Source organism: Deinococcus sp. LM3 (genome assembly GCF_002017875.1).
Classification (GTDB): domain Bacteria; phylum Deinococcota; class Deinococci; order Deinococcales; family Deinococcaceae; genus Deinococcus.
This window is the reverse complement of the sequence record NZ_MUFV01000002.1, coordinates 345,630-403,300: the sequence shown is the minus strand read 5'-3', so window position 1 is coordinate 403,300 and position 57,671 is coordinate 345,630. Positions and strand designations below refer to the sequence as shown.

The following is a 57,671-nucleotide window of genomic DNA, read 5'->3' as shown; positions in this document are numbered from 1 at the left end:
CGTCCCACTCGTCCTGGCGCATCAGGGCCGCCAGGACGCGCCACAGGACCTGCCACTCGTCGCGGCCGAGTTCGTCGAGCTGCGCCTTGAAGAACACGGTCACCAGGAAGCGCAGGTCCATGCGGCGCGGGGCGAGGGTGCGGCTGACGCCCGCGCCGGTGTGCGCGTGCGTGAATTCCATGGAGCGCAGCGCGGCGTTCTCGCGCAGGTCATGCAGGAAGAAGTTCAGGGTGGGGCGGGTCAGGCCCGAGACCCAGCTGGGCGTGGGCGCGGCGAAACGGATGTCCAGCGCGTCGCGCGGCAACCCGGCCTCGGTATAGACAAGCTCTTTGAGGGCCTGCTGAACGTCCGCGATCACTGGACCCTCCGCGCCGTGGGGGGCCCGCAGCGCGCGCCCCCACCAGCCCCCCCAGCGGAGGCATGTGCGGAAATACACTGATTTTTCTCGTCCCTGAGCAGTATTTTTCAAGGTTTATCCTCGCGGTTAAGTGATGAACGGGTCAGTATAGAGGCGCCCCCCGCCCCGCGTCTGCTCACATGCGGTGGACGGCTCCCGCCGCATCTGCCATGTTGGATATCTCACAGCCACAGGCGCCGCCCGCACCGGCCGCGTCACCTTCAACCCTGCACCCAACTTCCGGAGGAATCCATGCCCGAATACCTGTCGCCCGGCGTCTACATCGAGGAATCACAGAGCGGACCCCGCCCCATCGAGGGTGTCAGCACCACCACCGCCGCCTTCGTCGGCTTCGCACCCAACGGCCCCGCCAATACCCCGGTCTTCGTCGCCAACTGGCAGCAGTTCAAGGAGATCTTCGGCACCGCCGACGCCAGCGGCGCCCGCAACCCCTTCATGGACGGCGCGTACCTCGCCCAGAGCGTCTACGCGTACTTCAACAACGGCGGCACCCGCTGCTACGTCGTGCGCCTCGTGCCCAACCAGACCGACGCCCGCACCGCCCGCACCGTCGAGGCCGCCCGCCCGCTGCAGCTGCCCAGCCGCGCCAGCAAGGCCGTGCCCAGCCTCAGCATCGTCGCCCGCGACGGCCGCCAGAGCGACATCCAGATCGAGGTGCTCGCCCCCGACCCGGTCAAGACCGACGCCGCCCCCAAAGGCAAGGACGGCAAACCCGCCGAGAACCCCGACGAGGGCAGCGACGGCCTGTTCACCCTGAAAGTCACCCGCAACGACCTGACCGAGACCTTCCCCAACGTCTCCATCGGCAAGAAACACGCCCGTAACGTCGCCGAGGTCATCAACAAGGAAAGCACCCTCATCACCATCGAGGAGGCCAGCTCCACCGGCCCGCTCGTCGAACGCGCCCCCGAGGCCGGCACCTACGTCCTGCAGGCCGACAGCAACGTCATCGAGCAGGGCCGCGAACTCAAGGGCCAGGACTTCGTGGGCAGCGTCGACAGCCGCAGCGGCATCGAGAGCCTCGAGATCGCCGAGGAAGTCAGCATGATCGCCGTGCCCGACCTGATGAGCGCCTACCAGGCCGGCATGATCGGCGCGGACGGCGTCAAGGCCGTGCAGCGCGCCCTGATCGACCACTGCGAACGCAACGCCAACCGCATCGCGCTGCTCGACACGCCCCCCGACCTGACCCCCCAGCAGGCCGTGAAGTGGCGCAACGTGGACACCAACTTCGACTCCAGCTACGCCGCCATGTACTACCCCTGGATGAAGATCGAGGGCCCCGACGGCAACCCCATGATGGTCCCGCCCAGCGGCTTCGTGGCCGGCATCTACGCCCGCAACGACGTGGAACGCGGCGTTCACAAGGCCCCCGCCAACGAGGTCGTGCGCGGCATCCTCGGGCCGGCCATCCAGATCACCAAGAGCGAGCAGGACATCCTGAACCCCATCGGCGTGAACTGCATCCGCGAGTTCCCCGGCATGGGCGTGCGCGTCTGGGGCGCCCGGACGCTGTCCAGCAACGCCCAGTGGCGTTACGTTCCGGTCCGCCGCCTGTTCAACTACGTCGAGACCAGCATCGAACGCGGCACGCAGTGGGCGGTGTTCGAACCCAACGACGAGAACCTGTGGTTCCGCATCCGCCGCGACATCAACTCCTTCCTCACCAGCGTCTGGCGGGACGGCGCGCTGTTCGGCAACACCACCCGCGAGGCCTTCTACGTCAAGTGCGACGCCGAACTGAACCCCGACGAGATCCGCGACCGCGGCATCCTGCAGGTCGAGATCGGCATGGCCCCCGTCAAACCCGCCGAGTTCATCGTGTTCCGCTTCAGCCAGCACGCCGGCGGCGGTCAGTAACACCCTGCCGGGCTTCCGGCCCCCTCACGACTTCCGGACCATCCACGTCTGAGCGGCGCGCCGCGACTGTTTCCCTCCATCCTCCCGGACCCGCGCGCCGCCCCAGCAGATCCCGACACCACCGTCCGCATGCCGGCTCCTGAATCCCCACTCCCCTCACTGGAGGTACCCCTATGACCGCACCCACCCGCAAGGACCCCCTCGTCGCCGCCTACTTCAGCGTTCAGTTCGACAACAAGGTCGTCGGCGCCTTCCGCGAATGCACCGGCCTGGGCAGCGAGAGCCAGGTTGTCGAGTACCGCGCCACCGACGCCAAGGGCCGCGCCGTCCTGATCCGCGAACCCGGCACCATGAAGTACAACGACATCGTCCTCAAGCGCGGCATCACCAACGACATGGACATGTGGACGTGGCGCCAGCAGGTCGAGGAAGGCAACATGGACGAGGCCCGCCGCAGCGGCACCATCACCCTGCACAACCAGAAGGGCGAACCCGTCGCCGCCTGGACCTTCGAGCGCGCCTGGCCCAGCAAACTCAACGGCCCCACCTACGACGCCAAGAGCAACGAGGTCGCCATCGAGGAACTGACCATCACGCACGAAGGCTACAAGCGCGTTCCCGCGGGCGGCTAAGCGCGCCGTGCGGATTGAAGCGTGAACGAACTGCCTTTCATGCTGCCCGTCGGACTGTTCACGTCCGACGGGCAGGTTCACCGCAGCGGCGTGATGCGTCTGGCCACCGCGCTCGACGAGATCGAACCGCTCGGTGACCCGCGCGTCCAGCGCAACGAAGCCTACTACCCGCTGCTGCTGCTCGCCCGCGTCGTCACCCGACTGGGCCCCTTCGCGCCGGTCACGCCCGAGATTCTGGGCGTGCTGCCCGCCGCGGACTTCGCGTACCTGCAGACCCTCTACAGTCAGATGAACACCGCCCAGGCTCCCACCTGGAGCGCGCCCACCCAGACCGCGCCCGGTCCGGCCGCAGCGGCGCAGGCCACCGGCGCCTTCCCGGACGACGTGATCGAGACGGAATGCCCGCACTGCGGCGCCCTGCTGGAACTCGACCTGGGGGCCGGAAGCGTGCCCGCATGACCGGCGCGCCCCGGCCCACCACACCCGCCCGGCAGGCCAGCGCGACCCCGGTCGGGGCGCGCGCCACGCCCGCCCCGACCATCGACCTCGAAGAAGTGACCCGGCGCGTGTACCAGCTGATGCTCGAGGACCTGCGCCTCGACCTCGCCCGGAACACCGGAACCCGCTGAGGACCTATGGACTTCAAAGCAACCGCCAGTTTCAACCGTGGCCGCCCCCGCGTCACCGCCACCCTGCGCCTCGGCCCGCTGGGACAGGTGACCTTCACCGCCGGCGGCAACGACCCCATTCCCACACCGGCCGCGCGGCCCACCCACCGGCAGGACGGCAACCCGCAGCGCAGTTCCCTGTCCATCCTGAGCAACCACCGCTACCAGGTGTCCATCGACGGACTGGAGTACGCGGCGTTCAGTGAGGTCAGCGGGCTGCAGGTCGAGACGGAAACCATGGACTTCATCGAGGGCGGCGTGAACGACCGCGTGCTGCGCCTCCCGGTCCGCTCGCGCGTCGGGAACCTGATCCTCAAGCGCGGACTGGTCGCCGGGAACGAACTGCTCGAATGGCACCTGAACATCGTGCAGGGCTACCTGGACGTCCGGAACGTCACGGTCACCGTCTACGACCACCCGCAGGCCAGCCGCACCGCCGCCGGCGGGCAGGCGCTCGAGGCGCAGGTCCGGATGCGTTTTGAACTGCTGCAGGCGTACCCGGTCAAGTGGAGCGGCCCGACCTTCAGCGGCAACGGCGACGCCGTGTCGGTGGAGACGCTGGAACTCGCGCACTCCGGGTTCCTGCAGACCAGCCGCTGAACGTGCCCCGGCGCGGCCCGCCCGTCCGGCGGGAACCGGCCAACAAAGGAGCGAAGTGAGTATTTTCGACGAGCGGCTGCGCCGCCTGAAACACGCCGGGCAGATGGCCGTCACCCAACAGGACCGCGCCTTCACACCCGGGACCTTCCCGTCTTCTCCCGCTGCGACCGCCCTGCCGGTTCGCGGCCCCTTCCTGCCCACGGTCCCGCCCGCCGCGCCGCCCGTCCGGTCCGGCGGTCCCCGGCGCGTTCAGGCGCGGCTGATCGCGCTCCCGGCCGCACCGCAGCCCACTTCCCGCCAGCCCGCCTTCCCGCAGGCTGCGCCCACGCTGCCGCCCGCCGCGCCCCCTGAGCGTTCCCGCGCCGCGGCCGCGCCAGTGGCTGGCCCGGCCCTCCAGCCGGAGTCCGTTGCGCCCCGCGACCTGCCGGGCCAGCGGCCCGGGCAGCGTCCGCTGTGGACGCCCGCCGCCGGGGAGGTCCCGGCCAGCGACCGGCACCGGGAAGCCGGTCCGTCCGGCGAACCTGATCTGCGTGGCGACAGCAATCCGTATGGCGACAGCGATTCCCACGGCGAAAACGCTTCCTATGGCGACAGTGATCCGTATGGCGACTATGCCGAGGCGCTGGCCGCCGGTCTGTCCAGCACGCCGCCCCTGGGTCTGCTGCCCCCGGCACCCGAACGGACCGCTGCGCCCGCCCCGGAACGGCCGGGCGCGGCGGCAGACGCCGGGCGCAGTGGCCCGCTGAGGCCCGCCTCGTTCCTGGAGACCCTGGCCCTGAACACCCGCCCGGACGACCGGGACGCAGTGCAGCCTCCGGCGGGCGCCGCCGCACCCGACCCGGCCACGCCCGCCGACCTTCCATCCGCTCAGGAGCCGGAACTCCCCGCCGCTGCCGCCCTGGCGCAGGTCACGCGGACGCCCGAGGGCCAGCCGGAACACCCGGAGCCTGCCGGGGCACAGACGCGCCCCGCCGCGCCCACCGGGGACAGCGGGGCCGCTCCGGTCTCGCGCGTCCCCACTCCTGCGGACGTGGCGCGGCCTGAAGTGGCCCCCGCCGCACCCACCCGTCCCGACCCCGTGGCGGCGACGGCAGCCCCCCTCACTCCGCCCCCCTCCCCTGAGCCGACCGCTCCGGCGACCGGTGAATCCGCCCCGGCCCAGTCCACGGATACCCACTCCACGGATACCCAGTCCACGGATGCCCAGTCCACCCGTGCCGAGCCCATCAGTGCAGAGGCGACCCGTGTGGAAGCGGCCCCCGCACCGTCCGGGGAACCGGCCTTGGACGCCGGGCCGCCCCTGGTCTTCCCCGAGGTGCCCACGCCGGAGGAACGCGAGCGGCGCGAGCAGGAACGCCGGGAACTCGAGGCCCTGCTGCGCGCCGGAAACAACGACATTCCCGTGCGGCTGCCCCGCAAGCCCCGCCCGGCGGGGGCCGCGCCGCGCGCGCGCGAACCGGAACCCGAGGAGGTCCGCCCCGCGCCGCCCATCCCGGCCGACGTGTCGCAGAACATCCTGGCGCGCCTGAACCGCTTCGCGGAACTCGAGGCGCAGGGTGAGGTGGAGGCCTCGCCGCTGGGCTTCGGGGAGCTGCTGAACTGGCGCGACCATCATCCGGAACGCAACGTGAACCCGGAGACCGGCCCGGCCACCGGGCCCGACGCGGCGCCCGTACCGGCCGGAGTTCAGGCGGCCGGAGTCCAGACGGCCGTGCCCGCACCGGACCTGCCGGGCGCGCCACGCCTGCGCGCCCGGGCCAGCCGCTCGGGCCGGACGGGCCGCGACCGGGGGGCAGAGGCCGACACGGACGAGGAACCGGACAGGGAACGCCCGGCCCGCACGGTCCCGGACACGCCTCCCGCTCCAGCGACGAACCCAGCCCCCACCGGTGAATCCAGTGACCTGACCACCGACCGTGTCCCTGGCCGGGCGACCGGGCGGCCGGACACGCCGGAACCCGCCCCTCCACCGGAACCCGCAGCCGGACGGGTACCGGTGACCCGGGAGGCGGACGCCGGGGACGGATCCGTCGGGCCGCGCTCCCCAGTGGAGGGGACTGCCACTCCGTTCGACCCGAGCAGCGCGAGGAGAACAGCAGCGGATCCCGGACGTGAAACCGGGAATCCGGCGCCGTTCCGGCCCATCCACGAAACAGACGGAATCCGCACAGGCACGCCGGGGTTCCCCGACCCTGCCGTCAGGCCGGAGCCTGACCACCGGTCGGAGGACAGGTTCCAGGCCGGGCCGCCGACACGGCCATCCACACCGGAGGAGGGAGTCAGCCCGGCCACCCGGCACCGTGAAACTGCGGTGGAACCCGGACGTGAAGTGGGCCCAGCCGCACCGTTCCGGGTGGTCGACAGGACAGGCGATACCCGGCCTGTCCCGTCCAGCGCCCGGCAGGTCGCCGGTTTACCCACTTCGCCCCCGCCCGACGTCACGCCCCCCCGCGCTGCGGAGCGCGGCCCACAGCCCGAACAGCCCAGCAGAGCACCTGACCGGCCGCAGGTGGCCTCCGACCGGTCAGTTCCCGTCACGCCGGATCTGCCGTCCGGAAGCGCCGCGCCGGTGCCCGTTCCGGTGCCGCCGCCCCTGGACGGGACGCAGGGGACGTTCCCACCGCATCCGGTGCATCCACCCGCCGCACCCGTCTCCGCCCCCATCGCCGCCGCACCTGACCGGAACGGCGTGTCCCATCCGGACCTGCTGGCGACACCGAACGGCTCACCGCCCGGCCAGACCACGGACGCATTCCGGACAGGGGGCGCCCCCTCCCTTCCCGGAGAACCACCGGCGTCGTCCGGTCGCCCTGCCGACCTGACCGCAGCGCCGCCGCACTCCGGCAGCGCACCCGCCGGGCCGGGCCTGCCGGACAACCTCCAGGCGGCGCAGATACCAACAGCGGCCGGGGCGGCCCCCGGTCCTGCCGGGACGCGCGGCGGCGATCTGGAGCCCGCGCTTGCACCGGTCCACCTGTCGTCCCCCCGGCCCGTGAGTCCACCCGAGCCTGCCGGGAGGGCGCCGGTTGCGCCGACCTTCCCCCGGATACCCGCTGCCCACCCGCAGCCGACAGTATCCGGACCTGTCCCGGCGCCGGTCGCCGTCCGGCCGGATGCCGTTCAGCGGGTGACGGCACCAGACGCTCCAGAGGCAGCCGGGCCGTCCGGCGAGACTGGGCAGCCCGGTCTGCGGGAACCGGAGGTTCCGGTCAGAGGCCCCGCCCCTTCCGTTCCCACCGTGGAAGGGCCGGTACTCCCGGCCGAACCCCTCGCGGCGGACGGCCGGGCGGCGCCGGAATCAGAGCCCGGTGCGCCGGACCCTGCGCCCCCGACGCTCATGCCCCACGCACTTCCGGGACCCGTTGCCCCCGTGTCGGCCCTGCCCGTTCCAGTTTCTCCAGGGCCAGTTTCTCCGGTGCCAGTGTCTCCGGGTCCAGGTTCTCCGGGGCCTGTCATCCCCGCCCCCATGCCGGTCGCCCCGACTGCGGGGGCCGCGCGGCCGGGCCTGCCACCGCCGCCCCTTGCGCACGTTGACCCCCGGCGTGACCCAGGGGTCGCCGCGCCAGCACTGGTCATCCCGGAACCCCTGCCAGTCGCGCTGCTTCCCTCAGCGGTCATACGGCCCCCGGTGCCCGGCAGTGGGGCAACAACACGTCCAGAGCCCTCCCACACCCTGACCGGTCCGCCCGCAGTCGGCGGTCCGGCAGCCCCGGCCAGTCGGGTGGGCGCCCTGGCCCGTCCCGCCGCCCACCCGACCGAACCAGGGCCGCCACCCGGGTGGCCGGTGATTCACGTCCCGTCGTGGGAACCGGCATGGCCCTCGCCTGCCATATTACCGGCCCCTGTCCCGGCGGTTGTGGTCGAACGCGCAACCCTGACCCCCTCTCCCGTGGCGACGGCGCCAGGGGCCAGACCTGCGCCGCAGGACGGTCCGGGAACAGACCCGGTGCCCGTGGCCGTCCTGCCCTCAGAATTCCCGGCCGCCAGAGTCCTGGCTGCAGGAGTCCGGGCCGAGACTGGCTTCCCCAGTTCTGCCCCGGTCCCGCACCGGATGGACTTCGTGGGTGCGCCGCTGGCCGACGCGCCGTCCGCCCTTCAGGCGCCGCTGGCGAGGCTGGCAGCCGCGGCCGGCCCGGTCGTCCCGACCCGTGAGGGGGCCCCGCAGCACCGGGAAGCAGAAGCCGGGCCCCGCGCCGGGGGGCTGTCGCCAGCATCCGTGTCAGCGTCCCTCCCGCATGACCGGCCGGAACGACTGACCGGCCCGGACGCCGCTCGACCCCTCCCGACCCCACCTCCGACCGGGTCGCCGGTCACGACGGGCGCCGTGGCGACGCGGCCGGTACCGACCCTTCCGTCGCCCTTCCCGGCGCTGTCCCTGTCCCAGGAAAACCCGGAGGGTCGGACTGGTCTGACCCAGGGTCCACCTGCCTGGGCTGCCGCGCTCCCTGACTTCCTGGCACCCGCCTACCGGGAGCCCGTGGGGGCAGTCGCGCCGGCGTCGGGCCCGTCCGGTTCCCCGGCGCTGCGGGATCTGGCGGCCGCCCTCCCAGTCGCCGGTCCTGTCGCGGTGGCAGTCCCGCCGCCGTCCGGCGAGGACTGGCCCTCCCTGCCACGCGGCCGGGATGACGGGTCAGTTCTCTCCCCCGCCATTCCTCCTTCCCTCGCCACTCCGGCAGGCAGCCCGGTTCAGCGGCTGTCGCAGGCGCTTCAGGCGGCAGTGCGGCAGGACGGACACGGGCAACCGCTGGCACCGGGCGCGCAGGCGACCCTGGCCCGGCTGATGGGGACGTCCGTGGCGGACGTGCGGGTCATCCGGAACGTGAACGTCCTTCCCGCGTTGCAGGCGGCGCGGGCCGAGGCACTGACGGTGGGCCGCACGGTGTTCCTGTCGCCGGACACGCGGCTGGACACACCGGCCGGAGCGGCGCTGGCCGCGCACGAGATGACGCACGCACTCCGGCGCGATCAGGGGTCGTTCGTGCCCGAGGTGCTGCGCCGCGCGGCCGGCCCGGCCCGCCCGGACGCACACGACGAGGAGGGCGTGGCCCTGGCGACCGAGCACGCCGCGCACCCGGCGACCGGACCGCTGCGCCTGCCGGGCATTCCCGCTCCGTGGGAACCGCTGCCCTGGGAGGCCGACCCGTCCCCACCCGCCCCGGCGCCCCGTCCGGCGGCGACGTCGGTCACGCCCTCGCCCATCCGACCCTCCCCGGCCCCGCCGACGGCCCTGCCGTCCATGCCGCCGCCCCCACCGGCTGGTGGAGCGTGGGTGCACGCGGCGGCCGTGGACCGGCCCGCGGCTCCGGCTCCGGCCGCCGCGGAGCGTCAGGGCGACGGCGCGGCGGTGGGACGCCGCGCGCCGGTGGCCGCGGCGGTGGACCTCGATCAGGTGGCGCGTGAGGTGTACGCACGGCTGCGGGAGCGGCTGAGTACCGAACTGCGCCGCGTGTGACGGCGCGGGGCTATCCCCCGGCCGTCCACGACGCCTCCCCGGCGGGATCACCGGCGCCGGGTCGCGTGCCGGAGGCCGGAATCCGGATGGCTTCTACCCGCTCTGCGGGGCAGCTCTACGAGTCGCATCCGCTCCGATTGAATAGCTTGCAGAGCCGTTCAATCGGAGTCCTCGTTAGAGGCGGGTGCGGACCTCCCACAGTTCCGGGAACAGCACGGTTTCCAGGGCGCGGCGCAGGTACCCGGCCCCGCTGGTTCCGCCGGAGCCGCTCTTGAAGCCGATAGTGCGTTCCACGGTGGTCAGGTGGTTGAAGCGCCAGCGGCGGAAGTTGTCCTCGACGTCCAGCAGCTTCTCGGCCAGTTCGTACAGGTCCCAGTAGGTGTCGGGCTGGCGGTACACGGTGATCCAGGCGTTCAGCACGTCCTCGTTCAGGGTGGGCGGCAGGGTGAGGTCGCGGGCCAGCACTTCCGGGGGAACCGGCAGGCCCCGCGCGGCGAGCAGGCGCAGCGTCAGGTCGTACACGCTGGGAGTCTGGAGCGCCTCGGTCAGCGGGCCGTGCAGGTCCGGGCGGTGCTCGTGCGGGCGGGCCAGGACCGCGTGCCGGTTCCCGAGCAGGAATTCCACCATCCGGTACGAGGCGCTCTGGAAGCCAGACGCCTGCCCGAACGCGCTGCGGAACGACAGGTAATCGGCGGGGGTCATGGTCTTCAGGACTTCCCAGGCGTTCGTGAGCTGCTCTTGGGCGCGCACCACGCGGGTCAGGCCCTTGAGGGGCGCGTCCGTGATGCCCTGCGCCAGTTGGTCCATCGCGGCTCGCAGCTCGCGGATGATCAGGTCCAGCCACACCTCCGAGACATGATGCACGGCGATGAACAGGTGCTCATCGTGCGCGTCCGTGACGGGCCGGTGCGCGCTTTTCAGGATGTCGAGTTGCAGGTAGTCGCCGTAGCTGAGGCTACGGGTGAAGTCCATGTACGCCTGCTCGGGGGCGTCCCGGTCCGGCGCTCCGGGACGGTCGGGGGCACTCACGCGCGGGCCTCCAGCGCGGCCTGCACGCCCGCCACGGCGCGCGCCACGTCAGCGTGCGAGTGGTACAGCGGCGTGAACCCGAAGCGCAGGATGTCCGGCGTGCGGTAATCGCCGATCACGCCGCCCCCGATCAGGTCCGCCATGACCTCACGCGCCTGCGGGTGCCGGTAACTGACCTGCGAGCCGCGCCGCGCGTGCTCGTGCGGCGTGACCAGCGTCAGCGGGAAGCGGGCGCACAGCGGCTCCATCAGGCGAATGAAGGTGTCGGTCAACGACAGGCTCTTGGCGCGCAGCGCGTGCAGGTCCACGCCCGCGAACACGTCCAGGGCGCTGTCCAGGGCACTCAGACTCAGGACCATCGGCGTGCCCGGCACGAAACGGCGCGCGCCGGGCGCGGGCGTGAACGCACGGTCCATCTCGAACGGATCGGCGTGCCCCATCCACCCGCTGATCGCCACGGGGGCCGCGTTCACGGCGCCCAGGTGCCGCTCTGAGACGAACAGGAAGGACGGCGCGCCGGGGCCGCCGTTCAGGAACTTGTACCCGCAGCCCACCGCGAAATCCGCGCCCGCGCCGCGCAGGTCCACCGGGAACGCCCCGGCCGAGTGCGCCAGGTCCCACACGGTCAGGACGCCCGCCGCGCGCGCCTGCGCCGTGATGGCCGCCATGTCCAGGCGGCGGCCCGTGCGGTAGTCCACCTCGGTCAGCAGCAGCGCCGCCACGTCCGCCGTCAGGTGTTCGCCCAGCGCGTCGGGGTTGACGCGCCGCAACTCGTACCCGCCGCCCAGCAGGTCCAGCAGTCCCTGTGCGATGTACAGGTCGGTGGGGAAGTTCTCGGCGTCCGTCAGGATCACGCGGCGGCCCGCCGGGGCCAGTTTCAGCGCGGCGGCCAGCACCTTGAAGGTGTTCACGCCCGTCGTGTCCGTGACCGCCACCTCGTGCGGGAGCGCGCCGATCAGCGGGGCGATCTTCGCGGCCACGCGGTCCGGCAGGTTCATCCAGTCGCGCCCCTCTCCGGCCCCGGCACTCCACGAGCGGATCAGGGCGTCGCCCCACTCCTGCGCCGCGACCTGCTGCAACCGCTCCGGCACGGCGCGCGGCAGCGCCCCCAGGCTGTTGCCGTCCAGGTACACCACGCCGCCCGGTAACATGAACTCGTCGCGCTTGCGGGCCAGCGGGTCGCGGGCGTCCAGGTCCAGCAGGTCGGTGGGAATGGCGGCCCCGGTCAGCGCCGCATTGATCCGCGCGTGCAAGGAGGTGGGCTGAGGCTGGGCGGTCTGGACATCAGTGTTCGTCGCATCAATATTCGTCATGGCAACTCCTGGAAGGAACCGGGCGGCCGTACCGTCAGCGCCGCACGCAGCGCGCGGGCGACAGGACCAGCCGTCAGAATGTGGGGCAGAGGTGAATCAGGGCAGGTTCAGAGCGGCGCTCAGGGCCGCGTGCCGGGTGCGGCGCATCGGGCGGCCCAGGTTCGCGCACCACCAGTCGTGCAGCGCCCGCGCGATCTCATTCGCGCCGGGACGGACCAGCCAGGAGTGACGGGGCGACCTCATCAAGCGGCAGTATGCCACGCACGCCCCCGCCCCTGCCGTACCCTGAAAGGCATGAGCGACATTCTGACCTGCGCCCACTGCGGCGCCAGAAACCGCGTGCAGACCGTCCCGGACGCACAGGTACCCGTGTGCGCCCGCTGCGGCCAGCCGCTCCCGTGGCTGGTCACCGGCACCGACGCGACCTTCACGCAGGACATCCGGGCGTCCGTGCCGGTCATCGTGGACTTCTGGGCCCCCTGGTGCGGCCCGTGCCGCGTGATCGCCCCCGCCCTGGAAGCACTTGCGCAGGAACGCGCCGGGAAACTCAAGGTCGTGAAGGTGAACGTCGACGACCACCCGCAGGCCCCCGGCCTTCACGCCGTGCAGGGCATCCCCACCCTACTGGTCTTCCGGGACGGCGAGGTCGCCGGGCGTCAGGTCGGAGCCGTAGGCCTGCCCGAACTGCGGGCGTGGCTGGAACGCAGCGTGCCCACGAAGTAACTGGAAAGCGCAAGAAGCATTCTGAACCGAAGAGAATGGCACAGAAAGACTCTGGCTTTTGATTGTCATTCCCCACTGATAACGAGGCTATTGATCAATATTTTTCAAGGCGGAAATGAAATGAGATTCAGGCCCTTAATGCCCATCGTTCTCCTTGCTTTTCTCATGCAGACTGCTCCCGCCAGGAGCGGCAGCTTGTTACATCGGACAGGAATTGAACTATCTTCAGCGCGGCTAAAAGTCATCGAACAGATCAAGGTCGATGCGAATAAAGACCTGCCAGCCAGCTTTACGCATCATCTTAACTATCAAATCTGGAAGGATCATCCTGCTTACATCGGGATGGGCTTACAGGATGGAGACAGAGTCGCCACTTACTCCCTGAGCACATTTACACGTGCTGGCGGACTGCTCAAACTGCAAAACCGTTTACGGGAAATCTACAACGATGAAAGCATTCGCATAGAGGGGCTACAGAGTGGTTTGACCTGGGGAGAGGGTATGACCGCACTCCTGGTTCTGTTTGAGGCAGGAAAGCTGGGGATCATGCCCCCGATACAGGGCGGAGGATTGTCAGGGGCTGACGGCCGCCTCATGGTCAGGCTCTACGACATGAAGGATGCCGAGCAGACTGTCGCCATATTGACTTATATCGGAATAGACCCCGAGATGGTTAGCTTCGAAATCGATCCGCTTAAAGGCAGAGCCACCAGCACTGGAGAAGATTCCTTAAAGAAAGCTGGCCATTGAGTACCTTTTCCGCCCATTGGATCGATGGGGATGGGAACAAAGTCCTGTCAGGTCTTTTTGCCTATTCGAAAACCCTCTCTCTCGGATCAGGCATGGTTCGCCATTCGCCGTTCGCTTTGCCCGCAACAGGTCAGGAGGCCCGGCTCAACGGCGGAGCAGTTTCACGGCGCGGACGACGTCCTGCGGCGTGACGGCCTCGCCGGGACGGGCGCGGCAGCCTCCGGCGTACTGTTCGAGGATCTGCTCGCCGGCCGCGTCCAGGGCGCTGCGTACGCCGCTGAGTTGGGTGAGGATGTCGTGGCAGTCGCGGCCTTCCTCGATCATGCGTTGCAGGCCGCGCACCTGTCCCTCGATGCGGCGCAGGCGCAGCAGGACGCGGGTGTCGGTTTCGGTCAGGGGGGGCGCGGGGGTCGGGGGGTCGGGGGGCGTGTGGGTGGTCATGGTGCGTGTGGACTCCTGTGCGGCGGGAACGGTGGGCGGCCCGGCCGGGCGGCCTCGGTGTCCGGTAGCATACTCCGGGGGGGCATGTGCTGGGTGTGTTCCCGCGTGGGCGCTCAGAGTTTGAACACGCCGCGCTGTTCGGGCTGCACGAGGTTCACGTACTCGCGGTGTTCGCGGATGTACGCAGCGATGAAGGGGCACATGGGGACGGCGTGTTTGCCCTGGGCTCGGATGTCGTCGAGGGCAGCGCGGGCCAGCAGGCTGCCCAGGCCCTCGCCCTCGTGGCCCTCGTTGATTTCGGTGTGGGGGAGCATGACGGCGTGGTCGCCGGCGGGGCGGAATTCCGCGAAGCCGAGCAGGGTGCCGGCCTTGTCGGTCAGTTCGTAGCGGTGGGTGTCGTCGTTGCGGTGGACGGTGGGGGCGTGGTCGTGGGTCATGGGGTCAGTATGTCCGGGTGGGCATGGCCCGCTGCATGAGGATTCGTTCATGAGCCGCCCCTGCTTTGCTTGGCAAAGTGATTCGGATGACAGAGCTCTCATGAAACCTGACATAGGGTGGCTCACATGACCAAGCAGATTCTCGTCGTGATGTCCAGCGAAAGCCAGCTGCCCATGCAGGAAGGCAAGACCCACGCCACCGGCTTCTACCTCAACGAGTTCGGCGTGCCCGCCCATAAACTCGTGCAGGAAGGCTACTCCCTGACCATCGCCACGCCCAGAGGGAACCGCCCCGCCCTGGACGCCAGCAGCGACACCAAGGACCTGTTTAAGAACGAGGAAGAGTACGAGCAGATCAAGGCCTTCGTGAACGAGACCCTCAGCGGCCCCATCGCGAAACTCGCGGACGTGACCGCCAACCTCGACCAGTTTGACGCCGTGTTCCTGCCCGGCGGGCACGCCCCCATGATCGACCTGATGAGCGACGCCGACCTCGGCACCGTGCTGCGCCACTTCCATGAGAAGGCCCAGCCCACCGCGCTGATCTGCCACGCACCTGTCGCCCTCCTGGCCGCGCAGCAGGACGCCGCCGCGTACCAGCAGACGCTGCAGGGCGGCCAGACCCCCACCGCCAGCAGCTTCATCTACAGCGGCTACAAGGCCACCGTGTTCAGCACGCCCGAGGAGAAGGACGCCGAGCAGGGCTTCGAGGCGCCCATGCAGTACTACCCGGAAGACGCCCTGAGCGCCGCCGGCATGACCCTGCACAACGGCGCCAAGTGGACCAGCAACGTCGTCCGTGACCGCGAACTGATCACCGGCCAGAACCCCATGAGCGACGACGAGTTCGTGACCATCCTGCTGGGTGCCCTGAAAGAGAAGGCCAGCGCATGAGCGTCATCGCCGTTCACGCCATCATCGTGCCGAAACCCGAATTCGTGGACGTCGTCGAGAAGGAAATGATGACCATGGTTCAGGCCAGCCGCCAGGAGGAAGGCAACCTGCGCTACGACCTGCTGAAGGAAGTCAAGGACGGCGTGACCCGCTACCACGTGCAGGAACGCTACCGCGATCAGGCCGCCGTGCAGGCGCACCGTGACAGCGCCCACTACCAGGCGTACCGCGCCAGGGCTGGCGACTGGTTCGCGCAGGCGCCCGAGGTGACGGTCCTGACCGAAGTCGACGTGGCTGGCTGAACCCCTGCCTGCCTGCCCCGCACTGCCCTCCGGCGGTGCGGGGTTTTTGCGCGGCCACACGCGCTCCACGCCCGCAGTGTGAAAGCAACACCAAGAGGTCAGGGCGCGGCCCTGCTAGACTGCTCTGGTATGACGCTGCCGCAGAATGACAGCGCCGACCCTCCCAGTTGGCGATCACGGAGACCCTTCACAATCCAGCCCACCGCGCGGTTGCGCCGGAGGAGGCAGCCTTGAGCGCCCTGATCCCCGCGCTGGTGATCCTGCTGATGGTCGCTCTGAACGCCCTGTACGTGGCCGCCGAGTTCGCCACGGTCGGTTCCCGGCGTTCGCGCGTGCAGGAAGCGGCCGAGGGCGGCAACCGTACCGCCGTGGCCCTGCTGAACATCCTTCAGGACCCCAAAAAGATCGACACGTACGTCGCGGCCTGCCAGATCGGCATCACGCTCAGCAGCCTCGTGGCGGGCGCGTACGGTCAGTCGCAGCTCACGCCGCTGTTCACGCCGCTCCTGGGGGCCGTGGGGGGCGAGGTCGCCGCGACCATCACGGTCCTGCTTCTCGTGACCTCGTTGCAGGTCGTGCTGGGTGAACTGCTGCCCAAGACCGTGGCGTTGCGCTACCCGGAGCGGCTGGCACTCGCCACGCTGCGGCCCATGCAGCTGAGCCTGCTGCTGTTCCGCCCGCTGATCGCGCTGTTCAACGGCACGGCCTTCACCATCCTGCGCGCCGCGAAGATGAACACCGAACACAGCCACGCGCACGTCCACTCGCCCGAGGAACTGCAGGACCTTTACCGCGAGAGTGCCGACGGCGGCCTGATCGACGCCAACGAACGCGAGATGCTGGCCGGCGTGCTGAACGTCGAAGACCGCGTGGTCCGTGAGATCATGACCCCCCGCACGCGGGTTCTGACCGTACCCGCCAGCCTCAGCGCCCGGGAGGCCCTGGAACGCCTCGCGCCCAGCGCCTACTCGCGCTTTCCCGTCACGGCCGCCACCAGCGAGATGGGCGGCGAGGACATCGTGGGCGTCGTGCACCTGCGCAGCCTGTACCTGAGCGCCGAACGCGCCCCGCACGCCACCGTGCAGAGCGTCATGCGCGACCCGCTGGTCGTGGCGGAAGTCATGCCCGTCCCGGACCTCTGGCGGCGCCTGCGGGATTCCGGGCGGCACAGCGCCGTCGTGGTCAACGAGTACGGCAGCGTATCCGGCTTCGTGACCCTCGAGGACGCCCTGGAGGAGATCTTCGGTGAACTGCAGGACGAGTTCGACCAGGAGGAAGAACCCATCAGCGTGCAGGGCGACCGCGTCACGGTGCGCGGCGACGTCCTGATCGACGTGCTGAACGGCCGCTTCGACCTGGACCTGCCCACCTACGAGGTCGATACCGTCAGCGGCCTGATCTGGCAGGAACTGGGCCGCCTGCCGCAACCCGGTGATGAGGTCAGCGTCCTGCCCGGCGACCTGATCTTCCGGGTGGACGCCATGGAACGCCGCGCCGTGAAACGCGCCAGCTTCACCCTGACCGGAGAGAGCGCATGACCTACCTGACCCCCATCCTGGTGATCCTGCTGCTGGTCATCCTGAACGGCCTGTTCGTGGCCGCCGAGTTCTCGCTGGTCGCCGCGCGCCGCTCCCGCCTGGAAACCCTGGCCGACCAGGGCAGCGCCAGCGCCCGCACCCTGACCCGCCTGATCGACCAGCCCACCGGCAAGGACGGCTACATCGCCATCGCGCAGCTGGGCATCACGCTCGCCAGCATCGGGCTGGGCATGTACGGCGAGCCGCAGGTGGCCGGGTGGCTGTACGGCCCCTTTGAGAACTGGGGCCTGTCGTACGCGGCGGCCCACACGGCCGGGTTCGTGATCGCCCTGAGTTTCATCACGTTCATGCACGTCGTGTTCGGCGAGATGATCCCCAAGGCGCTGGCCCTCCAGACGCCCGAGGCGGTCAGCGTGCGCGTGCATCCGCTGATGCGGGTGTTCGGGCTGATCTTCCGGCCGTTCGTGTGGGTGCTGGGCGGCCTCGCCCTGGGCCTGATGCGCCTGCTGCGTGTCCGCGAACCCGGCCAGGGCGCCCTGCTGTACACCAGCCGTGAACTGAGCATCATCACCGACGAGAGCGCCGAGAGCGGCCAGATCGGCGAGGTGCAGCGTGACCTGATCCGCAACATCTTCGCGCTGGAGGAACGCACCGCCGAGGAACTCATGACCTCCCGCGCCCGCATGGACGTCCTGAACGTGAACGCCACGCCGGACGACGTGGCCGCCCGCATCACGCAGTCCACCCGCAGCCGCTACCCCGTCTACGAGGACAACCTCGACAGCATCATCGGCGTGCTGCACGTCAAGGACTTCATCCGCGCGCGCGTGTCCGGCCGCAGCCTGCACCTGGGCCGCCTGGTGCGCCCGCTGCCCAGCGTGGCCGCCACCGCCACCGCCGAGGACCTGCTGAGCCTGTTCAAACGCGAGCGGGCGCACTCCGCGCTCGTCGTGGACGAGTTCGGCGGCACGCTGGGCTTCGTGACCATGGACGACCTGATCGAGGACGTCATGGACGAGGAGGACGCCTCCGCCGGCGACTGGATCAAGGTGAACGAGGACGGATCGTACACCGTGGACGGCGAGGCCACGCTGCAGGAACTGCGCGACGACCACGGCCTGCAACTGCACCACGATGAAGTCCTGACCGTCGCCGGCCTGATCCTCACTCAGACCGGCACGCCCCCCGCCGCCGGCGACACCGTGAACGTGCAGGGCCACGACCTGACCGCCGAGGCCGTGCAGGGCCTCAAGATCACCCGTGTCCGCATCCGCCCGCTGGGCTGAGGGCATGGAGCAGAGGGCGCCGCCGGAGGTTCACTCCGGCGGCGCCCTCTGCCCGTCCCGCCCTACTTCAGCCGCAGAGGCAGCCCACTGACGATCAGGTGCGCCTCGTCGCTGGCAGCGGCGGCCCGCTGGTTCACCCAGCCCAGCAGGTCGCGGTAACGGCGGGCCAGAGCGTTGTCGGGCACGATGCCGAAGCCCACCTCGTTCGTCACGAGGACCGTCACGCCGCCGCGTTCGCGGGCGGCGCGCAGCAGGTCGTCGGCGGCGTCCAGCACGGCCTCGTCAGTGTGTCCGGCCAGCATCAGGTTACTGACCCACAGGCTCAGGCAGTCCAGCAACGCGGCGGGCGTGGTCACGGCCCGCAGCGCGGCGGGGACGGCCAGCGGTTCCTCGTGCGTGACCCACCCGGCGGGCCGGTCGGCGCGGTGACGGGCGATGCGGTCCGTCATCTCGTCATCGAAGGCCTGCGCCGTGGCGAGGTACGTGACACCCGGTCCGCTCTGCGCGGCGCGGCGTTCCGCGAACGTGCTCTTGCCACTGCGCGCCCCGCCGGTCACGAACACGATCCGGCCCGCCTCTGACGGCGTCACAGCATCCCCTCGATGACCGACCAGTCCAGCCCGGCGCGCACCTGCGCCGCGATTGTATCCAGGCGGGCGTCCAGCGAGTCCAGACCCGGCGGGAGCGGCAGGCCCGCCCAGCCCAGGAAGCGCTCCAGGTACGCGGGGTTCTCCAGCAGGCCGTGCAGGTACGTGCCGCGCACGTTCCCCTGCCGCCACAGCAGGCCCGGCGCGAGTATCTGCACGCCGCCCCCGGCGCGGGTCTGCCCATGGTGAATCTCGTACCCGGTCAGCGTGAATCCCGTCTCGGGGTCCGTGAAGGTGGTCTGCACGGTCGTCTTGTCCGGCATGAACTCGGTGTGCAGGTCCAGCAGGCCCAGACCGGGGACCCCGGCGCCCGGCACGCGGCCCTCGATGCCGTGCGGGTCGCGGATGGACTGCCCGAGCATCTGAAGGCCGCCACACACGCCCAGCACCGGCACGCCCGCCCCGGCCAGCCGCGTGATTCCGGCCGCCAGTCCGGTCTGCCGCAGCCAGTTCAGGTCGGCGGCCGTGCTCTTGCTGCCCGGAATGATCACGGCCCGCGCGCCCAGTAGTTCGTCCGGGCGGGACACCCAGCGGGCTAGCGGCCCCAGCGGCGCGAACTCGTCGAGGTTACTCACGCGCGGCAGACGCGCAATCGCCACGAAGCCCCCGGCCCCGTCCGGCGTGGCAGCCGCACGCGAGTCCAGCCACACGCCGTCCTCCTCGGGCAGCGTCACGTCCAGCATGGGAATCACGCCCACCGTCGGCACGCCCGTCTGCTCCTGCAACCACTCCGGGGCGGGCGACAGCAGCCGCGCGTCCCCCCGGAAACGGTTCAGGATGAAGCCGCGCAGCAACCCGCGTTCCTCGGGCGTCAGGCAGTGCCAGGTGCCCAGCAGGTGCGCGAACGCCCCGCCCCGGTCGATGTCGGCGGCCAGCAGTACGCCCGCCTGCGCCTCCAGCGCCACGCGCATGTTCACGATGTCACTGCCGCGCAGGTTCACCTCGGCCGGACTGCCCGCCCCCTCGATGACCACCACGTCGAACTCGGCCAGCAGGCTGTGCAGGGCCACCTGCACGTGCGGCCACAGGTGCGCCTTGCGCTCCCGCCACGGCAACTCCGTGATCTCGCGGCTGACCTGCCCCAGCAGCACCACCTGCGAGCGGGTATCCGCCTCGGGCTTCAGCAGCACCGGGTTCATGCGCACGTCTGGCGTGACCCGCGCCGCGCGCGCCTGCACGAGTTGCGCGCGGCCCATCTCCAGTCCGTCCGGCGTGACCCCGGCGTTGTTGCTCATGTTCTGCGCCTTGAACGGCGCGACCCGCAGGCCCTCGTTCGCCAGCGCGCGGCACAGCGCGGCCGTCAGGTAACTCTTGCCCGCGCTGCTCGTGCAGCCCTGCATCATGATCGCCTTACCCATGTCGGCCCCCGCGGCCCAGGCGGGTGCTCAGGGCGCGCAGCAGGGCGGCGTTCTCGCCGGGCAGGCGCGTGCTGACGCGGATGCAGTCCGGCAGGCCGTAACTGGTGCAGTCGCGGACGCGAATGCCGCCCTCGCGCAGGTCGGCAGTGACGGCGGCGGCGTCCCCGACGCGCAGGGTCATGAAGGGCGTGCCCGCGTGCTCGGTGCGGCCCAGGCGGCCCAGGTCGGCGGCCAGTTCGGAGGCGTGAGCGGCGACGCGTGGCAGCGTCTCGGCCAGGAAGCGCGCGCCGTGCGGCAGGGCCGCCAGGACGGCGGCGGTGGCGGCCGTGACGTGCCACGCCGGGGCGAGGTTGTCGAGCGCCGCGACGACCGGCGGCGCGGCCAGGGCGTAGGCGGGGCGCGCGCCGACCATGCCGTGCGCCTTGCCGGGCGAGAGGACGCGCACCAGCGCCGGGTGCCGCGGTGGGACGGGCAGGGCCGTGAAGGGCGCGTACGCCTCGTCCACGATCAGCAGCGCCCCGTCGGCGGCGCAAGTGTCGGCGGCGGCCAGCAGCTCGCCCAGCGTAGGGGCGTGCCCGGTGGGGTTGTGCGGGTACCCGGCGTACACCAGCCGGGTGCGGGCAGGGAGCGTGGCGGGCAGCGCCGGGACGACCTGCACGGACGCGCATTGCAGCGCGGCGGCGCGGGCCAGCTCCCCGAACGGCGCGTGCAGGCTCAGCAGGGTGTCGCCGCTCCCCAGGTAGGCGCGGGTCAGGCGGTGCAGCAGGTCCGAGGCACCGGTCGCGAGGGCCACGCCGTCTGCTTCGGTGGCGTGCCACGCGGCCAGCCGCTCGCGCACGCGGGTGTAGCTGGGGTCCGGGTAGTGGGCGTGATCGGCGTCGCGCACCGCCTGGATCAGGCGGGGGTTCGGGCCGTACGGGTTGGTGTTCACGCTGAAATCCAGGCCCGTGAACGCCTGCGCGTCCGGTCCGCCGTGCGCGGCGCGCGGCAGCAGGGGCGGCAGGCCGGTCGGGGGGTCGGTGGGCATGGGGTCGGTGGTCATGGGCGGCCCCGGTGGGCAGGGCGGGCGGGGGGCGGGGCAGCATCAGGCACAGCGTAGCGAGGATCAGGGTCAGGTGCGCCAGACGACACGCGTCGCGCAGGTCAGAGGCGCCCGGCTCGCGCCCCCCGGGGTTCAGGACATACACGCCACGCTTGTCGAGCCGCACGCCCAGCGCCCCCGCGAATACGCTCATGGGGTGCCCGGCGTTCGGGCTGGTCGTGGCGCGGCGGCCTGAGCGCCACGCGCGGAACGCGGCGCGGCCATCCAGGCCCAGGAGCGGCGCGGCCAGCAGGGCGCACGCGGCGGTCAGGCGGGCCGGGGCGAGGTTCAGCAGGTCGTCGGCGTGCGCGGCGACCTTGCCGGGCCATTCCAGTTCCGGTGTGCGGTAGCCCCACAGGGCGTCGGCGGTGTTCGCGTAGCGGTACAGGGCCGCCAGCGGCAGGCCGCCCGCGCGGTACGCCAGCAGCGGCGCGACCACGCTGTCCGACAGGTTCTCCGCGAGGCTCTCGGCGGCGGCCCCGGCGACCTCGGCGGCGCTCAGGTAGGTGGTGTCGCGGCTCACGAGGTGCCACGCCAACAGGCGGCGCGCTTCCGGCAGGTTGCCCGCGTGCAGGGCCGCCTCGACCTCGCGCACCGCCGAGAGCAGGGCCCGGCGGGCCAGCAGGGGCTTCAGGAGGACGCCCTGCGCGGGCCACGGCAGCCGCGCCGCCGCGCCGCCTGCCAGCGCGGCCAGCGTGGCCCCGCCCGCCCAGCCGAGGCTCCCCTCCAGCAGTTGCGCGGCGGGCGTGGTGGCCTGCCAGCGGCGCCGCGCGGCGTTCAGGTACGAGCCCATCCACACGACCGGATGCCAGCGGGCGGGCGGTTCGCCCAGCGCGTCCAGGGCGAGGGCCAGCAGCAGGGCGCGGCGGCTCATGGACTTCCAGACGGGCGGCACTGGTCCACGAGGCGGCGGGCCAGGGCCGGGTCCGCTCCCAGGTGCAGGTGCAGGTAACTGGCGAGCACGTTCCCGCGCGCGTAGCCCTCGTGGACGGTCGTGCCGTCCGGGGCCTGCCAGCGGTAGGCCGGGTGGGTGGGCGCGTGCGTCAGGACCGAGTGGTGGAACTCGTGACCGCGCAGCGCCGCGCCCGCCGGGGCCAGGGGCGTGTCTTGCAGGGCGTGGGCGTCGCGGTAGCCCAGGGTCAGGCGGGGGGCCATGCGGGTGCGGTCCGGCGTGACGCCGCACATCTCGAAGGTGCGTTCCGGTGTTTCCAGCGAGTGACCCAGGTACATCAGGCCGCCGCACTCGCCGATCACGGGCCGCCCGGACGCCGCAAAATACCGGACAGCGGCGCGCATGGCGGCGTTCGCTTCCAGTTCGGCGGCGTGCGCCTCGGGGTACCCGCCGGGCAGCAGCAGTCCGCCCAGGCCCGGCGGCAGTCCGGCGTCCCGCAGGGGACTGAACGGCACGAGGTCCGCGCCCTGCGCCCGCAGTTCGTCCAGTGCGTCCGGGTACGAGAAGTGAAAGGCCTCGTCGTGCGCCACGCCGATCCGCACCCGCTCGCCCGCCGGGACGGGCGTGGGGGGCGGGAGGGGCAGCGCGGGGGCCTGCGCGGCGGCCAGCAGCGCGTCCAGGCGCAGGAAGCGCGCGGCGTGCAGGGCGTCTGCCGCGTCCCAGGAGGCCTGCTCGGCGCTCAGCAGGCCCAGGTGCCGCGCCGGGAGGTGCAGCCGCTCGTCGCGCGGCACGAAGCCCAGGACCGGCAGGCCCACCTGCGCCAGCGCCGCCTCGCACAGCTGCGCGTGACGTTCGCCGCCCACGCGGTTCAGGATCACGCCCGCCACCCGCACGGGCGGGACCGTCAGCGGCCCGAAGTCCCGCAGGCCGGCGGCCACGGCGGCGGCGGTGCGGGCCATGCCGCCCGCGTCGATCACCAGCACCACCGGGGCGCCCAGCAGGCCCGCCAGATCGGCGGTGGAATGCTCGTCGCTCAGGGGGTCGCGGCCGTCGTACAGGCCCATCACGCCCTCCAGGACGCTCACGTCGGCGGGCGCGGCGGCGCGGGCGAACAGGGCGCGCAGTCGCTCACGCGGCAGCAGGAACGAGTCGAGGTTCCGCGCATCCCGCCCGGCCGCTCGGGTCAGGTGGGTGGGGTCCAGGTAATCCGGCCCCAGCTTGAACGGCTGCACGCGCAGCCCACGGGCACTCAGGGCGAGGCACAGCAGCGAGGCGACGGTCGTCTTGCCGCTGCCGGAGTGCGCGGCGGCGATCACCAGCCGGGGCATGCCGGGGGCCGGCCGGGGAGTGTTCAGGTCAGGGTCGGGGGGGGTCATGGGGTCTCCAGGGACGAGAGATTCAGGGAAGGGTCAGGGTGATGTTCAGGCAGGTGCAGGGGCGCGAGGTCGGCGCCCATCGCGCGGGCCAGTTGCGCGGCGCGGCCCAGTCGCACGCGGCCCGCCTCGGTATCCACGACCAGCGCGGGCACGCCCCGCAGGGCGCGGGCAGCATCAAGTGCCTCGGCCCAGGGGTCCGCGCCGGGCTGCGTGGGCACGTTCGCGCGGCCGTCCGTGAACAGCACCAGCTGCGCGCCGCGCCCCGCGTCCAGGGTCACGCGGGCCAGCCGCAGCGCCTGCGTGAGCGGCGTGCGGCCCCCGGTGGGCGCGGCCTCCACGGCCCGCGCGGCCGCCCCGGCGTCGGCGGTCCAGTCGAGCAGCAGCGTGGCGCCCACGCCCCGGAAGGTGATCAGGGCCGCGCGGTCGGCGTGACCCTGCCCGCCCAGGGCGTCCAGCAGCGCGCCCTTGACGGCGCCCATCCGTCCGGACGCGCCGACGCTGCCGCTGGCGTCCGCGACGAACAGTACCCGGCGGCCCTCCTGCGGGGCCAGGATGGGGGCGCGCAGGTCCGCGCGGGTCAGGGCGGGCCTGTCCGGACCCCCCTCGCCGCTCAGGCCCGCGCGGATCAGGGCGGCGCGCAGCGAGTCCGGCAGGGCCAGCTGCGCCGGGTTCGCGTCCGGGCGACTGCCGGTCACGCGGGGTCGCCCGGCGCGGCCCGCACCACGCGCCCCACCAGCAGGCGGCAGGGTGACGTGCGCGGACACGGGAGCGAACACCTCGCCCGGCGGGTCGCCAGCGGGCGGCAGGTGGTCTCCCCCGTCCGGAGCGTCCGACGTGTGCGGCGACTCGTTCCCGGCTTCCGGGGGGGCCTCACCGTCCGGGGCGTCGCCCGGTGGGTCGGCCGGAGGCTGCGGCGGTTCGGTGGGCGGTGGGGGCGGGGGCGGCAGGTCCGGCGCGTGCGGCGCCCGGCGGTGCGTGAGGACCAGCGGCGCAGCGCGGTCTACGTCGGCCGCCGTGACCGCCGTGCGGCCCTCCAGCGCGGCCAGGGCGCAGGCGGCGCGGTACAGCACCAGATCCGCGCGCAGGCTGCGCACGCCGGCGGCCGCCGCGTGATCGGCAATGCGGATCAGCAGCGCGTCCGGGACGGTCACCTGCGCGAGCCGACCGCGCGCCGCGCCCAGCCGGGCATGCAGGTCCGCCTCTGCCCCGGCCCAGCTGCGCGTGAACGCGGCGGGGTCGGCGTCGAAGGCGAGGCGGCGGCGTACGATCTCGGCCCGCTCGCCCGGCGCGGTGGGCGCCTGCACGTCCACGCACAGCCCGAAGCGGTCCAGGAACTGCGGGCGCAGGCTGCCCTCCTCGGGGTTCATGCTGCCCACCAGCGCGAACCGGGCGGGCGCAGTCACGCTCAGGCCGTCGCGTTCCACGCGGTGAACGCCCATCGCGGCGGCGTCCAGCAGCACGTCCACCAGATGATCCGGCAGCAGGTTCACCTCGTCGATGTACAGCACGCCCCCGTGCGCCTGCGCGATCAGGCCCGGTTTCAGGCGCGCCTCGCCCCGCAGGGCCGCGTCGAGGTCCAGTGTGCCCACCACGCGCTCCTCGCCCGCCCCGAGTGGCAGGTTCACGAACGGGGCCGCGCCCTTCCCGTGCGCCGGAAGCCCCTCCGCGTGCGCTGGAAGCAGGGCCGCCAGCGCACGCGCAGACGTGCTTTTCGCCGCGCCCCGGTCGCCCCGGATCAGCAGGCCGCCCAGCGCGGGCGACACGGCCAGCAGGCTCAGCGCCAGCGTCAGGTCCGGCTGGTGCGCCACCGCCGACAGCGGGAACAGCGGCGCGACTTCCGGAAGGGGTCCGGAGGGGGTCACGCAGCCCTCTTGAAACGGCTCAGGGGGGCGGCAGGACCGGGGCGTGGGCGTAGGCTGTGATGCTGGCATCCACCGTCATCAGCGTGAGCCCGTGCTCGATGGCCTGCGCGACCAGCAGGCGGTCGAAGGGGTCGCGGTGATCCCAGTCGAGCGCTCCGGCGCGCACCGCGTGGGCCGGGGAGATGTCGATCACCTCGGCTCCGAGTCGTGCGGCGACCGCGTGGAAATCCAGCAGCAGCGGGGCGGCTTCCGGGAGGCGGCCACTGCGGTGTTTGATGGAGAGTTCCCAGGCGGTCGCGGCGCTCAGGAGCAACCGGTTGCGGGAATCGAGCAGCGTGGTCTGCCACGCGTCCGGCAGCAGCGCCGGCTGGAGGGTCGCCCACAGCAGGATGTGGGTGTCGAGCAGCAGGTTCACTCCCAGTCCGCCTGTTCCTCGGCGGACAGTGGGCGCAGGGATTCGTGCGCGAAGGCCGCGCCGACCTGAACGGTTCCGGCCAGGAAGCCGAGTTCACGCGCAGCGGCGGGCGCCAGTGGCACCAGCCGGGCGTAGGGTTTTCCGGCCTTGGCGAGAATGATCTCCTCGCCGGCGTGGGCGCGGTCCACGAGGCGGGACAGTTGCGTCTTGGCAGCGTGGATGTTGACAGTCTCCGGCATGGACTAAGCTTAGTCCATCCGGGGCGGTTCAGGGTGACGCGGCTCACGCGCCGCCTCCGCTGGGGCGGGCCGTCTCGCCGCGTTCCTCCAGCAGGCCCTCGCTCTCGACCAGCAGGTTCTGCAGGTCGTGCAGGGTCTCCGGCTGCGGGTTCCACAGGCCCCGGCCCTGCGCTTCCAGCAGGCGGGTGGTGATCGCCTGCAGGGCCCAGGGATTAGAGCGGCGCAGGAACGCCTGGTTCTCCGGGTCCAGCGCGTAGGCCTGCGCCACGCCCTCGTACATGAAGTCGTGCGCGACCTGCGCGGTGGCGTCCAGGCCGAACAGGTAGTCCACGGTGGCCGTCTGCTCCAGGCCGCCCTTGTAGCCGTGCGCGCGGATGCCGCTCAGCCACTTGGGATTCACGACCCGCGAGCGGTACACGCGCAGGGTCTCCTCGCCCAGGTCGCGCACGCGGGCCCGTTCGGGGTTGGAGGTATCCCCGAAGTACCGCAGGGGTTGCGTGCCGCTCAGGTGCCGCACCGAGGCGATCATGCCGCCGAAGAACTGCAGGTAGTCGTCACTGTCGAGGATGTCGTGCTCGCGGTTGTCCTGGTTGTGCAGCACGAGTTGCGTGCCGCCCAGCCGGGCGCGGAAGTCGTCGCGGGCGTCGGTGCCGTGCTCGGCAGCGGTGTAGGCGTACCCGCCCCAGTTCACGAAGGTGCGGGTGAAGTCGCCGTCGCCGGTCCAGTTGCCCTCGTTGATCAGGTCGAGAATCCCGGCGCCGTACGTGCCGGGCGCACTGCCGAACACGCGGTACGCGGCGCGGGCGGCGGCCTGGTCGGGTGGCAGGTCCGCGAGTCGCCCGGCGAGGTCCGCGAGGTACTGGCGGCGCAGCGGGTTCTGGTCCTCCGGTTCGTCGGCGTGCATGGCGGCCTGCACGGCGTCGTCGATCAGGGTGATCACGTGCGGGAAGGCGTCCCGGAAAAACCCGCTGATGCGCACCGTCACGTCCACGCGGGGCCGCCCGAGTTCCGCCAGCGGGATCAGGTCCACGCCCTCCACGCGGCGGCTCTGGGCGTGCCAGCGGGGCCGCGCGCCGATCAGGGCCAGAATCTGCGCGATGTCGTCCCCCTGGGTGCGCATGTTGCTCGTCCCCCACACGCTGATCGCCACGCGCTGCGGCGGGGCGCCGGTCTCCTGCTGGTGGCGGGCGAGGACCTCGCGGGCCAGTCCGCTGCCGACCGTCCAGGCGGCGGGGGACGGCACGGCGCGCGGGTCGACCGCGTAGAAGTTCCGTCCGGTGGGCAGGATGTGCGCCTGCCCGCGTGACGGGGCGCCGCTCGGCCCGGCCGGCACGTACCGCCCGGCGAGGCCCGCCAGGAGGTGCCGGATCTCGTCGGTGGTGGCGTCCAGGTTCGGGCACAGTTCCCGGCAGGCGTACGTCAGGGTGGCGGTCAGCGGGCCGTGGTCGCCGACATTCCCGAGCGTGAGGGCCAGCACCTCGGGAATGCTGGCCGGGTCGAAGTCACGCCCGGCGAGCAGCTGGTACAGGTGCAGGGCCAGTTCGTCGAGCAGTTCCAGCGCGTCCCCGTTCGTCTGAACGGGCCGGCCCGCCAGTTCGCCCAGCCGGGCGGGTGCGTCCAGGCGCGCGCCGGGCCGGTCGAGCAGGCCGCCCAGGTTCAGACCGAGCGCGCCGGCCAGTCCGGCGTGCAGGCCCGGCACGCCCGCGTTCGGCAGGCGTGTCAGGGCGACCAGCATCTCGGGCAGCGCCTCGCCGCGTGGCGGCTGGCCCAGGACGTGCAGGCCGCCCCGGATCTGCGCGCGGCCCAGTTCGCACAGGTACCCGTCGATGTCCTCGAGCAGGTGCGCGACGTCCGGGCCGTTCATCTCGCTGAGCGTGACGGGCACGCCGTCCTCGGTGAATTCGTCGTCCCATTCGTGTACGTGGTCGCCGTGGTCGCGGCGCAGCAGGGTGCCCAGGTCAGTGCCCAGGTCGCTGCGCTGCACGAGGTCCCAGATCTGCCCCTGCAGCAGCGGCAGCTTGGACGGGTCGAGGAGTTCCAGCTGGTAGTACTCGTCGACCAGCGCGGCCAGTTCGGCCAGCGGGCCGTAGGTGTCCGCGCGGGTCAGGGGGGGCGGCAGGTGGTCGAGGATGGTGGCGTGCGCGCGCCGTTTGGCCTGCGTGCCCTCGCCCGGATCGTTGATGACGAAGGGGTAAAACAGCGGCAGGTCGCCCAGCAGGCTGTCCGGGAAGCACGCGGCGCTCAGGCCGACGCCCTTGCCGGGCAGCCATTCCAGCGTGCCGTGCTTGCCGACATGCACGAGCGCGTGCGCGCCGAAGCCCCCGGCGGCGGGGGGCTCGCGCAGCCAGCGGTACAGCGCGTGGTAGTGGTGGGTGGGCGGCAGGTCCGGCGTGTGGTAGATGGCGTCCGGGTCCATGCCGTACCCGCGCGGGGGTTGCAGCGCCACGAACATCTTCCCGAAGTGCAACCCCGCCAGCGCCAGCGAGGTCCCGCTCAGGTACGCCTGTCCGGGCGGGTCGCCCCACTGCTGGCGCATGCGGCGCTGCTGCGCGTCCGGCAGGTCCGCGAACCACGCGGCGTACCGCTCGCGTGGCACCAGGACCGCGCGTTCCAGCTGCGCGGGGGTCAGCAGGGTGGTGTCGTACGTGGCGCGGTCCAGCAGCGCGTGCATCAGTTCGTCGGAGGTCGCGGGCAGGGTGCCCACGTCGTACCCGTCGTCCCGCAGGGCGCGCAGCACGCCCAGCAGCGACGCGGCCGAGTCGAGGCCCACGGCGTTCCCCACCTGCGACGCCTTCGCCGTCGAGTTGGTGAACACGAACGCCACGCGTTTCTCGCTGTTCGGGACGTGCCGCAGCCGCGCGAGCCGCACGGCGATGCCCGCCACGCGCTCGGCGCGTTCCGGGTCCGCGACCAGCCGGGCCGCCGCGTCGCCCGCGCCGTCACCGACGCGTTCCTTGAAGGCGAAGGGCACGCTGATCAGCCGCCCGTCGAATTCCGGCAGGGCCACGTTCATGGCGGTGTCCAGCGGGTTCAGGCCGCGCGCACTGGTCGCCCAGGGACCGCGCGGCCCGCCGGTCGTGAGGCCCTGCACGACCGGCACGCCCAGCCGCGCGAAGGCGCCCACGGCCTCCCCGGCGGGCGTGACCGCTCCTCCCTGAACCTCGGTCATGGCGAAACTCAGGGTGCTGATCACGGCGTCCACGCGCGGCCCGTCCTGGCCGCGCAGCAGCGCCAGGGCGTGCGGGTCGCCGCGTTCGTCGGTGTCGCGCAGGCTGGTCGTGAAGACCGGCAGGGCGTCCGCCCCGGCGTCGTCGAGCGCCGTGACGAGCGCGTCGATGAAGTCCGTGTTGCCGCTCAGGGCGTGCGCGCGGTACAGCAGGATGCCCACCGCCGGGCGGCGCGGGGTGGCCGCGCCGCGCCGGCGTTCCCACTCGGCCAGCGCCTGCGGGGCGTCCAGGCCTTCCGGGAGGTCCGGGTGGTACACGCCGTGCAGCGCCAGCGCCTGCGGGGGCTGCGCGCCGTACGCGGTCAGGCGCAGCGAATCCGAGACGCTCAGCAGCAGTTCGCGCAGGTTCGGCCAGCCGCTCGCCGCGAGGTACGCGCGGGCGGTGTCCAGCACCGGCAGCGGCGCGAGGCTCAGCGCCGCGAGTTCCGGGTCGGGTTCGTTCGTGCCGCTGACCAGCAGCAGCCGCTGCCCGCGCGTCCGGGCGTGCGCCAGCAGACGCGCCGCGCCGGGCACCGCCTCGAAGCGCCCGTGAACGCGCACCAGCACGACCTGCGCCTCGCCGACTGCGCCTGAGAGCAGTGATTGCATCTGCTCCTCGCCGCGCACGCTGCCCAGCGCCACGCCGGTCACCGGGCCGAAATCGGCCGGGAGGGTGTCGCGCGCGGCGCGCAGGTTCAGCAGGTCGGTGTCCGCGTGCGTCAGGAACGCCACGCCGCTCAGGGCCGCCGCGTCGGGCGGGGTCTCCCCTGCCGTCTCCGCCCCCGCCTTCACGTCCGGGTGCATCGGGAGGGGCTGCGTGGCGTCCCAGGTGTAGTAGTTGAAGGCGTACTCGATCAGCTCCGGCGGCAGCGGCAGGAAGCGGTCGGCGCGGATCATCGCCTCGATATGGTCGAAGATCGCGCGGACCAGCCACGCGTCGTTCACCGAGTGGAACCACAGGTCGTGCCCGTCGAACACCAGGTGCGCCACGTTCGCCAGCGAGCACGGCCCCAGGCAGCCACTCTTGGTCAGGTGCAGCGTGTTGCGCAGGCGGCGGCGCACCCACTCGTCCTTGTACACGTCGGCGGGCGCGGCCGGGTAGCCCTTGTCGGTGCGGCCGCAGCAGCAGCCGTGAAAGCAATAGCTCAGGTGACCGCGCCGCCGGGCGACGTTGATGGTGCGGCCGTCGGCGCGGGTCACGCGTTCGCGCGCTGCTACGCGGCGGGTCACGGCGTCACGTCCGTGTCGTGCACGCGCAGCGGCGCTCGGCGCGCCCAGCCGGTCGTTTCCAGCAGCGGGGCGTCCAGGGTCAGGGCCGGCCAGCCCAGGCACAGGTACGCCAGCGGGCGCGTGCCGGGCGGCAGGTCCAGCCGCTCGCCCAGGTCCCCGCCGTCCACGAGGCTCAGCCAGCCCAGGCCTAGGCCCTCGGCGGTGGCGGCCAGCCACGCCAGCGTGACCGCGCAGGCGACGCTGGCCTCCAGCATGCCGCCCAGGCCGCCGGTCCCCAGCACCGGGCCGTCTGGCGGGTCGAGGCTGACCAGCAGGCCCAGCGGCGCGTCCAGGACGCCCTCGAGTTTCAGGGTGTCGTACAGGTCCCTTCGCTCGCCGCTGAAGGTCAGGCGTTCGCGGGCGCGGACCTGCGCGAAACTGGCGTGCACCTGCGCCCGGCGGGCCGGGTCGCGGATCACCGTCACCTGCCACGGCTGGCTCAGGCCCACGCTGGGGGCCACGCGGAAGGCGTCCAGCACGCGCGCCAGCAGCTCGGGCGGGACCGGGTCGGGCCGGAAGTGCCGGTGGTCGCGGCGGGCCTCCATGACCCGCCACAGGGCCGCGCGGTCCTGCACGCTGACCGGCGCAGGCGCGGGCATGGCAGCAGGGACCGTCACGCCGCGCCCGTCAGTCGGCGGCGCAGCACGGCCGCCAGGAACAGCAGGCCCGCCGCGCCGGTCAGGCCGAAGCCCAGCGGCGCGAGGTCCAGCGCCTCCAGGCTCCGCAGACCCGAGAGCGCCGGGAAGTGTTCGGCCGCCCAGGCGCCCAGCGTGACCACGCCCACGACCAGCGCCACCAGACCCGACAGGCCGGTGACCAGCAGGTTGTAGGTGCGCCGCGCGCCGGGCCGGTCGAGTGCCCAGCCGTACGCGTGGGTCATGAACGCGCCGTTCAGGGTGTCGAACAGCGTCATGCCCGCCCCGAACAGCAGCGGCAGCGCCAGGATGCCCGCCCAGCCCAGGCTCTGCTGCCCGGCCTGCCCGGCCAGGGCCAGCAGCGCGATCTCGCTGGCCGTGTCGAAGCCCAGGCCCATCAGGAAGCCCAGCGGCATGACCTGCCACGGGCGGGTGATCAGGCGGGTCAGCGGCGCGATCAGGCGGGCCAGCGGGCCGCCGTGATGGTGCGCGCCGTGCGTTTCGGGGGCGCCGCGCAGCAGCCTCGCCGTGGCCCGCAGGTTCAGGGTCGCCACGACCAGCAGGTACGCGCCCGCCACGAACGGCCCCACCCACCCGCCGAACGTGCCGAGCTGGTCCTGCGCGCCCAGCAGCGCCGCGCCGATCAGGGCCGCCGCGACCGCCATCAGCAGCACCACCGCCGAGTGCCCCAGGCTGAAGTACAGCCCCACGCCGTACGCGGGGCGGCCCAGCGTCAGCAGCCGGCGGACGGTGTTGTCGATCACGGCGATGTGGTCGGCGTCCCAGGCGTGCCGCACGCCCAGCAGGTACGCGCTCAGGCCCAGGCCCCACAGCAGCGGTTGACCCGGCGCGGACAGCGCGAGCAGGGTCAGGCCCGCCGCGTGCAGCGCCAGCACGGCCAGCAGGAACGGCGCGGAGCGGCGCACGCTGTGCCGGGCGCTCAGGCCGCCGGGAACGGCGGGCAGCGGCGCGGGGGCGGGCGGGGCGTCCATCCCGCCCATCACTCCCACCGCTGCGGCACGGCCCGGCCCAGCGCCTCCGTGACCTTCTTGCGACTCACGTGGTACCCGATGAACACCAGTTCGTTCGGCGCGTCCGCCCGCGCCGGGGCGGGCGTCAGGTCCACCCGCGAGCGCACCGCCTGCAAGGCGTGCCGTTGCCCGGCCGCGTCGGTCACGAAGCCCTTGACGCGCAGCACCGGGAACACCCGCGCCACGTTCCGCACGGCCGTCGCCAGCGCCTGCGGGTCCTGCGCGCCCGCGCCGGTCAGCCGGAACGACTGCCAGCCCGGATCGTGCTCATGAAAGTGCTGGTGCGTGCTCAGGCTGTGCACGTGGGCGTCCAGGTCGCCGTGCGAGTGCCCGTCCAGGCCGGTGTGATCGTGCAGCGGGCCGCTCAGGTCGCCGGGCGCGCCGCTGACCGGCGCGTGGTGGGCGGCGCGGCGGGCGCCGTGCAGGTTCAGGCCCAGCGTGAGCTGCGTGTCCAGCCGCGCGTCGTGCGCCAGTTCCAGGAAGCGCACGCGCGGCGCGCGGTGCCGCACGTCCGCCTCGGCCTGCAGCAGCTGCGCGTCGCTGAGGCCGCCGATCTTGTTCAGGATCGCCACGTCCGCGAATTCCAGCTGCGCGTCGAACACCTGCGCGGCGCTGCGGGCCAGTTCCGCACTGACCGTCTGGTCCGGGCGGTCCGGGTCGAAGGCGCCCTCCAGCAGCAGCGGCGTGTCCACGACGACCAGCGTGGCGTCCAGCGTGAAGGCGTCGGCGAAGTCGGGGGATTGCAGGGCGACCATCACGGCGGTCGGGGCGGCCAGTCCGCTCGTCTCGATCAGCACGTGATCGAAGGTGTGCCGCCGGTCCAGCAGGGCGCGCAGCGTGCGGCGGAAGGCGTCGTCGTCGCCGCCGTAGGCGAGCAGGCCGCCACTCACGTCGAACAGTTCCACGCCGTCCTCGCGGGTGCGCAGCAACGCCCCGTCGATGCTGACCTCCCCGAACTCGTTCACGATCACGGCCAGCGTGCGGTCGTGCGTCTGGCGCAGCAGGTTGTTCAGCAGGGTGGTCTTGCCGCTGCCCAGGAAACCGGACATCAGCGTGACGGGCGTGCGGAAGGTAGTATCGGGAAGGTTCATGCGGTCTCCAGGGGGGCCGGGCCGGACTGGACCGGAAGGTCAGGAAGGGCCGGAAGGTCGAGCAGGGCGCGGCGCAGCGCCTGCGGGTCAGAAAAGGCGCCGGGCACGGGCGCGGGGCGGCGCAGCACGATCAGGTGCGCGTCCAGGGCGCGCGCGGCGAGGCGTTTGGCGTCGAAGCCGCCCTCGTCGCCGCCGTCGCGGGTGATGACGGTCCGGACGCCCTGCGCGCGCCACTGCGCCTCGTTGAACTCGCGGGTAAACGGGCCGATCAGGGCGCTCACGTTCCGGGCGGGCACACCCAGCGCCAGCGCGCGGGCCAGCACGTCCGGCTGCGGGGTCAGGCGCACGAACACCTGAGCGCCCTGGCCGCCCGCCGCCAGGAATGCGGTCCAGAAGGCTTCCAGGTCGCGGCTGCCGGTCGCCAGGAACACCGGCCCGCCCCGCGCGGCGGCCTGGGCGGCGGCCGCGTTCAGGTCGTCCACGACGCTCAGGCCGTCCAGGCCCGCCGGGTCCGGTTCCAGGCTGGACGGGCGTTCCAGCCGCAGGTACGGCACGCGCAGCTGCGCGCACAGGTCACGCAGCTGCGCGGTGATGGCCTGCGCGTACGGGTGCGTGGCGTCCACGACGGCGCGCGCGCCGCGCAGGGCCAGCCGCCGCGCCTGCACGCCCGCCGGGCCGCCGTACAGCTGCACGCCCGGATGCTGCGGGGCGACGCTGGCCCCCAGGGACGTGGCGACACTCAGCGTGACCGGCAGGCCGTCCCCGGCGATGGCCTGCGCCAGGGCGCTGCCGTCCGAGGTGCCCGCGAACACCCACACGCGGCCCGCGTGTTCCGGCGAGGCTTCAGCGGGGGCAGGAGCCGGGAGTTCCGGGGCCGGGGTTCCTGCGGCGGGTGCGTCGCGGTCCGCCTCCCAGGCGTTGTAGCCGCGCGGCGTGAACATCCACGGGCCGCGCCGCTGCGTGAAGCGGTTGCCGATCACGACCGTGGTCAGCATGTCGAAGCGGTCGTCCAGCAGCGCCTGCAGGGTCGTGACCCGCACCTCCTGATCCTCGCGGTAGGCGTTGCGGACCACGCCGCACACGGTGTCCGGGCGTTTGTGCGCCAGCATCAGGCGCAGCACGCGGTACACGCCCTCCTGCCGGGCGCGGCTCTGCACGTTGTACAGCACGCACGACAGGTCCGCCTGCGCGATGTGCGAGGCGCGGTGCTCGATCCACTCCCAGGGGCACAGCAGGTCCGAGAGGCTCAGGGTGGCGAAATCGTGCGTGAGCGGCGACCCGAGCAGGCTGGCGCAGGCGGTGGCGCTCGTGATGCCGGGAATGACCTCCACCGTGAACGGCGTGGGGTCCGGCAGGTCCTCGAACACCAGTCCGGCCATGGCGTAGATGCCGATGTCGCCGCTGCTGACCAGCGCCGTCCGCTGCCCGGCGGCGGCCCGCTCGATGGCGACCTGCGCGCGCTGCTTTTCCTGCGTCAGGGGCAGCGTGACGATCTCCTGCCGGGCCGGGTCGAGCAGCGGCGCGACCCAGCGCAGGTACAGGTCGTAGGCGACGATCACGTCGGCGCGCATCAGGGCCTCGCGGGCGCGCTGCGGCACGAGGTTCAGGTCGCCCGGCCCGACCGACACCAGACTCAGGTGCCCGCCCGGTCGCGGGGAGGTCGGGTGCAGATCAGCGGATGTGGGATGGGTGGATTCAGGGTGGGCGGATGGGGTCATGCGGTGGCCTCCGGGGGTCGGGAAGAGGACGGGGCGGGAGGGGCGTCCGGGCAGGCGTGCGGAGGCCGGTCGCGGACGACGGCGACGGTCACGCCGCCCAGCGCGAGGCGGGGGAACAGCAGCTCACCGCGTGGACTGGCGATCAGGGCGCAGGGTTCACTGACGCCGGACAGGCCCACGCTGCGCTGCACCCACTCGCTGGGGCGGGTCACGAAGGGCCGCGCCTGCACGTCGGCGTGCGCGATGATCCGCAGCGGCAGCGCGTGCCGGTCGCAGAAGGCGTTCAGGCCGGGTTCGTCCGCCTTCAGGTCCACGGTGGCGACCTCGCGCACGTCGCCCAGCGCGTACCCGGCCTGGGTCAGGGCCTGCGTCACGGCGGCGGCGATGCGGCCCTCGGGCACGCCACGGCGGCAGCCGACGCCCAGCGTCAGGGGCCGGGCGGCCTCGCTGGCGGTCGTGATGACCGGCGCGGCCCCGCAGGCCCGCGCGACCGCGTACGCCAGGGCGTTCCCGCCTCCCTCGTGCCCGCCCAGGATGGGAATGACGTGCCGGGCAGCGTCGTCGAGGACCAGCACGGCCGGGTCGCGGGTCTTGTCACGCGGCAGGCCCGACAGGAAGCGCACGGCGATCCCGGCCGCGCCGATCAGCACCCAGGCCCGCGCGCCGGGGTACGCGGCGCGGAAGGCGTCCTGCTGGCGGCCCAGCGTCCAGGGGCGGTACACAGTCACGCGGCGACCCGCCGCCGTCAGCGCGCGTTCCAGTGTGCCGGCCAGCGCCCACGCGCCCGCCTGCACCGGCCAGATGCCCACGTCCGGCGGGCTGCTGTCCGGCAGACCCCTGTCCAGCGGGGCGGTCAAGAGTCCGTGCCGTCCGCCGCGCGGCGGAAGCGGTGCGCGTAGGCGGGGTCGTACAGGCGGCTCGGTTCGGTCAGCTCGCCGGGGTCGCCCAGCGCGGGGCTGACCAGCAGCATGGTCGTCAGCGCCCAGTCGCTCAGGGTCAGGTCCGTCAGCAGGGTGCCCAGCGTCGCCTCGTGCCGCCGCTCGTCGGGTTGCGAGGCCCGCTGCACCAGCGCGGCCGGCGTGTGCGGCGGGTAGGCTTCCAGCAGCTCGGTCACGATCTGCGGCAGTTGCCGCCCGCCCAGGAACACGCACAGGCTGGCGCGGTGCGCCGCGAGGCCGCGCAGGTTCTCGGCGTCCGGCACCGGACTGGCCCGGCCCGACGCGCGGGTCAGGATCACGGTCTGCGTGACCCCAGGCCGGGTCAGTTCCGCGCCCAGCACCGCCGCGCTGGCCGTGAAGGAACTCACGCCCGGCACGACCTCGTACGCGATACCCAGGGAGCGCAGGGCGCGCATCTGCTCGGCGGTCGCGCCGTAGATGGCCGGGTCGCCGCTGTGCACGCGCGCCACGTCCAGCCCCTGGGCCTGCGCGCGGCGGTAGAGCGCCACCTGCTCGTCCAGGTTCAGCGGCGCAGTGTTCACGCACTCGGCGTCCGGGTGGGCGTGCTCCAGCACCGCCTCCGGCACCAGCGACCCGGCGTACATGACCAGCGGGCACTCGGCCAGCCGCCGCGCGCCGCGCAGCGTGATCAGGTCCGGCGCGCCGGGGCCCGCCCCGATGAAGTACACCTTCACGCGAACCTCCGCTGCCGCGCGCCCCGGATCAGCAGCACGCTCAGGTACCCCAGCCGCGCCGCGTCCGGGCCATCCGGCAGGGTGTCGCTGCGCAGCGATTCCAGGCTCGGCAGGATCACCTCGCCGTCCAGGCCCAGGCGGTGCGCCAGGGCGCAGTGTTCCAGCAGGTCCAGTTCCGAGAGCAGGTCCAGCACGACCGGCAGGCGACGCCCGACCTTCATCAGGACGACCACGTCGTGCGAGGCGATATCGGCCCGCAACTGGGCCAGGTCGTCCGGGCAGGGCAGGATCAGCACCCGCTCGCGGCCCTCGCCGAGCGCGAAGCCGGTCAGGGCGGCGGCGGCGGCGTAACTGGTGACGCCCGGCAGCACCCGGCGCGGCAGGTCCGGCGCGGCGCGGCGCAGCGCACCCACCAGGTAGCCCAGCGTGGAGTACGTCATGGCGTCCCCGATGGTCAGGTACGCGACGTTCAGCCCCTGACGCTGCTGCCCGGCGATCTGCTCGGCCAGCGCGGCGTAATGCCCGCCGATGCGGTCGTCGTCGCCGTCCATCAGGAACTCGACCTCCTGCACGCGCCCGGCCGGGAAGTCCAGGTCGCGCAGGGCCTCCAGCGCCACGGACGCCTGCGACACCCGCGAGCGCGGCGCGTAGATGACGTCCGCGCCGCGCAGCACGTCCAGCGACGCGACCGGCAGCAGGCCCGGCTGGCCCGGCCCGACGCCCAGCCCGGCGAACCAGCCGGGAGCGGTGGGGGAAGTGATGTGTGTGGTCATGGGGTTCCTCCGTCTGAATGCGGGCTGAAAAGAGGGTCGGGAGGGAAGGCGGCAGGTGTGGACTCGTCGGCCAGCGGGCGGCCGTCCAGCGCGAACAGCGCCACGCGCACACCCGGCAGCAGCGGCGCGCGCCCGTGCAAGCAGGCGGCCACGTCGCGGGCCACGGCGGCCCAGACGGCGCGGCCCAGGTCTGCTCCGCCCTGATCCGGCCCGTCCTGAACGGTTCCGGCCAGCAGGTCCACGCAGGCGTCCACGGTGTTCGCCGCGTGCAGGGCGCCGACCAGCGCGCCCGGCAGGCCCAGACGGGCCGCCACGCGGGCGACGGCGTTCATGGCCATGCCGCTGTGGGCGCTGTGGGTGTTCCAGTCGCCGTTCAGCACCTTGGCCAGCTTCCCCGGATGCCCGGCCACCAGCAGCGGCGGCGCAGCCACCTGTGGGCCGTCCACGCGCGCCTGCTCCTCCAGGGCGTCCTGCAGGGCGTCCAGCGCGGCGCCCACGAAGTTGCCCATCTGCACGACCGCCAGCGGCGGCACGCCCAGGGTGTCCCGCGCGAAGTCACGGCCCAGCTTGCCCGGCGTGAACACCAGCGCCGCCGGGCGGGCGTGCACGGCCACGCGCACGTACACCTCCACCGACGCCATGTACGCCTCCAGACTCATGGGTTCCACCACGCCGGTCGTTCCCAGGATGCTGATGCCGCCCACGATCCCCAGGCGCGGATTGAAGGTCCGGCGCGCGATCTGCTCGCCGTCCACGCAGCCCACCGTGACCGCGAAGGCCTCGTGCCCCGCGACCTCGTGCGCCGCCGCGCGCAGCATGCCGCGCGGACCGGGATTGATGGCCGCCTCGCCCACCGGCACGCGAATGCCGGGCGCGGTGACGGTCCCCACGCCCTCCCCGGCGTGAAAGGACATGACCGGCGAGTCCTGCGGCGTCACGCGCACCCAGATCACCGCGCCGTGCGTGGCGTCCGGGTCGTCCCCGCCGTCCTTCACGACCTCCGCGTACGCCCCGGCGTCGGTGAGACGCGCGGCCCGGACCTCCACGGCCAGCAGTTCCCCGCCGGGCAGCGTGATGTCCACCACACGCGCCGTCCGGCCGCGCAGGCACAGCAGCGCCGCCTTCAGGGCCGCCGTGGCCGCGCTGCCGGTCGTAAAGCCGCGCCGCAGGCCGTTGCCGGCGGGCACGCTCAGGTCCAGTCTGGCGGGCGGCGTCACGCTCAGGCTCACGCGTCCCGCACCGGTGCGGCGGGCGGACTGGTCTGGGTCAGTCCGTTCTGCGCCAGTCGGTTCTGCTCCAATCGGTTCTGCGCCAATCGGTTCTGCGCCTGGATCATCAGGGCGTTCACCACGCTGCTGGCCCAGGGACTCCCGCCGCGCGTGCCGGCGTTCGTGATGCGCGGCACGCTCAGGCAGGCGCGCAGGGCCGCCTTGCTCTCACGGGTACCCACGAAGCCCACAGGCAGGCCGATCACCAGCGCGGGCCGCCAGTGCCGCTCGCGGATCAGGCGGTTGGCCTCGAAGATCGCGGTGGGCGCGTCCCCGATCGCCAGGATGCAGTCGTTCCCGAACCGCTCGAAGGCCCGCCGCACACCCGCCGCCGAACGGGTGATGCCCGCCTCACGCGACAGCAGGTGCGTTTCCGGGTCGTGTACACCGCACCAGACCGGCACGTCCAGCGTCTTCAGGACCTCACGTTTGAGGCCGCTGCTGACCATCGTCACGTCGGTCACGACCGTCAGGCCGCGCAGTACCGCGCGGATCCCGGCCTCGCACGCGCCGGGCGAGAAGAACAACTCGTCCACGACCGCCGGGTCGCCCGCCGTGTGCACCAGCCGCTGCGCCGCGTAGCGGTCGGCCTCCGGTACCGCTGACCAGTCGCGCAGCTCCTCGATGATCCGGAAGGACTCGGCCTCGATCGGGTGCGGCACGTACGCGGGAATCTCGCGGGGCGCGGCGGGTTCCTGCTGGCGGGCGTCCAGGCCGCGCGCCGCGCCGTGATGCCCGACCTGCACCTCGCCCACCTGATGCTCGTACCCCACGACCTGCACGCGGTACTTGCACAGCGAGCAGTTCATGTGGCCCTGCCCCTGCACGCCCTCACGGGCGCGTTCCAGGAACACCTGCGCGACCTTCGGGTGCGCGCCCAGCGGCCGGGTGCTCAGGAACTCCACGTCCGGGTACCGCTGCCGGGCCGCCGCGACCGCCTCCTCCACCCGGCGGGCCAGCACGCCCCCGAACAGCAGGTACGGCATGACGATCACCCGCGCGAAGCCCAGGCGGGCGGCGCGGGCCAGTCCGGTCTTCAGGTCCGGCTGCGCCGTGCCGCTGAAGCACACGCTGCTCGCCCCGTACCCCAGGCCCTCTTCCAGGAAGCGGGCGAGTTTATGCACGTCGCCGTTCGCGTCCGGGTCGGTCGTGCCGCGCCCCACGACCAGCAGCAACGTGCGTTCGCGGCGCACCTCGCCGCCGGTCTGTTCGGCCTGCACCAGCCGCTCGCGGCACACGTCCAGCAGCGCCGGGTGCAGGTCCATCGCCGCGCCGTAGTGGAAGGTCACGTCCGGGAATTCCAGGCGCAGGGCCTGCACCTCGGCCGGCAGGTCGTTCTTGGCGTGCGTGGCGGCCAGCAGCACGCCCGGCACCAGCACCACCTCGCGCGCGCCGGCCCGCACGGCCTCGCGGGCTGCCTCGTCCAGCGTGGGCGAGTTGAATTCCAGGTACCCGTGCGTGATGACCCGCCCCGGATCCAGGGAACGCACCAGCGCCGCGAGCTGCTCGAACTGCGCGCTGCTGGCCGGGTCGCGGCTGCCGTGCGCGGCCAGGACGACGGCGTAGGTCATACGGACTCCGATTGAATGGTTTGCACAAACCATTCAATCCGAGCGGATGCGACTCGTAGAGCTGCCCCGCAGAGTGGGAGAGGAACGGATTCCGGTCGTGGAGTTGACGACCCAGTGTGGTTCTGGGTTGTCAACGAAACAGACGGAATCCGTGTCATACCTCGCCCTCCAGGCCGGTCGGCATGGGCCGCAGCGCGCGGATCAGCAGGATGCTCATGTCGCTGAAGGCCCGGCCCTCCAGTTCGCCCAGCGTGCCGGTCCAGGTGGCCTCGGCGCGGGTCAGGTTCTCCCAGACTTCCGCGCGGTGCGCGCCGCTCACGCCGCGTCCCAGCAGGAACGCCGCCACGTCGCCCGGCATAAAATCCCATGGGCGGGGAATCACGATGGCGTTACGCCCGGCGGCCAGCACGTCGCGCAGGTGCGCCTTGAAGGGGGCCATGTCGCCCCGGCGGTGGAAGGTCAGGAACGTCGTCTCGTCGAAGCACACGCGCGCGCGGCTGGCGAGCACCTGCGCGGAACTGATGCCCGGCAGGGTCTGGACCGGGTGACCGCAGGCCGTCTCGACCCGCTCCAGGAACTGAAAGCCACTGAAGTGCACGTCGCCCATGAACACGACCACGCAGCGCTTCCCGGCGTGGTGCAGCGCCGCCACGCCGGCCAGTTTCTCGACCTGATCGCGGTACCCCATGGTGACCACGGTCTGGGTGGTCAGCAGCGGACGCACCACGTCCACGACCGCGTCGAAACCCGCGACGACGTCCGCGCCGGCGATCAGGTCCGCGCCGCCGCGCGTCAGGAAATCCAGGTGGCCGGGTCCGGCCCCGATGCAGATGATCACAGCAGTCCTCCAGGACGCCCCGCGGCCGCCGGGGCCGGGGGAAACAGAATGGGGCGCATCAGTACTCGATGCCGGTCTGCGCGCCGATGCCCGCCTCGTAGGCGTGCTTGACGGGCCGGATCTCGCTGACCGTGTCGGCCAGGGCGATCAGTTCCGGCAGGGCGTCCCGCCCGGTGACGACCACGTGCAGCAGCGGGTCACGCGCCCGCAGGACCACCTCGACCTCCGGCCAGGGCACCCAGCCGTACTTCAGGGCGTACGTGAACTCGTCCAGCACGATCAGGTCGTGCTCGCCGCTCTCGATGGCGGCGCGGGCCAGCGACCAGCCGTGCGCGGCCATCGCGGCGCTGTTCTCCAGGTCCCTGGAGCGCCACGTGAATCCGTCCCCCAGCCCCTCGTACGGCAGGCCCAGCACGTCCAGGGTGCGGTGCTCGCCGAATTTGGCGCTCTCGTGTTTCAGGAACTGGAACATCCGTACGCGCAGGCCCCGGCCGTGGGCGCGCAGCATCAGGCCCAGCGCGGCGGTGGTCTTGCCCTTACCGTTCCCGGTGTTCACGATCAGCAGCCCCCGGCGGCCCCGGCTGACGCCCTCGGCCTTGCGGTGGGCGTCACGGGCGGCCGCGAGTTCCTCCATGGCCTTCTCGCGGCGCTCGCGGGTAGCCGGGTCTAGTTCCGCCGTCACTTCAGGGCCTCCGGGTGAATGAATCGGATCAGGGCGCGCAGCGCGTCCGGCAGGCGCGGCCCCGGACGGCTCAGGGCGTCGCGTTCCTCGGGCGTGGGCGCAAAGACCCGCCCCGCCTTCACGGCCTGCAGTCCGGTCCAGCCGGGACGCCGACGGGCGTCGTCGAGGCTCAGGCCAATCATCACCTGCGGGTTGCTGTTCACGATCCGTTCCGGGTCGAGTTTCGGGAAGTCGCCCAGCGCGGCCGGCACGATGGTCTGCCCGCCCGCCCTGGCGATCAGCGTTCCGATGAACGAGTTCGGCCCGACCGAGTACGGGCTGGGGTCGATCTCGTAGTAGGTGCTGACCTTCGGGAGGCGCAGCACGCTGGCCTGCAGGGTGTTCAGCTCGGCGCGCATGGACGTGACCAGCCGCGTGGCTCCGGCCTCGTGGTTGGTCAGTCTGCCGATCACGGCGATCTTCTCGAACACCTCGTTGAAGGTCTGCCCGGTGCCGCCGTACACGGTCAGGCCCGCCTGCGCGAGCTTCTCGGTCAGCCGCGACCCGCTGGACTCGTCGGCCAGCACCAGGTCGGGTTTCAGGGCCACGATCGCCTCGATGTTCGGCTGGTAGGCGCTGCCGACTTTCGGGAGTTTCTCCACGGCGGCCTTCGGGTAGTTGCTGAACCGGTCGACCGCGATCAGCTGCGCGCCGGCGCCGATGGCGATCAGGGTCTCGGTGTGGCTGGGCAGCATGGACACGATGCGGCGCGGCTGGGTCTTCAGCGTGACGCTGCGGCCCAGGTCGTCGGTGACGGTCAGCGGGTAACTGGTGGCCGAAGCGCCCTGGGTGGCGCCCATGACGGCAGCGATCAGCAGGGCGGCGCAGGGGCGCCGCAGACGGAAAAGCAGATGGGACATGGCGGATAACTCCAGTGCGTACTGGGATGGCAGCCGGAAGCGGGCGCACAGCATGAAAAACCCGCTCCGGCCGGGGGCCAGAGCGGGAACACACGTGGGAAACCCCACGGCTGGGTTCAGGATCACTCATGTCACGGCCCTCTGACGGCGAGAGGTGCCACGCACACACCGGCAATCGGCGTGAACGGGCTTCCCTGAGAGGCATTCGGGCTCACCATGATCGAGTTCCGTTGAACTGACTGGCATACCGCTGCGCGACAGCGCCGGATTCTCACCGGACTTCCCCTACCTCAGGTGCGGCCAGCCTAGCAGACAGGAGCCCGTCGCGTGTGGGGCGCCGCCGGCCCTGCTGGGCGGCGCCAGTACCCGGATATCAATACCCGGGTGTCAGTGCCCGGGCGTCGGCGGCTGGTCCCTGAGTGCCTGCATCTTGACGGCCAGACGGGTGCGCAGGTCGCGCACGACGGTGCTCTTCTGGCCGCCGCTGATGCCCTTGATGGCCCAGGCCTTGATCTCCAGCGGGTCTTCCAGGCCCTCGTCGAGTGCCAGCCGCAGCGTGTCGAGTTCCTGGAGTTTGAGGTCGTTCCGCAGCAGGAAGGTCAGGGTGCGCATGACTTCCTCGACCTGTTTCTCGCGCGGCTCGCCCCGCAGCAGGGCGTCCGCGTCTACTTCTTCCTCAGAAGCCCGTAAAGGGGCCTCGAACAGGCTGGGCTGACCCGAGGGGCGCAGCTTGGCCTGCTGCGCCTTGCTGGTGCCTTTCCGGGACTCAGAGACCCCTTCGGGCAGCTGGTACTTGCCTGGGTTCTTCAGAACGTCCACGAAGAAGGCCGGTTTTGACCGTGGCTTGTACCCCGCCGCCAGGATCGCCTTGCAGCGCACGACCGCGTCGTCCACCGTCTGCTCGCCGTGCTCACGCACGAGTTGCAGCGCGCGGGTCTGCGTGACGCCCAGATCCGCGAGTTCCTGCAGCAGGGCCGGATCCGGCGGAATGAACGCCTCACCGAAGGTGTACTGCAGCAGCTTTTTCTTCCCGCGCCCCAGGTACTCGACGTTCTTCAGGAAGCCCTTCTCGATCAGTTCCTCGTGGGCGGCGTCCAGGGTGCGCTGCGCCATGCTGGGCCGGTCGGTCACGATCTTGCAGGCCTCCGCCCACTCCATCAGGCCCACCTGGTAGGCCATCGCCACCGCGTCCGGGTTTTCCGGGTCGCGGCGCTGGGCGTCAAGCAGGCGGTACAGCGCCCGTGTCGGGGGGCGCTTGAGGGTCTGCATGAACGACAGGTCCAGTGATTTGATGTACCCGGCGCGCACGCTGCGCGAGATCTCCTGCGGCAACGTGATGCGCAGCACGCTGGACGCGTCGAGCTTCTCGGCCTCCCCGGAGGTGAACTCGATGCGGTCGATGTACCGGAAATTCACGTTCGTCCAGCGGCCCCGTGGATGGTCGCGCCACCCTTCGGAAATGAAATACGTCGTGGTGGTCAGGCGTTTCAGGCTTTCATCCAGTGAGGCGTAGTACCGGCCGCTGGTGTCCAGTCCGGCCATCTGCAGCAGCTGGTACGGCGTGCAGGTCACCGCGCCGTCTGCCGGTGATCCCTGGTCGATGTACAGGTTGACCAGCGCGGCACTGATGTCGGTGTCTATGCCGTGCGGGACGCCGTATTCGGGCAGGGCCTGACAGGTCACGCGGTAGCGGCGGTCGCCGTCCTCGAGCTCGACGCTCCAGTCCCGGTAGTCGGCCGGAATGCGTTCCTGCACGCTGATCAGACTCAACCGGGCGATGTTGAGTTCGTCGAAGCGTTTGATTCCCTTGTCGGCCACTGCCCATTCCCCCTGTGTGTTTGTTGTTTTTCTTTTTGTTTAAATCTCTTAAAAGAATAATATATGTTGTCAACAACAAGAGCCCGACCCAGACGCGTGCTGCACGGCATTTTTCGGGTGAAACGGCGCAAGTTGTCCGATAGTTTGGCGCAAGTTGTCCGATAGTTTAGGCCCTTTTTCGGCGCAAGTTGTCCGATACCCGGAGGCGAACGGCGCAAGTTGTCCGATAGTTTTGGCGCAAGTTGTCCGATAGGTGGACTTTGCAAACGGCGCAAGTTGTCCGATACCTGTGGATAAAAACGGCGCAAGTTGTCCGATAGTTTGACCCGAAACGGCGCAAGTTGTCCGATAGTCGGCACTACACGATATTCACGGCAAAAAATGTCGTCCTGGAAGGCAGGATTTCTACAACGGCGCAAGTTGTCCGATAGTGGCTCTCTCTGAAACGGCGCAAGTTGTCCGATAGTGGAAAAATAGTCTCTGGGACAAATAAAACTCTTGCTATCTGTCGGGTGCGTATTTTTTCCGACATGGAGCCTCCACCGTGGGGAGGTTTCTTCGGGTCGCGCCGGTTGATGGCTCTTTCCCCTCCGAAGTGACGGAGGGGTGCATGCCGCACCGGCATTATTTAGTTCGACATTAAACTGAATGCCGGCCTGTCAGGCCGCTTTTCAGAAAAACGGCGCAAGTTGTCCGATAGTCCCCGGCCCCTCCTCACTCGTCACATGACGAGCAGAAGCGCCCTTCCAGGCGACAGAGGGGCTGCCGACGCGCTAGGCTGCGCAGCAATGCGCACCCTGACGCTTTTCAACCACGCTGGCGGAGTCATGAAGTCCAGTCTCACCCGCGACGTCGGCTACACGCTCGCCGCCGCCGGGCAGCGCGTGCTGCTGGTCGACCTCGACCCTCAGGCGAACCTGACCGACTGGCTGGGCGTGACCGGCGTGACGCGCGAACAGACCGTCTACGACACCGCCACCCGCGGTGACGCCCTCCCCTCCCCTGTTCATGTCCACGGACTCGACCTGATTCCCAGCGATGTCTCGCTCGCCCTCGCGGAGGGACAGATGATGGGCGTCGTCGGCGCGCACCTGCACCTGCGCCAGGCACTCGGGACGTGGTCGGACCGCTACGACGCCGTGCTGATCGACAGCCCGCCCAGCCTCGGACAGCTGTCCATCCTGGGCGCCCTCGCTGCCGACCACCTGATCGTGCCCGTGCCCACCCGCCAGAAAGGCATGAACGCCCTGGCCGGACTGGCCGAGGCCATGGCCACCTACCGTAAGCTCCGGCCGGACCTGACGGTCGCGCTGTACGTGCCTACCCTCTTCGACGCCCGCCGCTCGCACGACCGCGAGGCCCTGACCGCCCTGAAGGGCCTGCTGAACCCGCTGGCCAGCCCCATCGCGGACCGCGGCGCCGTCTGGAACGACAGCGCCAGCGCCGGACAGCCGGTCGGTGTGTACGCGCCGGGCTCCCCTGTTCACCGCGACGTGCTGCGCGTCACGGCGGAAATCGCGCGGGCCGCCGGCCTGAACGTGCAGATCGAGGAGGCGCCGGCATGACCCGCAAGACCCGACCCGTCATCGGCGCGCGCCTGAGCGGACTGGTCGCCGGCGTGGACACGCTCGCGCAGCCCGCCACCACCAGCCTCAGCACCGCGCTGCTGGACCCGGGTGAATTCCAGCCCCGCTACTACTTCAACCCGGACGCCCTGGAAGACCTGACCCGCAGTGTCCGGGAACAGGGTGTCCTGCAACCCCTGCTGGTCCGCCCGACCGCGTCCGGTCGCTACGAGATCGTGGCCGGCGAACGCCGCTGGCGCGCCGCCCGTCAGGCCGGCCTGACCGAGGTGCCGGTCCTGATCCGCACCCTGAGCGACAGTGAGGCCCGGCTGGCGGCCGCCGTCGAGAACCTGCAACGCGAGGATCTGAACGTCATGGAAGAGGTCAGGGCCAAACTGCAGGTGGCCTCGGTGACGCTGGGCGTTCCGGAAGACGGCGTGGTCGCGCGCATGTTCGCCCTGGACCGGCATGCCGACACCGAGCCGGAACTGATCGCACGCCTGGACGCCGCCTTCGGGGCGCTGGGCCGGGAATCCTGGCGTTCGTTCATCCGCAACCGGGCCGCCCTGCTGAACCTGTCCGAGGACCTGCAGGAAGCGGTGCGCACCGGACTGGACTACCGCAAGGCCCTGGTCATCGGCCGCGCCGAACGCCCGGACCTGCGGGAAGCCATGCTGGAAGCCGCCGCGGCCGGCGCGACCGTCGCGGCGCTGCGTGAGATGCTGCGCGGACCCGCACAACCCACCCAGGACGTGTTCGTCACGGTGGCCCAGCAGCTGCGCGACCGCCGCGCCGTGACGCGCCTTGACGCCCGGCAGCGTGCCCGCGCGGAGAAACTGCTCGCGCAACTCAGCGCCCTGCTGAGCGGGCAGGCCAGCGACACCGACTGACCGCGGCGTCATACGGACTCCGATTAAAGGGGCTGCAAAGACCCTTCAATCCGAGCAAAGCGACTCGTAGAGCTGCTCCCGCCCTGCCCGGCGGGTGCCCGGTCATGCCTTGCGGCTATTGCGGGAGAGCGTCTGGATCTCCGGGGCGAGGGTCAGGCCGTGTGGCCCGGCGATGAGTCCGGCGGCCGGGACCGGTCGACTCACCTGATAGCCCTGCACGAACTGCACGCCGAGCGCGTCGAGGACCTGTCGTTCGATGGCCGTCTCGACGCCCTCGACGATCACCTGCACGCCGAGTTCCTCTCCCATGCGCAGCATGGCGCTCAGCAGCGAGCGGCGGCGCGGGGTCGCGTCGACGTTCTGAACGAACGACCGGTCGATCTTCACCAGGTCCACCGGCAACTGCTCCAGCATGCTGAGGCTGGAGTGGCCGGTCCCGAAATCGTCGAGCGCGATGCGGACGCCCAGCGCCTGCAGGGCCTTCAGCTGCCGCAGGACAGGCTGCACGTCCCCCACCGCTTCGGATTCGGTGAGTTCCGTGATCAGCTGCGACGGTTGACAGCCGGTTTCCCGCAGAATCCGCGCCACGCGAAGGGCGAAGTCGGGAGTTTTCATCTCACCGCCGCTGACGTTCACGTGCACGCGGACCGGATGCCCGGTGACCTGACTCCACCCGCGCACCTGGGTCAGCGCGGCGCGCAGGACCTGTTCGCCCAGCAGACCCATCAGGCCAGCTTCCTCGGCGACGGGAATGAACTCGGTCGGTGAGACGCAGCCGAGTTCGGCGTCCTCCCAGCGGGCCAGTGCCTCGACGTCCAGCCAGCCCGGCTGACCAAGGCGCTCGATGGGCTGGTACTCCACGGTCAGTCCCCCGGACCGCAGGGTGAGCCGCAGGCGTTCCTCGATCGCCACGCGCCGCGCGTGCTGCCGCTCGAGGATCTCCGTGTACTCGCTCCAGCGGCTGCGGCCCTGCTGTTTGGCGTCGTGCAGCGCGAGGTCAGCTCCCTTGAACCACGCGTCGGCGTCCCAGTCGGTATCGGTGTTCGCGCACAGACCGATGGATACCTGCGGGTGCAGTGTGACGCCCCGCAGCGAGACCGGCTGTTCGAGTAGCGGCAGCAGGTGGGAGACCAGTTCACGGGCCGCCTGCGCCGTCAGGCCGGGCAGGACCACGCCGAACTCGTCTCCGGCGAGCCGGCTGCACAGCCCGTCACGGACCTGCTGCTGGAGGCGGCGGGCGATCACCTGCAGCAGGTCGTCCCCGATGTGATGGCCGTACGTGTCGTTGACCAGCTTGAAGCGGTCCAGGTCGAGGAGCAGCACCGCTCCCCCCTGCCGGTGTCCGGTGAGGGCCTGCACCGCCTGGTTGAACATCCGGCGGTTGGGCAGCCCGGTCAGTTCGTCCTGCTGCGCCTGCACTTCCAGTTGCTGCCGGAGCAGGTGAGGTTCGGTCACGTCCTTCACGGAGACGATCACGCCGCGCCGTCCGTCGTGCTGCCAGGGAACGGCGTTCATGGAGACCCACTGCACGCTGTGCGGCAGGTGCCGCCGGACCAGGGCGTCGCGTACCGCCTGCCCGGTCTGCAGGGCCGTGAACGCCGGGTACTGTGACGGTTCGAGTCTCCGGCCGTCCGGGTCGTGCAGTTGCCAGCCCGGATCGAAGATGTTGGGCATGTCCTCCACGCGCTCCAGTCCGGCGAGTTGAAGGGCCGGGCCGTTGGCCTGCCGGATGGTGCCGTCCTCGGTGCACAGGACCAGCGCCTCGTCCAGAGCGTCAATGATGTGCCGGCCCTGTTCCTCCCGGCGCTTGAGCGTCCAGGCCAGCAGGGCCCGCTGCGCGCCCTGTCCCAGGTAGGGCTGAATCCAGCGCAGGTGATCACGGACCTCCGGAGACAGCGGCGCGGCGGCGCCGGCGATCAGCAGCAGCACGTGAAAGCCGGCGTCGGTCCGCAGCGGAAGAGCCAGGACGGCTTCCGATCCCGCTCGCACGTCCGCCTGGGTGAGGTAGTCGGGGCGGAGCGTTCCTTCCGGCGTGATCCAGGTGGGCACGCCGGAGTCGAGTGCGCTCCACAGGACGTCACTTCTGTCCGGGAAGGTCGCGCGCTCCGGGTTCTCTGGCCGGTCCTGGGCCTGATGCGCCAGGATATGCACAGTGTGGCGGGGCCCGGTCAGCCGGACGATCTGGGCCGCCCTTCCCTGGCAGGCGGCGCGGGCGGCGTGCAGAACGGCATGCAGCAGTTCCTGTGGTTCCACGGCCGTGCCCAGCTGCTGCAGCACCTGCTGGATGATTCCCTGGCGCCGCTCCATCTGCCGGCGCTCGGTGACGTCGCTCATGGTGCCCATCCAGGCGCGCAGTGTTCCGTCCGGTCCGTGGATGGGCACGGCCTGCACCTGTCCATACAGGGACGCGCCGTCCGGCCCCAGGACCGGCAGGTCGAAGCTGATGGGACGCGGCTGGTCCTGCGCGTCCCGGATCAGTTGCAGGTAACGGGTGCGGGCCTCGGGTGTCAGCTGGGCGAGATATCCGAAGCCCCGGTACGACTCGAACGGCTGTCCCGTGAAAGCCTCCCACTGTGGAAGTGGAGAGCGGACCTGAAAGTCGGCGTCGGCCTCCCACACGAAATCGTGAGTGGTGTCCAGCAGCACCCGGGAACGCTCTCCGGCCGCGCGCACGCCCTCGAACAGCCGGGCGCGTGTCAGGGCCGCCGCGCCGGACGAGGCCAGCAGGCGCAGTCCGGCCTGGAAGGTCGGGTCTGTGGTCGGCACGGGCGCAGTGAGTTCCAGTAACAGCGCTCCCAGGGACCGCTCACCGGCGTGAAGGGGCAGGCCGAGCACCTCGCCGGCTTCGGGAGACAGGTCCAGTACCGGGTACCGCTGGGGCATGGTCGACGGCTCCAGCCGCAGCGGGCGGCCAGTGCGGAACACCTCGGCGGCGGGATGGTCGGCGTTCACCGGGAGTCGTGCGCCCGCAGGCTGGCCGGTCTGCGTGGACGTTGATGCGGTGTGAACCACCAGTGCGTGATCCTGCGGATCATGAAGGTACAGCCGGACGCCACCCGCCACGGCGGCACTCAGGGAGTCCAGCAGGACACCGATCACTTCATCCACAGTGGTGGCCCCTATCAGGGCATGCTGCGATGCCAGCAACGGTTCGAGCAGGTCCGGGCGGCCTGTCTGCTGTTCCCAGAGGCTCAGGCACAGCGTGTCTCCGTCCTGTTCGAGGTGGGCCGTGACCCGCGCTTCCCCCAGGGTGACCTGCCACGTGTCCTCCGGGTATTGCCCGGGCGACGGTCGCTCAGGCCATGTGAGCCACGCCTGCATCGCCGGGAACAGGTCCGTGAACTTCTGGCCGGGTTGCAGGGACTGCCCGGCCAGTCGGGCCGGCGCCGGTCCGGCACTCAGGATGATCCCCCTGGGATCCAGCCTGACGGTCAGATCGGGTGTCCGGGTGACTGGAAGCGCCCAGTTGATTGGCGGCAGGTCAGGGTGCATTGGCGTCGTCTCTCCAGAGGTTGAATCGTGATCGGCGTGCCTCTGTCCAGCTGTGACCGGGCACGGGGACGTCTGATGTTCGGGTGAAGCAGTCGGGATGAACGGTCTTGCCAGTGCCTGGGGTCGGCCGGCCCTGCTTTGAGGATGACAGGAACGGTCCGGGCTGTCAGCTGTTCCCGGGTCAGCTGTCTTCGTCGGTGGTGAGGTCCAGCAGCGCGCTGTCGCCCGGCATCAGGGCGTAGTCGCACAGTGCCAGGAAGGCCTGATCGGCCGCGGCAGCACTGACGCCCACGCTCAGGTCGACCTCGCCCAGCTGGTTCAGGACGTAGTTCACGGCCCGCTCGGCGCGGATCTCACTCGGCAGGACCGTGACGGCCTGCGGCGTGGCTTCCACACGCAGGACGCCCTGGAACGGTCCGTCCTGCCACCACTCCCGCAGGGCGGCGGCGGCCTGCTCGGTCGCCAGACGCAGGCCGTGCGGATGGGTGGCCCGCACCAGCAGCGGCGCGCCCGACCGCCGCAGCAATTCCACGTGCAGGCCCAGTTGCCCCAGCTGATCGACGTGCTGCGCCGCCTGATAGGCCAGTTCGAGCGCCTGTTCCGCTCCGCGCTGCGCTTCCAGGCTCAGGCGCCGCCACGCCTCGTCTTCCAGGCCGTCGGGTGTGATGACCGCCGCGCCGTGCAGCAGGATCTGCCATGACGTGAACGAGGCGGGGACGGACAGCAGCCCCTCCTCGTCCAGGCCGGTGACGGGAATGAGTTCCGCGCCGAGCAGCAGGCGGGGCAGCCCGGCCGCCCGGCGCTCCGCCTCGGGGCTGTCCCCGCCGGGCAGCAGGGTGGCGTCGGGATTGATGAAGGCAACGATCATGCCCCATGCTAGGTCGCCGGGCGCGGCTTCCGCTCCATCAACACTTCATGCTTCCATCAACACTTCATGCTCGGCTGCCGGAGGAATCTGCTCGTCACGTGACGAGCAGGAGCGGCCGCGATCCCCGGGTGTCTCCAGATGGCAGGCCTGGGCGTCCCTCCAGACCCCACACCCGGCCTTTCGGATCTGCTCGTCACGTGACGAGCAACTCTGGTTGGCGAGGCTGGCAGGTGAATGGGAACAGAAGAACCGGGCCTCCGCAACTGCTACGGAGGCCCGGCCGGGATGTGGAAAGGTCAGTCTCCGGCGGAGAGGGACGGACCGGGAGCCGGTGCGGGCACCGTCTTCTGGCGGCGGCGTTCGAACTGCCAGAACACGCTGGGCACCACGTAGAAGGTCAGCAGGGTCGAGGTGACCACGCCGCCCAGGATCACGATCCCCAGGCCCCGGCGGAACTCGGCGCCGTCCCCCTGGCCCAGGATCAGCGGGATGCTGATCACCAGGACCGTCAGGGTGGTCATCAGGATCGGCCGGAAGCGCAGCTCGGCCGCCTCGACCAGCGCCTCGCGCAGCGGCAGGGTGCGGGCGCGTTCGGTGACGAACTCCAGGTACAGGATCGAGTTCTTGGTGGACAGGCCCAGCAGGATCACCATGCCGAGCACCGTGATCACGTCGAGGTCCACGCCAAACAGGCTGAGGCTCCAGAGCGCCCCGACCACCGCCAGCGGAATGGGCAGCAGCAGGTAGATCGGGTAGCGGAACGAGTTGAACTGACTGCCCAGCACGAGGTACGTCAGCAGGATCGCCACGACCATCAGGACCGGTCCGTAGAACACGAGGTCCCCGGTCAGGCCGGCGCTGCCGAAGGCGCTGGCGTTCCCGAGGGTCACGCCGTCACGCAGGATGCCGGCCTCCTCGGCGGCCTTCACGATCTCGCCCTGGTACGCGAAGGCGTTCGGGCCGCCCGGCACCAGATTCAGGTCGATGGTGGCGGTGTAGGCCTTGTTCAGGCGGCTGAGGGTCGCCGGAGCCTGCGACACGCTGAACGACCCCAGCTGCGAGAGCGGGACGTTGGCGTTCAGGCCCGGCGAGAACACCGTCTGGGAGAGCAGGCTCTGCTCGTCCTGAATCAGGGACGGATCGAGGCGCACGACGATGTTCACGCTGCGGTCGCCGTCGCGGACGCTGCCGGCGGTGCTGCCGTCGTTGTAGGTGCGCAGGGCCTGCGCGACGTCGCTGGCGCTCAGGCCGGTGCCGGCCAGTTTGGTGGTGTCGGGCAGGAAGGTCCGTTCCTGCCGGGTGGCGCTCAGGCTGCTGTCCACGGTCCGCAGGTTCGGGTCCTGCGACAGCAGGCGCACCAGTTCGCGGTTGCGTTCCAGCAGCAGCGCCTGATTCGGGGCGGTGAGGGCCAGCGTGATGTCGGCGCTGCCGCCCGGTCCGTTCTGCTGGGTGGCGACGCTGACCGTGCTGCCGGGTACGCTGGCCGCGATGGGCTGCAGTTCCTGACCGAACTCCTCGACGAGCGCCTCGATCCCCGGCCGCTCCTCCTTGCTGACCAGGGTGACGGCCAGGGCGCTCTCGTTGGCGTTGTTCCCCCCGGTCGCGCGGCCCGCGCCGACGCTGGTTTCGATCAGGCGCACCTCGGGGCGGGCCAGCAGCAGGTCCTCGACCTGACGGGTGAGACGGTTGGTGGTTTCCAGGTCCGTGCCGGTCGGCAGGGTCACGGACACGTTGAGGCTGCCGCTGTCGGTCTTGGGCGTGAAGGCGAAGCCCACGCCGCGCAGCGCCAGCGGAGCGCTGAACAGGAACGCGCCCGCGATCAGCATGACCAGCCAGGGCCGGTTCAGGGTGCCGTTGAGGCTGCGGGCGTAGCGGCGGGCCACGCCCTGCACCGCGCCGTTCGTCAGGCCGTGCAGGGTGCCGGTGACGGCTTCCAGGACCGCCAGCAGAGAACTGAGCAGGTAACGCACGACCGCCAGGATCAGCGGCGCGAGCAGCGCGGCGACTCCCAGGGCGACCGGCAGCGCCAGACCGGCGCGGGACAGGGCCACGGTGCCCAGCACGCCGGTCAGGGCCAGCCACAGCAGGCCGCCGAGCGTCTTCACGCCGCTCAGTGCAGCCACCAGCAGCGCCGGGAAGCGGCCCAGAACGCCCGGCACCTGCGCCCAGCCGATCGGTTCGGGGTCGCGGGTGTAGGCCATGCGGACCGTCAGGAACAGCAGGCTCTCCAGCCACGACAGCACGATGGCGGCCGCGATGCCCAGCCCGAACTGACTGAAGAACTGCCCCAGAATGCCCGGCATCAGGCTCAGGGGAATCAGCACCGCCAGCAGTGCGAGGCTCGCGGCGGTCACGGCCGAGAAGACCTCACTGCCCCCCAGCAGCACGCTGCGGATAGGGGAGTACCCCATGTCGCGGTAACGCTGCACGTTCTCGCCCACCACGATCGAGTCGTCCACGACGATGCCGATGGCGACGATGATCGCCAGCAGCGAGATGATGTTGAACGTGAAGCCCAGCAGCCCGAACAGCAGCGGCGCGGCGCTGATCGAGATCGGAATGGCCAGCACCACCGACAGCACGGTGGTCAGGCGGCCCAGGAACAGCAGGCAGATCACGCCCACCGCCACAATCGCGATCAGGAACTCCTTGAAGGTGTCGCTGACCGTCGCGCGGGTCTCGCGGGTGGTGTCGCTCGCCAGGCTCAGGCTGTAGCCCGCCGGCAGCCGCTGCGCTTCCATCGCGGCGCGCACGTTGTCGGTCACGGCGACCGAGTTGGTTCCGCTGCCCTTGCGGACGCTGAGCAGCACCGCCGGCTGACCGTTCACGCGCGCCAGACTGGCCGCGCTGACCGCGCCGTCGCGGACGGTGGCCACGTCGGACACCTGCAGGCCCGTGCTGGCGTCCACCGTGATGCGCGCCACGTCCTGCGCGCTGCGGGGCGTGTTGCGGGTCGAGAACTGCGTTTCCACACCGCCGCGCTCGACCGTCCCGGCCGGCAGGTCCAGGGCGCTGGCACCGATGGCCTGCGTCACGCGGGCCGGCGTGAGGTTGTACGACTGCAGCCGCGCCGGGTCGAGCAGCACCTGCACCTGCCGTTCCGGGCCGCCGCTGACCGTCACGTCCGCCACGCCCTCGACGCGTTCGAGGCGCGGCACGAGCACGTCCTCGGCGTAGGTGGTGACCTCGTCGGGCGGGTTGCTGCCGCCCAGCAGCGCGAGGCTGAGGATCGGCGTGGCGTTCGGGTCGAACTTCTGCACGACCGGCGCTTCACTGCCGTCCGGCAGGATGCCCCGGATCGCGGCGACCGCCTGCGACACCGAGTTCGCGGCCGAGTCGATGTTCGTGTCGTCACTGAAGGTGATGATGACCGCCGACTGGTTACTGACCGAGGTGGTGTTGATGTCCACCACGCCCGCCAGGGTGCTGACGGCGTCCTCGACGCGGCGGCTGACCTCGCGGTCCACCTGATCGGGGTTCGCGCCGGGGTAGGAGGTGCTGACCGCCAGGATCGGCACCTCGAAGTTCGGCAGGAGTTCCACGCCCAGCCGCAGCGTGGTGACCAGACCGGCCAGCACGATCATCACGAAGATGCCGATCGAGAACACGTAATTCTTGACGCTGAAGCGCACCAGCGGATGCACCGGCGGTTCCGGCGTGCCGTCCGGCAGGGTCGCGCCGGGCTTCGAGAGGAAGTCTTCCGGGTCGTGGGTACTCACTGGTTACCACTCCCGCCGCGCACGCGGATCTTCGCGCCGTCCTGCAGACTGGCGGGCACCGGCACGATCACCTGCTGACCGGCCGTGACGCCGCTCAGGGCGACCTGACCGCCGCTCTCGGCGATCACCGTGACGGGTGTGCGCTCGGCGACGCCGCCATTGGCGATGTACACCGCGTTCTGGCCGCCGTCGACCTGCACGGCCGAACTGGGAATCAGCACGCCCTGTCCCAGCGTGTTGCGGTAGCGGGCCTGGGCGGTCGCGCCGACCGGGAGTTGCTCGCCGCCCTGCACGCGCGCCGTGACCGGCACCAGCCGGTTGTCGCCCGCGATGCCCGGCGTGCCGGTCACGGTGGCGACGTAGTTCACGCCGGCGTACGTGAGGTTCAGGTCCGTGCCGTCCCGCAGGGCCGGGGCGTCCGCGCTGGGCACACTGAACTTCACGCGGATGCTGCCCGGATCGACCAGTCGCACGACCGGGCTGCCCTGCTGCACGAACTCGCCGACCTCGGCGCTGAGGCTGGCGACCGTGCCGCTGAACGGCGCGCGAACGGCGGTCCGGGCGAGGTTCTGCTGCGCCTGCGCGACCCCGATCTGGGCGCTTTCCAGGTTGGCCTGCTGGAGCGGCACGCTGCTGGCGGCGCTGCGCCCGTTCTGCGCGAGGTTGTTCCGCGCCTGCGCCAGGGCACTCTGCGCCTGCGCGAGTTGCGCCCGGGCCGCTTGAAGGTCCGCGAGGCTCACGCCGCCCAGCCCGTACAGCGTCTCGGCACTCTGCGCGCCGCTCTGAGCCTGCGCCAGCGACGCCTGCGCGGACGTGACGGCCGCCTGCAGGGCGCCGGTGGCCTGCCCGGCCGACGTGCGGGTCTGGTCGAGGCTGATGCGCGCCTGCTGCACCTGCAGCTGCGCGTTCTGGAGCGCCTGCCGCTGCGTGGTGTCGTCGAGCTGCACGAGCACGTCGCCCTGCGCGACCCGGTCGCCCTCGCGGACCAGCACGGCGCGGACGTTCCCGCCGCTCTGCGCGGCGACCTGACTGTCGCGCTGCGCCTCGACCGTCGCCGACGCGCTGCGCTGCACGCTCAGCGTGCCGGTCGCGGCGGTGACGGTCGTGACGTCCAGCGTGGTCGTCTTGGCCGGCGCGGCGTCCAGGTTGTTCGCGGCGGGCGTGTCGGTGGCGGCCGGACCTGCGCTTCCGGCGTCCGGTGCGGCGCAGGCGACCAGGGCGGCGCTGAGCAGCGCGGCGGCTCCCAGCCGACGCAGCCGCGCAGCCGGGCGGACAGGCGGACGGACGGACGGACTGTTCGTCACGGTCACTTCACCAGTCCCGTGACGTCCAGCCCGGCGGCGCTGCCGAGCGCGGCGAGCGCCTTCCAGACGTTCCCGCTCGCCTGCGTGACGTTCAGCGCGGCCTGCTGGGCCTGCACCTGCGCCTGCTGCACGTCGACGGCGGCGGCCGTTCCGGCCCGGAGGCGCGCCTGCGCCTGCGTCAGGCTGGTCTGGGTGTTCGCGAGGCTCTCGCGGGCCAGGGCGACGCGCTCCTGGGCGTCCTGCACCGTGCGGTAGGCGTCACGGACCTGCGTGGCGGCGCTGCGGCTGGCGTCGTCCAGGCTGCGCTGCGCGTTCTGGGCCGCGACGCGCGCGTCCTCCAGCGTGCGGGCGGGCGTGTAGTCGTTGTCCGCGAGTTTCACCTGCAGCGCCGCGAAGGCCGACCCGTTCGCCGCCTGCACCAGGGCCGGGAGGCGCTTGTCCAGTCCGGCCTGCAACGCCGCGAGCGTCACGCTCAGTTTGGGCGGGGCGGGCGGGGCGCTCAGGGTCAGGTCCGTGCCGGCCGGCAGGTTCAGGCTGCGGGCCAGTTGCGCTTCCAGGACCGGCAGCTGCTCGCGGGCGCTCTGAAGGTCCTGACGGTCGCCGTTCAGGGCGTTCTGGGCGCGGCTGACGTCCAGCGTCGTGGCGACCCGCGCGGCGAGGCGGGCCTGCGCGATCTTCAGCTGCCGTTCGCTCAGCGCGACCTGCGCGGCCGCCACGCTCAGGCGCTCGGCGGTGTCGGAGGCGCCTAGGTACTGCGTGATCACCGTCTGCGCGACTCCCAGTTTGGTGGCCGCCAGGGTGGCGGCCTGCCCGGCGACGTCCTGCTCGGCCTGCGTGAGGGTGGTGATGGGCGTGGTCGGGTCGGCGCGCACGGCGCGCAGGTTCGCCTGCGCCTTCTGCAGGTTCGCGCGGGCGGTCGTGACGTCCGCGCCGCTGTCGAGCGCGCGGGTCACGGCGGCCTGCAGCGTCAGGCGGCCGGTCTGGGCGGAGGCGAGGCCGGACACGGCCAGCATCAGGGCAGTCAGGTGGATCAGGGTACGGTTCATCGGGGTCCTCCGGTGGCGAGCAGCGGGTCGAGGTCGGTGGTGGCCTGCGCCAGGGCCAGGGCGGCCAGCGCGGCGGCGTTCTGCTGCGCGGTCAGGTTCAGGGCGCTCTGCCGGGCGGTCAGTTCCGCCTGTTGCAGCTCGAG

Annotated in this window: 47 protein-coding genes, 1 pseudogene and 1 riboswitch (2 of these 49 cut by a window edge); of the genes and pseudogenes, 14 read left to right on the top strand and 34 right to left on the bottom strand. The window is 71.6% G+C overall.

What is annotated here, in order from left to right; translation table 11 throughout:
- A protein-coding gene (locus BXU09_RS15900; protein ID WP_078305305.1) for a DUF4255 domain-containing protein crosses the window boundary here: on the bottom strand, positions 1-358 show its beginning. It extends 467 nt beyond the left edge of the window; the window shows 358 of its 825 coding nt (coding positions 1-358); it begins with the start codon at positions 356-358; its stop codon lies beyond the left edge, outside the window.
- A 291-nt stretch (positions 359-649) separates the two neighbouring features.
- On the opposite strand from BXU09_RS15900, the gene BXU09_RS15895 reads away from it, so the two are divergent.
- The 6 genes from BXU09_RS15895 (at position 650) to BXU09_RS21020 (ending at position 9,630) form a co-directional block, all read left to right on the top strand.
- Complete coding sequence (locus BXU09_RS15895) at positions 650-2,278, top strand: phage tail sheath subtilisin-like domain-containing protein (protein ID WP_078305304.1); 1,629 nt, start codon at positions 650-652, stop codon at positions 2,276-2,278.
- Positions 2,279-2,451: 173 nt separating this feature from the next.
- Complete coding sequence (locus BXU09_RS15890) at positions 2,452-2,910, top strand: phage tail protein (protein WP_078305303.1); 459 nt, start codon at positions 2,452-2,454, stop codon at positions 2,908-2,910.
- Positions 2,911-2,931: 21 nt separating this feature from the next.
- A complete protein-coding gene (locus tag BXU09_RS15885) occupies positions 2,932-3,369 on the top strand; it encodes a hypothetical protein (protein WP_078305302.1) in 438 nt (145 codons plus the stop codon).
- Complete coding sequence (locus tag BXU09_RS21025) at positions 3,366-3,539, top strand: hypothetical protein (RefSeq protein WP_158235741.1); 174 nt, start codon at positions 3,366-3,368, stop codon at positions 3,537-3,539. Before BXU09_RS15885 ends, BXU09_RS21025 begins: the two co-directional genes overlap by 4 nt.
- A gap of 6 nt (positions 3,540-3,545) precedes the next feature.
- On the top strand, positions 3,546-4,178 hold the full coding sequence (locus BXU09_RS15880; protein WP_078305301.1) for a phage tail protein: 633 nt from the start codon (positions 3,546-3,548) through the stop codon (positions 4,176-4,178).
- Between the two features lie 4,717 nt (positions 4,179-8,895).
- Positions 8,896-9,630: a DUF4157 domain-containing protein gene (locus BXU09_RS21020; protein WP_168174640.1), complete on the top strand. Its 735-nt coding sequence runs from the start codon at positions 8,896-8,898 to the stop codon at positions 9,628-9,630.
- A gap of 174 nt (positions 9,631-9,804) precedes the next feature.
- Here the strand turns inward: BXU09_RS21020 and BXU09_RS15865 are convergent, their stop codons facing one another.
- The 3 genes from BXU09_RS15865 to BXU09_RS21015 all read right to left on the bottom strand — a co-directional run bounded on the left by BXU09_RS15865 (position 9,805) and on the right by BXU09_RS21015 (position 12,215).
- Positions 9,805-10,602 carry a tryptophan 2,3-dioxygenase family protein gene (locus tag BXU09_RS15865; protein ID WP_078305354.1) on the bottom strand — a complete coding sequence of 266 codons (798 nt, stop codon included), beginning with the start codon at positions 10,600-10,602 and terminating at the stop codon, positions 9,805-9,807.
- A gap of 53 nt (positions 10,603-10,655) precedes the next feature.
- Positions 10,656-11,972 (bottom strand): kynureninase, encoded by a 1,317-nt coding sequence (gene kynU, locus BXU09_RS15860; protein ID WP_078305298.1) that lies wholly within the window; start codon positions 11,970-11,972, stop codon positions 10,656-10,658.
- Positions 11,973-12,068: 96 nt separating this feature from the next.
- Positions 12,069-12,215 carry a hypothetical protein gene (locus BXU09_RS21015; RefSeq protein WP_168174639.1) on the bottom strand — a complete coding sequence of 49 codons (147 nt, stop codon included), beginning with the start codon at positions 12,213-12,215 and terminating at the stop codon, positions 12,069-12,071.
- Between the two features lie 51 nt (positions 12,216-12,266).
- Here BXU09_RS21015 and trxA point away from each other — a divergent pair, with 51 nt between their 5' ends.
- Entirely contained in the window at positions 12,267-12,695 is a 429-nt protein-coding gene (gene trxA / locus BXU09_RS15855) for a thioredoxin (RefSeq protein ID WP_078305297.1), read from the top strand.
- A 138-nt stretch (positions 12,696-12,833) separates the two neighbouring features.
- A complete protein-coding gene (locus tag BXU09_RS20390; RefSeq protein ID WP_144012282.1) occupies positions 12,834-13,445 on the top strand; it encodes a hypothetical protein in 612 nt (203 codons plus the stop codon).
- 144 nt (positions 13,446-13,589) lie between these two features.
- On the opposite strand, the gene BXU09_RS15845 is transcribed toward BXU09_RS20390, so the two are convergent.
- Both BXU09_RS15845 and BXU09_RS15840 read right to left on the bottom strand, forming a co-directional pair.
- Positions 13,590-13,886: a metal-sensitive transcriptional regulator gene (locus BXU09_RS15845; protein WP_078305295.1), complete on the bottom strand. Its 297-nt coding sequence runs from the start codon at positions 13,884-13,886 to the stop codon at positions 13,590-13,592.
- A 113-nt stretch (positions 13,887-13,999) separates the two neighbouring features.
- Complete coding sequence (locus BXU09_RS15840) at positions 14,000-14,323, bottom strand: GNAT family N-acetyltransferase (protein WP_078305294.1); 324 nt, start codon at positions 14,321-14,323, stop codon at positions 14,000-14,002.
- Between the two features lie 126 nt (positions 14,324-14,449).
- On the opposite strand from BXU09_RS15840, the gene BXU09_RS15835 reads away from it, so the two are divergent.
- The 4 genes from BXU09_RS15835 to BXU09_RS15820 all read left to right on the top strand — a co-directional run bounded on the left by BXU09_RS15835 (position 14,450) and on the right by BXU09_RS15820 (position 18,343).
- On the top strand, positions 14,450-15,217 hold the full coding sequence (locus BXU09_RS15835; RefSeq protein WP_078305293.1) for a type 1 glutamine amidotransferase domain-containing protein: 768 nt from the start codon (positions 14,450-14,452) through the stop codon (positions 15,215-15,217).
- Positions 15,214-15,519 carry a putative quinol monooxygenase gene (locus tag BXU09_RS15830; protein WP_078305292.1) on the top strand — a complete coding sequence of 102 codons (306 nt, stop codon included), beginning with the start codon at positions 15,214-15,216 and terminating at the stop codon, positions 15,517-15,519. Before BXU09_RS15835 ends, BXU09_RS15830 begins: the two co-directional genes overlap by 4 nt.
- Positions 15,520-15,749: 230 nt before the next feature.
- Entirely contained in the window at positions 15,750-17,057 is a 1,308-nt protein-coding gene (locus tag BXU09_RS15825; protein ID WP_078305291.1) for a hemolysin family protein, read from the top strand.
- Positions 17,054-18,343 (top strand): hemolysin family protein, encoded by a 1,290-nt coding sequence (locus tag BXU09_RS15820; RefSeq protein WP_078305290.1) that lies wholly within the window; start codon positions 17,054-17,056, stop codon positions 18,341-18,343. Before BXU09_RS15825 ends, BXU09_RS15820 begins: the two co-directional genes overlap by 4 nt.
- A gap of 62 nt (positions 18,344-18,405) precedes the next feature.
- On the opposite strand, the gene cobU is transcribed toward BXU09_RS15820, so the two are convergent.
- The 22 genes and pseudogenes from cobU to BXU09_RS15710 form a co-directional block, all read right to left on the bottom strand.
- On the bottom strand, positions 18,406-18,933 hold the full coding sequence (cobU, locus tag BXU09_RS15815) for a bifunctional adenosylcobinamide kinase/adenosylcobinamide-phosphate guanylyltransferase (RefSeq protein WP_078305289.1): 528 nt from the start codon (positions 18,931-18,933) through the stop codon (positions 18,406-18,408).
- Entirely contained in the window at positions 18,930-20,348 is a 1,419-nt protein-coding gene (locus tag BXU09_RS15810) for a cobyric acid synthase (protein WP_144012281.1), read from the bottom strand. Before BXU09_RS15810 ends, cobU begins: the two co-directional genes overlap by 4 nt.
- Entirely contained in the window at positions 20,341-21,390 is a 1,050-nt protein-coding gene (locus BXU09_RS21205; protein ID WP_240501416.1) for a histidinol-phosphate transaminase, read from the bottom strand. Before BXU09_RS21205 ends, BXU09_RS15810 begins: the two co-directional genes overlap by 8 nt.
- Positions 21,391-21,460: 70 nt before the next feature.
- Positions 21,461-22,303, bottom strand: a pseudogene (gene cbiB / locus BXU09_RS21200) (adenosylcobinamide-phosphate synthase CbiB); the annotation flags it as partial.
- On the bottom strand, positions 22,300-23,649 hold the full coding sequence (locus BXU09_RS15795; RefSeq protein WP_078305352.1) for a cobyrinate a,c-diamide synthase: 1,350 nt from the start codon (positions 23,647-23,649) through the stop codon (positions 22,300-22,302). The gene BXU09_RS15795 and the pseudogene cbiB, both read right to left, overlap by 4 nt.
- Before the next feature lie 44 nt (positions 23,650-23,693).
- Positions 23,694-25,559, bottom strand: a complete 1,866-nt coding sequence (locus BXU09_RS15790; RefSeq protein ID WP_240501415.1) for a VWA domain-containing protein — start codon at positions 25,557-25,559, stop codon at positions 23,694-23,696.
- Positions 25,560-25,578: 19 nt separating this feature from the next.
- On the bottom strand, positions 25,579-25,974 hold the full coding sequence (locus BXU09_RS15785; protein ID WP_078305286.1) for a type II toxin-antitoxin system VapC family toxin: 396 nt from the start codon (positions 25,972-25,974) through the stop codon (positions 25,579-25,581).
- Complete coding sequence (locus BXU09_RS15780) at positions 25,971-26,213, bottom strand: type II toxin-antitoxin system prevent-host-death family antitoxin (RefSeq protein ID WP_078305285.1); 243 nt, start codon at positions 26,211-26,213, stop codon at positions 25,971-25,973. Before BXU09_RS15780 ends, BXU09_RS15785 begins: the two co-directional genes overlap by 4 nt.
- A gap of 43 nt (positions 26,214-26,256) precedes the next feature.
- Positions 26,257-30,648: a cobaltochelatase subunit CobN gene (cobN, locus tag BXU09_RS15775; protein WP_078305284.1), complete on the bottom strand. Its 4,392-nt coding sequence runs from the start codon at positions 30,646-30,648 to the stop codon at positions 26,257-26,259.
- Positions 30,645-31,304, bottom strand: a complete 660-nt coding sequence (bluB, locus tag BXU09_RS15770; protein WP_240501413.1) for a 5,6-dimethylbenzimidazole synthase — start codon at positions 31,302-31,304, stop codon at positions 30,645-30,647. The genes cobN and bluB overlap by 4 nt, the downstream gene beginning before the upstream one ends.
- Positions 31,301-32,314 carry a high frequency lysogenization protein HflD gene (locus BXU09_RS15765; protein ID WP_078305351.1) on the bottom strand — a complete coding sequence of 338 codons (1,014 nt, stop codon included), beginning with the start codon at positions 32,312-32,314 and terminating at the stop codon, positions 31,301-31,303. The genes bluB and BXU09_RS15765 overlap by 4 nt, the downstream gene beginning before the upstream one ends.
- Before the next feature lie 8 nt (positions 32,315-32,322).
- Positions 32,323-33,444, bottom strand: coding sequence for a GTP-binding protein (locus BXU09_RS15760; protein ID WP_078305282.1), 1,122 nt, complete (start codon positions 33,442-33,444; stop codon positions 32,323-32,325).
- A complete protein-coding gene (cobJ, locus tag BXU09_RS15755) occupies positions 33,441-35,162 on the bottom strand; it encodes a precorrin-3B C(17)-methyltransferase (protein WP_078305281.1) in 1,722 nt (573 codons plus the stop codon). Before cobJ ends, BXU09_RS15760 begins: the two co-directional genes overlap by 4 nt.
- Positions 35,159-36,019, bottom strand: coding sequence for a cobalamin biosynthesis protein (locus BXU09_RS15750; protein WP_240501411.1), 861 nt, complete (start codon positions 36,017-36,019; stop codon positions 35,159-35,161). Before BXU09_RS15750 ends, cobJ begins: the two co-directional genes overlap by 4 nt.
- Positions 36,016-36,795, bottom strand: a complete 780-nt coding sequence (gene cobM / locus BXU09_RS15745) for a precorrin-4 C(11)-methyltransferase (RefSeq protein WP_078305280.1) — start codon at positions 36,793-36,795, stop codon at positions 36,016-36,018. Before cobM ends, BXU09_RS15750 begins: the two co-directional genes overlap by 4 nt.
- Complete coding sequence (gene cobI / locus BXU09_RS15740) at positions 36,792-37,568, bottom strand: precorrin-2 C(20)-methyltransferase (protein WP_078305279.1); 777 nt, start codon at positions 37,566-37,568, stop codon at positions 36,792-36,794. The genes cobM and cobI overlap by 4 nt, the downstream gene beginning before the upstream one ends.
- Positions 37,565-38,797, bottom strand: coding sequence for a cobalt-precorrin-5B (C(1))-methyltransferase CbiD (gene cbiD, locus BXU09_RS15735; RefSeq protein WP_240501410.1), 1,233 nt, complete (start codon positions 38,795-38,797; stop codon positions 37,565-37,567). Before cbiD ends, cobI begins: the two co-directional genes overlap by 4 nt.
- The gene (locus tag BXU09_RS15730; RefSeq protein ID WP_078305278.1) at positions 38,794-40,407 is read right to left on the bottom strand and encodes a precorrin-8X methylmutase; all 1,614 of its coding nucleotides are present in this window, start codon (positions 40,405-40,407) and stop codon (positions 38,794-38,796) included. Before BXU09_RS15730 ends, cbiD begins: the two co-directional genes overlap by 4 nt.
- 154 nt (positions 40,408-40,561) lie before the next feature.
- Positions 40,562-41,245 carry a cobalt-precorrin-7 (C(5))-methyltransferase gene (locus BXU09_RS15725; protein ID WP_078305277.1) on the bottom strand — a complete coding sequence of 228 codons (684 nt, stop codon included), beginning with the start codon at positions 41,243-41,245 and terminating at the stop codon, positions 40,562-40,564.
- A 58-nt stretch (positions 41,246-41,303) separates the two neighbouring features.
- Positions 41,304-41,879, bottom strand: a complete 576-nt coding sequence (cobO, locus tag BXU09_RS15720) for a cob(I)yrinic acid a,c-diamide adenosyltransferase (RefSeq protein WP_078305348.1) — start codon at positions 41,877-41,879, stop codon at positions 41,304-41,306.
- 44 nt (positions 41,880-41,923) lie between these two features.
- The gene (locus BXU09_RS15715; protein WP_078305347.1) at positions 41,924-42,826 is read right to left on the bottom strand and encodes an ABC transporter substrate-binding protein; all 903 of its coding nucleotides are present in this window, start codon (positions 42,824-42,826) and stop codon (positions 41,924-41,926) included.
- A gap of 178 nt (positions 42,827-43,004) precedes the next feature.
- Positions 43,005-43,136, bottom strand: a riboswitch (cobalamin riboswitch).
- A 77-nt stretch (positions 43,137-43,213) separates the two neighbouring features.
- Positions 43,214-44,644 carry a replication initiator protein A gene (locus BXU09_RS15710; protein WP_078305276.1) on the bottom strand — a complete coding sequence of 477 codons (1,431 nt, stop codon included), beginning with the start codon at positions 44,642-44,644 and terminating at the stop codon, positions 43,214-43,216.
- Between the two features lie 788 nt (positions 44,645-45,432).
- Between BXU09_RS15710 and BXU09_RS15705 the strand changes: the two genes are divergently transcribed.
- Positions 45,433-46,209 carry a ParA family protein gene (locus tag BXU09_RS15705; protein WP_078305275.1) on the top strand — a complete coding sequence of 259 codons (777 nt, stop codon included), beginning with the start codon at positions 45,433-45,435 and terminating at the stop codon, positions 46,207-46,209.
- Complete coding sequence (locus tag BXU09_RS15700) at positions 46,206-47,099, top strand: ParB/RepB/Spo0J family partition protein (RefSeq protein WP_078305274.1); 894 nt, start codon at positions 46,206-46,208, stop codon at positions 47,097-47,099. Before BXU09_RS15705 ends, BXU09_RS15700 begins: the two co-directional genes overlap by 4 nt.
- A 102-nt stretch (positions 47,100-47,201) precedes the next feature.
- On the opposite strand, the gene BXU09_RS15695 is transcribed toward BXU09_RS15700, so the two are convergent.
- From BXU09_RS15695 to BXU09_RS15670, 6 genes are all read right to left on the bottom strand, one after another.
- A complete protein-coding gene (locus BXU09_RS15695; protein ID WP_078305273.1) occupies positions 47,202-50,591 on the bottom strand; it encodes an EAL domain-containing protein in 3,390 nt (1,129 codons plus the stop codon).
- A gap of 181 nt (positions 50,592-50,772) precedes the next feature.
- Positions 50,773-51,459: a hypothetical protein gene (locus BXU09_RS15690; RefSeq protein ID WP_078305272.1), complete on the bottom strand. Its 687-nt coding sequence runs from the start codon at positions 51,457-51,459 to the stop codon at positions 50,773-50,775.
- Between the two features lie 296 nt (positions 51,460-51,755).
- Positions 51,756-55,178, bottom strand: coding sequence for an efflux RND transporter permease subunit (locus BXU09_RS15685; protein WP_078305271.1), 3,423 nt, complete (start codon positions 55,176-55,178; stop codon positions 51,756-51,758).
- Positions 55,175-56,482, bottom strand: coding sequence for an efflux RND transporter periplasmic adaptor subunit (locus BXU09_RS15680; protein ID WP_240501408.1), 1,308 nt, complete (start codon positions 56,480-56,482; stop codon positions 55,175-55,177). Before BXU09_RS15680 ends, BXU09_RS15685 begins: the two co-directional genes overlap by 4 nt.
- Before the next feature lie 2 nt (positions 56,483-56,484).
- Positions 56,485-57,528 (bottom strand): TolC family protein, encoded by a 1,044-nt coding sequence (locus tag BXU09_RS15675; RefSeq protein WP_078305270.1) that lies wholly within the window; start codon positions 57,526-57,528, stop codon positions 56,485-56,487.
- Positions 57,525-57,671, bottom strand: the end of a protein-coding gene (locus tag BXU09_RS15670; RefSeq protein ID WP_240501406.1) for a TolC family protein. 1,344 nt of this gene lie beyond the right edge of the window; 147 of the gene's 1,491 nt are visible here — the last part of the coding sequence; the start codon falls outside the window, past its right edge; it ends in the stop codon at positions 57,525-57,527. The genes BXU09_RS15675 and BXU09_RS15670 overlap by 4 nt, the downstream gene beginning before the upstream one ends.

What these genes read in the sequence shown, in the direction of transcription:
- BXU09_RS15795 (WP_078305352.1), bottom strand. Translation starts at nt 23,649, where the DNA reads ATGCCCCGGCTGGTGATCGCCGCCGCGCACTCCGGCAGCGGCAAGACG.
- trxA (WP_078305297.1), top strand. Translation starts at nt 12,267, where the DNA reads ATGAGCGACATTCTGACCTGCGCCCACTGCGGCGCCAGAAACCGCGTG.
- cobO (WP_078305348.1), bottom strand. Translation starts at nt 41,879, where the DNA reads ATGGAGGAACTCGCGGCCGCCCGTGACGCCCACCGCAAGGCCGAGGGC.
- BXU09_RS21205 (WP_240501416.1), bottom strand. Translation starts at nt 21,390, where the DNA reads ATGACCACCGACCCCATGCCCACCGACCCCCCGACCGGCCTGCCGCCC.
- BXU09_RS15715 (WP_078305347.1), bottom strand. Translation starts at nt 42,826, where the DNA reads ATGTCCCATCTGCTTTTCCGTCTGCGGCGCCCCTGCGCCGCCCTGCTG.
- BXU09_RS15865 (WP_078305354.1), bottom strand. Translation starts at nt 10,602, where the DNA reads ATGGACTTCACCCGTAGCCTCAGCTACGGCGACTACCTGCAACTCGAC.
- BXU09_RS15830 (WP_078305292.1), top strand. Translation starts at nt 15,214, where the DNA reads ATGAGCGTCATCGCCGTTCACGCCATCATCGTGCCGAAACCCGAATTC.
- BXU09_RS15695 (WP_078305273.1), bottom strand. Translation starts at nt 50,591, where the DNA reads ATGCACCCTGACCTGCCGCCAATCAACTGGGCGCTTCCAGTCACCCGG.
- BXU09_RS15840 (WP_078305294.1), bottom strand. Translation starts at nt 14,323, where the DNA reads ATGACCCACGACCACGCCCCCACCGTCCACCGCAACGACGACACCCAC.
- BXU09_RS15765 (WP_078305351.1), bottom strand. Translation starts at nt 32,314, where the DNA reads ATGGACGCCCCGCCCGCCCCCGCGCCGCTGCCCGCCGTTCCCGGCGGC.
- BXU09_RS15810 (WP_144012281.1), bottom strand. Translation starts at nt 20,348, where the DNA reads ATGGGTAAGGCGATCATGATGCAGGGCTGCACGAGCAGCGCGGGCAAG.
- BXU09_RS21015 (WP_168174639.1), bottom strand. Translation starts at nt 12,215, where the DNA reads ATGAGGTCGCCCCGTCACTCCTGGCTGGTCCGTCCCGGCGCGAATGAG.
- BXU09_RS15880 (WP_078305301.1), top strand. Translation starts at nt 3,546, where the DNA reads ATGGACTTCAAAGCAACCGCCAGTTTCAACCGTGGCCGCCCCCGCGTC.
- BXU09_RS15690 (WP_078305272.1), bottom strand. Translation starts at nt 51,459, where the DNA reads ATGATCGTTGCCTTCATCAATCCCGACGCCACCCTGCTGCCCGGCGGG.
- BXU09_RS15845 (WP_078305295.1), bottom strand. Translation starts at nt 13,886, where the DNA reads ATGACCACCCACACGCCCCCCGACCCCCCGACCCCCGCGCCCCCCCTG.
- BXU09_RS15820 (WP_078305290.1), top strand. Translation starts at nt 17,054, where the DNA reads ATGACCTACCTGACCCCCATCCTGGTGATCCTGCTGCTGGTCATCCTG.
- kynU (WP_078305298.1), bottom strand. Translation starts at nt 11,972, where the DNA reads ATGACGAATATTGATGCGACGAACACTGATGTCCAGACCGCCCAGCCT.
- BXU09_RS15700 (WP_078305274.1), top strand. Translation starts at nt 46,206, where the DNA reads ATGACCCGCAAGACCCGACCCGTCATCGGCGCGCGCCTGAGCGGACTG.
- BXU09_RS20390 (WP_144012282.1), top strand. Translation starts at nt 12,834, where the DNA reads ATGCCCATCGTTCTCCTTGCTTTTCTCATGCAGACTGCTCCCGCCAGG.
- BXU09_RS21025 (WP_158235741.1), top strand. Translation starts at nt 3,366, where the DNA reads ATGACCGGCGCGCCCCGGCCCACCACACCCGCCCGGCAGGCCAGCGCG.
- BXU09_RS15780 (WP_078305285.1), bottom strand. Translation starts at nt 26,213, where the DNA reads ATGCCGGAGACTGTCAACATCCACGCTGCCAAGACGCAACTGTCCCGC.
- BXU09_RS15730 (WP_078305278.1), bottom strand. Translation starts at nt 40,407, where the DNA reads ATGACCTACGCCGTCGTCCTGGCCGCGCACGGCAGCCGCGACCCGGCC.
- BXU09_RS15835 (WP_078305293.1), top strand. Translation starts at nt 14,450, where the DNA reads ATGACCAAGCAGATTCTCGTCGTGATGTCCAGCGAAAGCCAGCTGCCC.
- cobI (WP_078305279.1), bottom strand. Translation starts at nt 37,568, where the DNA reads ATGACCACACACATCACTTCCCCCACCGCTCCCGGCTGGTTCGCCGGG.
- BXU09_RS15890 (WP_078305303.1), top strand. Translation starts at nt 2,452, where the DNA reads ATGACCGCACCCACCCGCAAGGACCCCCTCGTCGCCGCCTACTTCAGC.
- cobJ (WP_078305281.1), bottom strand. Translation starts at nt 35,162, where the DNA reads ATGACCCCATCCGCCCACCCTGAATCCACCCATCCCACATCCGCTGAT.
- BXU09_RS15675 (WP_078305270.1), bottom strand. Translation starts at nt 57,528, where the DNA reads ATGAACCGTACCCTGATCCACCTGACTGCCCTGATGCTGGCCGTGTCC.
- BXU09_RS15705 (WP_078305275.1), top strand. Translation starts at nt 45,433, where the DNA reads ATGCGCACCCTGACGCTTTTCAACCACGCTGGCGGAGTCATGAAGTCC.
- BXU09_RS15895 (WP_078305304.1), top strand. Translation starts at nt 650, where the DNA reads ATGCCCGAATACCTGTCGCCCGGCGTCTACATCGAGGAATCACAGAGC.
- BXU09_RS15760 (WP_078305282.1), bottom strand. Translation starts at nt 33,444, where the DNA reads ATGAACCTTCCCGATACTACCTTCCGCACGCCCGTCACGCTGATGTCC.